The organism is Nocardia sp. NPDC002869 (assembly GCF_046764065.1).
GTDB lineage: Bacteria > Actinomycetota > Actinomycetes > Mycobacteriales > Mycobacteriaceae > Nocardia > Nocardia rhamnosiphila.
The window spans coordinates 1-57,671 of record NZ_JBKOOL010000001.1; the positions used below are offsets into that span (position 1 = coordinate 1).

The following is a 57,671-nucleotide window of genomic DNA, read 5'->3' on the forward strand; positions in this document are numbered from 1 at the left end:
TGGGATTGCACAACGGCATGTGTGTGCGCGTGGACGCGGTATTGCGGTGCGCGCCAAATTTAATCCCCGCGACCGGGGGCACGGCCGGCCCAGCGGCACGGCAGTGCCCCGGAGTCGTGCGGGGCGCCGGCGCCCGAACGCGCCGGGCACCCGCACCATAATGGGATCCGACCTTGTCCGACACCGCGGCACATGGCCGTATCGCGCCCGACGGAGTGGCCATGACCCTGGCGAGCGTGCGGCCCGCGGAATCGGTGGCCGACCGGCTCGCTCTCGAACGACCGCGACACCTCCGCCATCCCGGGCGCGACCTCCAGCACCGAGTCGAGCACTCGGCGATCGACTTCGAAGTTGTCCTTACCACCGAGACTGGCGTCGTACACCCGGGCGATACTGGCCCGGGAGGTGTCGACCCCGACGGGCCGGCGGGCCCCGTCCGGACATTCGGACGCCGTCTCCGAGTCTCCGTGCTGCACGGCATGCCCGGCGAAGCCGGCGCGGAAGTGTCCGGCGCGTTGGGCGGTTCCGATCTCGGGACGCCGCTCGACGCCCTCCGCAGCGCGCTCGCCGGGCGCCGCCCGATTCACCGGAAGCAGCCGCCGCGAACCGGCACGCGCACTACTACAGTATTTCTACCGGCGCGCGCTCGCCTCCCGCCTGCACCGCGTGCGGTACCCATGGTCTGCCGAGCCCGGAGCCGCTCATGAACCCTGCCGACAGCGCCCCGGCCGGCACCCGCGGCTTCCACCGGCTCGATATCTCCGGACCGGCGTTCTGGGCCCGTGACTTCGCGGCCCGCGACGAGGTCTTCGCTCGGTTGCGCGCCGAACCCGGACTCACCTGGCACGCACCGGCACCCGCTGTTTTCCCACATTCCGAACCCGGATTCTGGGCGGTGACCCGGCAGCGCGATATCGCCTACATCAGCCGCCACCCGGACCTGTTCACCTCGGGCCTGGGCATCATTTCTTCATGTCCCAGTTCACCATCCTGCACGGCGCCGGAACCGAGCTCGCCGCGCGCCGCCGCCGCGCGCCACGCGACGACCTGATGTCCGCGATAGTGGCCGCGGAGGTGGGCGGCCACCGCCTCACCGACGAGGAGATCGGCGCGTTCATGGTCCTGCTCGCTTCCGCGGGGAACGACACCAACAAACAGACCACCTCCCACGGTTTCAAAGCGCTGGTCGACCATCCGGCGCAGCGCGAATGGCTGCTCGAAGATCCGGCGGCGCGGCTCGGCGGCGCGGTCGAGGAGTTCATCCGCTGGGCGACGCCGGTCCTTCATTTCGCCCGGCATGCGGTGACCGATACCGAGGTCGCGGGCACCCGGGTGCGGGCGGGAGAGAAACTGGTGCTGTTCTACTGTTCGGCCAATCGCGACGAGGCCGGACTCGACGCGCCCCATATCTTCGACCTCACCCGCGACCCCAATCCGCATTCCGGTTTCGGCGGCGGTGGGGCCCACTTCTGCCTGGGCGCATGGCTGGCCAGGATGCAACTGCGGTTGCTCTTCCACGAGCTGCTGCCCCGGATCCCCGAGGTGGTGCTCGGCGACCCGGAGTACGTCCACAGCGATTTCGTTCACGGCATCAAACGGATGCCGGTGCGACGCGCCTGATCAGACCTCGATAATCACCGCGCCGCCCTGACCGCCGACGGCGCACATCGCCACCACTCCGATCCCGCCGCCGCGGCGCGCAGTTCATAGATCAGCGTCGTGACCGTCCGGGCGGCGGACGCGGCCACGGTCGCGATGGCCGCCGATGGCCTTCGTGCCGGCCACCGGAGACGTACGCTGTTCCCGATCGTTCAATGCGAAGAGAGGAATTCCCGTGAAGACACGGCTCAACTGCCCCTGTGGCGAGCATCTGACCGGCGCCACCGAGGACGAACTGGTCGACGTCGTGCGCAAACATCTCACCGAGAACCACCCCGGCCACGATTACTCGCGCGACGAGATCCTGTTCATCGCCTACTGACCTGCCGCGCCGGCCCCGTCCGGGCCGGTGCTCGGCGGCCCGGTCCGCGGAACCGTGTGACGAGTGCACCGGGCGCACCGTGGTATATGGATCTGGGCGGCACCGCTCGCCGGGAAGGATCCTCATGGACGACCACACACTCGCCGCGACATTGGCCGGCGAAGCCGGGGAACTGCTGCTCGGCATCCGCGAACTCGGTGGCGCTGTCGGCGACCGGCGGTCCGACAACTTCCTGCTCGGGCGGCTGGCCGCCGAACGCCCGGCGGACGCGGTGCTCTCGGAGGAATCACCCGACGACGGCGACCGCGTCCGGCAGTCCCGGGTGTGGATCGTCGACCCGCTCGACGGGACCCGGGAATACGGGGAACCCGCACGCAAGGACTGGGCGGTACATGTGGCGCTCGCGGTGGACGGAAAGCCCGCCGCGGGAGCGGTGGCGCTTCCGGCCGAGGGTCTGGTGCTGCACACCGGCCGGCCGCCGGTCCTCCCGCCACCGCCGTCGCCCGGGACCGTGCGGGTGGCGCTCTCGCGCAGCCGGCCGTCCTTCGAAGTCCGGCGATTGGTGGCCCGGCTGGGGGCGGCCGAAGTTCCGATGGGCTCGGCCGGCGCCAAGGCGATGGCGGTGGTCCGGGGCATCGCCGATATCTACGCCCATTCGGGCGGCCAGTACGAATGGGATTCGTGCGCACCGGTCGCGGTGGCGGCCGCGGCGGGGTTGCACGTCTCCCGCCTGGACGGAAGCCCGCTGATCTACAACCGTCCCGATCCCTATCTCCCCGATCTGCTGATCTGCCGCCCCGAACTGGCCGAACTGGCCCTGAAGGCGCTGTCGGAGTAGTACGCCCGACGGCCGGGCCGCCCCGCACGTCCGCACCGGTCCTGGCCCGCTCGCGATTCCGGTGAGTGCGCGGCGCGTCCCGGGCGGCACACAATGGTCGGATGTGTTCGCAACGACAGGAGAACGGCACGTGAGCGATCGAAGCGGACGCAGGCCGCGAAGTTCGGTGCCACCCATATCTATCCGACGATCGACAGCGCTATCGGCGGTATCGAGGAGGTCACCGGCGGCCAGATGTGCCGTACGGTGATCGTCGGGTCGGGCGGTGCGACGGCCACGATCCGGCGAAGCAGAAGAGTCTGTGCGGCACCTTGTTCGGTGGCGGAAACCCGCAGCTCCTCATTCCCGAGGTACTCGCGCTCTACAAACTGGGCGACCTCGGGCTCGGCGATATGATCACCCTCGAGCAGATCAACGAGGGTGTCGCCGATATGCTCGAGGGCCGCAATATCCGCGGAATCATCCGCTTCACCGACGCGGACCGCTGACCCGCGGGGCCGGGTCAGAACACGACCCGGCTCACCGCCTCCGCGATCAATGCCGGCTTCGCCCCACCCTCGATCTCCACCGTGTGTTGCACGACCAGCTGCAGCGCACCGCCGGACACCTCGGCCGCATCGGCCAGCACGGCCGTGGACCGCACCTTCGCGCCCACCGGCACCGGTCTGGGGAACCGGACCTTGTTCGAGCCGTAGTTGATGCCCAGCTCGGCGTTCGCCGCAAATTCCGCGGCGGCGGCACAATACGCCCCCACCCCGGCCATCGGGCAACCGCGGGTCCTCGCCACGGTAACCCGTACGACCGTTATGCTGCGGCAGATCGTCTCCGGCACGATCCGGCAACGGCGCCGCGACGACCGGCACTCCCAAAGGTGTCCCGGTCGTCCCACCTCCGACCGCGGCGGCGCCGCCCGCCGGCCTCTGTTCCACGAGGAGATCCACTGTTGACCGTGCTCACCTTCTGCCTCGTCACGGTCGCCGGATTCTTCGCCGGGCTCGTCGGGTACGTGACCGGCATCGCCTCGCTGATCTCATATCCGGCCCTGCTCGCCGCCGGGCTCTCGCCGGTCTCGGCCAATGTGACCAATACCGTCGCCATGGTCGCCGTCGGAGTCGGCTCGACCGCGAAGGCGGGCGCGGCGGTCAACGACACTTCCCGGGCGCTGCTGGTCCACGCCGGTTGCGCCGCCCTCGGCGGGCTCGGCGGCGCCGCCCTCCTGCTCACCACCCCGGCGGAGGTCTTCGCCGCCGTCGTGCCCTTCCTCATCGCCATGGCCTCGGCGAGCCTGCTGCTCCAGCCCAAACTGCGCGAACTCGCCGGCGGCCGGACGTTTCCCCGGCTCTACCCGCTCGCCACCGCGGTCATCGCCCTGTACGGCGGCTACTTCGGAGCGGGGGTCGGCGTCATGTTCCTCGCCCTGATCCTTGTCTGCACCTCGGAGACCATCTGGCGGGCCAGTGTGCTCAAGAGCGTGCTGACCGGTGTCGCCAACCTGGTCGCGGCCGTGGGTTTCGCCGTCTTCGGGCCGGTGCACTGGCTCGCCGCGCTGGCGATGGGCCTGGGCGCGTTCGCCGGCGGCTGGTACGGGCCACCGCTGGTGGCCCGCCTACCGCCGACCGCCCTGCGCATCGGTGTCGCTTTGTGCGGGTTCGGGCTCGCCGTCTATCTCGCGATCAGCTGACCGGGCCGGTGGCCGGGGCCCGGTTCACGCGGCGGGGTCGAGCACCACTTTGACCGCACCGTCCTCCTTGGCCTGGAACATCCGATAGGCCTCCGGCGCCGCCGACAACGGCATCCGGTGGGTGGTGAACGAATCCACGCCCAGCGGATCGCTGTCGTCGAGCAGCGGCAGGATATCGTCGGCCCAGCGCTTCACATTCGCCTGACCCATCCGCAACTGGATCTGTTTGTCGAACAAGATCCGCATCGGCATCGGATCCACGGTGCCGCCGTAGACACCGATGATCGAGATGGTGCCCCCGCGCCGGACGATATCGATCGCGGTGTGCAGCGCCGCGAGCCGGTCCACACTCATCGTGTCCATCGCGGGCCGCGCCAACCGGGTCGGCAGATACGACGCCACACGCTGCGCCGTAGCGGCCAGCGGCGACCCGTGCGCCTCCATCCCGACCGCCTCGATCACCGAATCGGTGCCCCGGCCCTCGGTGCGGTCGCGGATGGCATCGGCCAGTCCGTCACCGACCGCCCGCAGGTCGATGGTTTCGATACCGCGCGCGGCGACGCGGTCCAGCCGCTCGGGAACGAGATCCACCCCGATCACCCGGAGCCCGCGATGGTGCGCGATCCGGGCGGCCATATCGCCGATCGGCCCCAGCCCGAGCACTGTCACCGACCCGCCCTCCGGAACGCCCGCGTACTCCACGGCCTGCCACGCGGTCGGCAGCACGTCGGACAGGAACAGGTAGCGCGTATCGTCCGCGTCGGACGGCACCCGGATATGGGTGAAATCCGCGTGCGGTACCCGCAGATATTCGGCCTGACCGCCGGGCACCTGGCCGTACAGCTTCGAGTAGCCGAACAGCGCCGCCCCACAGCCCTGATCTAGGACCTGCGTGGTCTCGCACTGCGTCATCAGGCCCTGCCGGCACATCTCGCACCGGCCGCAACTGATCTGGAACGGCACCACCACCCGATCGCCCGCCGACAGGTTCCGCACCTCGGACCCCACCTCTTCCACGATGCCGATCGGCTCGTGACCCAGCACATCGCCCGGGGTCATATAGGCAGCGAGCAGTTCGTACAGGTGCAGATCCGAACCACAGATCGCCGTGGAGGTCACCCGGACAACCGCGTCGCCCGGCTCCCGGATCCCCGGATCCGGCACCTCCTCGACCGATACCTCCCGCTTACCCTGCCAGGTCACCGCCTTCATCTCCGCCACCTCCGGACTCGAGTACTGCCGCCCCGGCAGGGCGAGTGGGCCGCGATCCGGCCCGGCCGCGGCCTGCCGGGGCCGATCCGTGAGCGGCTACCCGCCACCTTCGGGGACAAACGCGCAATGCCTCAGACGTCGGCCGCCGCGGGCAGCAGCGGCTCGGCCTGTTTCGGGGCGGCGGGGGTCCACTCCCGAAGCGGCTGGACAACCTTTCCGTAGAAGTCGTCGACCGAGGAGGTCACGCTGGTGATGAAACTCGCCGCAGTTCCGGAGCGCCGGTTGCCCATCGGGAAGCTCTGTTCGAGCGTGAAGGAGACGATCTCACCCGTCCGGCCGGTGGTCAGCGCCTTGGGGTCGGCGCGCACGGCGTCGAGATGTTCGCAGGTGGTATGGCCGCGTTCGGAGAACACCGCCTCGACCTGCACCGATCCCGGCGCTTCCGCGAGCTGTTTGAGCAGCCACGACAGCCGTCGCGACGACGTCCCCTCCCCGGGTGCTGCGACCGAGATGCGCGAACGGATCCTGTTCGTCCGGATATCGGCGACGACGACGAGATCACCGGCCGTCTCCGGTATCCGCAGCACCGCCTCGAACACACCCTCGGCGGCCAGCCGCTCCGCCACCGCGGCATTCCGTGCCGCCGGATCGGCGGCGTGCCGACGCGGCAGCACGTGTTTCACGGTGACACCAAGTTCGGCGGTCAGTCGCAGCGCCAGGTGACGCGACAGCGACACCCACCGCTCGGCCACCGCCGCCGCCTTCTGGTCACCACCCCGCACGGTGCCCGACGTGACCGCATCGCGCACCGCAACCCAGTGCCTACCCATATCCACGAATTCCGTTGCCCCGGAGCGCGGGTGGTCCAGATAACGCAGAAACTCCCCGAGCAGCCACGCCTGCAACGGATCCTCGACACCACCGTGTGCCAGCAAGCGGCGCGCCTCGTGCGAAACCTCGGCCCAGGACAGATGACGCAGGGCGACCTCGGTGAGTTTACGGCGATCGACCTGCACCGGCAGTTCGCCGGCAGCAGCGGGAATGTCGTTGGACAGGCTGATCACCGCGTCGTACTTCTTCTTGCGTGCCACATCGAGATAGCTCTCGAGCTGCTCCCTCCGCAGCTTCCCGCCCCCAGTCTTGACTTCCAACAGGCCGGTCCACAGCCGGCCCCCACGGGCTACCCGGAACACGGCGTCCGGGATCACCCTTCCGTCACCGCGGTCGTACTGGACTTCGAAATACCCTTCGAATGTTCCCGCCGGCGCCCCAACCCGAGAGCACAACGCTCGCGCGAATGGATGAACTGCCTGCATGGTGGCGACCAGCGCAGAAGTGGCTCGGCGTTCCTGTTCCTCTCCGGCGCCGACTCCGGCCACCGAGAACAAGCGCGCCGGCTGCCATGCCTCGTTCTCGGCCAGCACGAACTCGATCGGCTTGCTGGTCCGCACCGGGCGCTTCGCAGTGCGCACACCGCGGCGCTTCGGCTGGGACGGCGGGGTGTTCGTCACTGCCGCCGCCACCACATCATCGGCGGAGGACTCGGAAACTGCCGACACCACCGGCCCTGGCTCCGGCTCGGTCGGTGTGCTCGGATCCTCCGCGGCGTCGTCATCGACGGACACCCCGAAATCCGTGGCCAGACCGGCCAGGCCCGAATCCCAGCCCTGCCCGACCGCCCGAACCTTCCACGCGTCGCCGCGGCGGTACACCTCGCCGAAGACGAACGCGGATTCGCTCACCGCGTCGGCGGTCACGTACTCGGCCAGCACGTGCCCCGCCGCGTCGACCACCCGGAACGCGAGTTTGCCGAGATCCCCGAATCTGCCCGTGGTGAGACTGCCGGCCAGCGCGACCGTCTGCACCTCCAGGGGCACCGCCGAGAGGTTGAGCGCGACCCGGGCCTGTGCCCCTTCCTCGGTCGCGCTGGTGCCCAGGAAACGGACCGATCCGTCCCGGGATTCCGGCTGGTTGTAGAACACGAAATCCGCATCCGACCGGACCTTCCCGGCCGAGTCGAGCAGCAGTGCGGAGGCATCGACTTCCACTTCCGATTCCGTCCAGCCCAGCACCACATCGACCTGCACCACATCACCTGGCAACTGCAGGTTCTGTCCCTTGGACAGCAACGGAGACGTCACGACCCCACCTCGATCCGATTCAAACGTGTTATGTGTCACTCACAGATCGAGGCTGGTGGTGGTGCCGTTACGGCAAATCTGTCCGAAAAACACGGTTGCACATAAATTTCCACGCAACACATGCGGAGACGCCGCTCGGGCACCGCCCGCGCAGGAATCAGTTCGGGCCCAGGAAGGTATGCAGGCGTTGGATTTCCGCGTCCAGGGCGGTGGCGAAGGCCCGGCCCTTCGGGGCACTGTCCACATATCCGACCTCGACCGCGCCGCCCGGACCCGCGCAGTTCGCCCAGCCGATCACGCGGTCGCGCCACAGCATGGGCATCGCGTAGTACCCGCGGACCCGCTGGGCGACGGGGGTGTAGGCCTCGAATCGATAGTCCCAGCCCCAGATCCGGCCGAAGCGTTTCCGGTCCCAGACGAGGGGATCGAAGGGCGCGAGGAAGCGGACCCGTGCCTGCGGCGCGCGCTCGGCGGGCGCCAGATCCGACGGCCACAGGTAGCGGACTCCGTCGACGGTGAGGGCGGACAGTTCGCCGGTGGCCAGGAGTTCACGGATGGTCGCCGAGCCGGTCGCGCCGCCGATCGGCCGGACGATACGATTGACCGTGGCGGCCAGGGTCGATTCGGTGGCGGGGGCGAGCGTGCGGGCTACCCGCAGCGCCAGGACCCGTCGGCGCTCGACCGGGTCCAGGGTGACATCCGGGAGCTCGGCGATCTCGTAGCGGCGGATACCGGAAACGCGGTCGGCCACCCGGAGCAGCCCGTAACGGTGGAGTTCCTCGAGTGCGACGGTGGTGGCCGACGAGGTGCCACCCCAGGCATTGACCACGCCGCGGTGCCCGAAATGCGCCTGCAGCTCGCGCGGGTGCACCACACCGCGTTCGCGGACGAAATCCAGTACCGCCGCCGACTGCCCGTTGTGCGGGAACTCGCCGTCGGTACCCCGCGGATGGTGGCGGGGATGCAGGTACGGGCGCAGCCGGGGCACGGTGTAGCCGTAGGCGTAGAGGAGATCCTCGTCGATTCCGAGTGCGCGGTAGTCACGGTCGAGATCGCCGGCCCGGTAGCCACGCACCCGATGCCGCAGGATCAGGTCCTGCGCCCGGGCGGGCGAACGGATGGGGTCGGCCTGCACGAACTCCAATTCGGCCAGGGCCTCGGCGAGTGAGCCCGGACTGCGCGGCAGTGACCAGGCGACGGCGTGGGAACGCAACCATGCCAGTGACATGGGCCCGAGGGTAACGGCGCCCTCCGACACCGTGCCGCGTCGGCTGCGCACACCCACGCCGAAACAGGTCGTTACCGGGCAGGATTCAGCGCTTCCCCCCGCCCGGGCGGTGTAGCAGCCCCAACGCGCCGGTCCGGGCGGGGCCGCCGCGACCACCGTCCGATTTCTCGGCCGCGCCGGTGATGTTCCGGGCCATCCCGCCGAAGACCAGGGCATGGAACGGCACGATTGACTTCCAGTACAGATGCCCGGCCAGCCCGTGCGGCTCGAATACGGCACGCTGCCGGTAGACCGCGCCGGCATCTCCATCGCCGGGCCCGACTTCCAGCTCGAGCCAGGCCCGGCCCGGCACCCGCATTTCCGCGCGCAGGCGCAACAGGGTGGGCCGTTCGATCCGCTCCACCCGCCACCAGTCCAGTGCCTCGCCCTCGTGGAGCCGGTGCGGGTCGCGCCGGCCGCGGCGCAGCCCGACCCCGCCGGCGAGGCGGTCCAGCCAGCCGCGCAGCGACCAGGCCAGCGGGAACGAATACCAGCCGTGTTCGCCGCCGATCGACTCGATCATCGTCCACAGCGCGGCCGGATCCGCGGTCGTCGGACGTTCCCGGCGGTCCTGGTAGAGGGATCCGCCCGACCACGCCGGATCCGTGGGCAACGGCTCGGCGGGCCCGGGGCCGGCATCCGACCAGCGGGTCGGCACATCCGCATCCCGGATGCGGGTCAATGCCAGTTCCACGGCGCGCCGGACCCCGGTGAGACCTCCGTCGGGGTCGGGGATGTGTGCGGCGATCTCGTGCTCGGCGCATACGACATCGTTGACCAGGGATTCCATCAGGGGAACCGCGATCGCCCGGGGCACGGGCGTCACCAGGTTCACCCACTGCGCCGACAGCCACGGCGTCAGCACCGGGACCGGGATGATCACCCGCCGCGGCAGCCCGGCCACCTCCGCGTACACCCGCATCATCTGTTCGTAGGTGAGGACATCCGGCCCTCCGATATCGAACGCGCCGGTCACGGTGGCCGGGAGTTCCGCCGCCCGGGTCAGGTAGTACAGCACATCCCGGACGGCGATCGGCTGGATCCGCGACCGTACCCAGCGCGGGGTGACCATCGCGGGCAGGCGTTCGGTGAGGTAGCGCAGCATCTCGAAACTGGCCGAACCCGAACCGATCACCACCGCCGCCCGGAACACCAGCGCGGGCACGGCACCCTCGAGCAGGATCCGGCCGACCTCCGCGCGCGAGGACAGATGCCGGGACAGGTCCTGTCCGGCGGGCGCTATCCCACCGAGGTAGACGATCCGGCCGAGCCCGGCCGCCGCGGCCTCCCGGGCGACGATGGTCGCCGCCTCGCGGTCCACGGTGTCGAAATCCGCGCGGGTCAGCGAATGGACCAGGTAGTACAGGACCTCCTGGCCCGCCAGCGCTGCGCGCACATCCGCGGCGACCGTGACATCACCGCGGACGATCTCCACCCGGTCGCGCCACGGCGCGTCGGTGAGCTTGCCCGGAGTCCGCGCGAGCACCCGCACGGTATGACCGGCGCGCAGGAGTTCCGGGACCAGTCGGCCACCGAGGTAACCGGTCGCCCCGAACACCACACAACGCATAGGATTCCTCCGTCGAGGTTGCCCGCAACCGCAGCACGGCGAGAACCGCTTGCTGGGCGCCCGCCGCGACCGCCGGGTCTCGCGCCCGCGCCGTGCCCTGCCGAGTAGGTGGTTACTGCCTTACCCCTTCCCCTGCAGGCTAGCCCGGGAGCGGTACCGCGGACACTGCCGGCACCGCCGCACCCGGGTACCGACGCACACTCGATACCCACCGCCGCGACCGCGTTCCGAGCGGCGGATATGCCGGTCGGCAGCGTTTGACCGGGTCTGCTCAGGGTAGGCGCCCCCCATGGGTTCCTCTGTGCGAAGCATGCTGTCTCCTCGCTTGTTGACCGCTCCGGCCTCCGCCGCGGCAGCGGTGGTGCGCACCGGAACCGGCCGTGCCGTCGATACCGGTATCCGGGCGGTGGAGGCACCGTGGCGGGCGGCGGAGAAAGTCGTCACGACGGTCGCCTCCGGTCTCTCGACGCTCGAGTCCGACGAGGCGGCGAGCCTGCGCGACGATCTGGCGGCATTGATCGACCCGCGTGACCGCCGCGCCCAGCGCCGGGTCGAGGTGAGCGAGGATCACGCGACCATCGAGGTGCGCGGTCTGGACAACGGTCAGGGGTCGGCGGTGACCCGGTCGCTCGACCGGCGCCTCGGCCGGCTGCGCGGCGTGGAGTGGTGGCGGGTCAACGCGGTCACCGGCCGGATCGTCACCGCGCTGTCCAGCGGCGCCGACCTGGAGAAACTGCTGGCGGTGGTGGAAGAGGTCGAAGAGGAGTCCGATGTCGCCGATGCCGACTGGAGTCGTGCCGCCGAATTCCCGGCCGACCGGGAACCGGTCCTGGCCGCGGCCATCGAAGTGGCCGGTGACGTGTGTGCCATCGCGGTGTCGGCCGCGGGTACGGTGCCGCCACTGCGCGGTGTGATGCATAGTGTGCGCGCGGTGGCGGCATTCATCGACGCCCAGCCCCGGCTGCGCACACATCTGGAACAGCGGCTGGGCCGCTCCCGCGCCGACCTGCTCCTCGCCATCGCCAACGCCGCGGGCGCCGCGCTGGGAGAGGGCGCGGCCGGTGGCGTCACCAACCTGCTGGCCGATACCGTCCAGCGCGGCTTCATCCTCACCGAGGCGCTGGCCCGGCGCGGGCAGTGGCAGCAGTGGGAGGCCGATATCGTCGACGCCGAGCATTTCGGGGTCGCCGAACCGCTCCCGCCCTATACCCGGCCGGCCGAAATGCCGCGGGGCCCGGTGGAGCGGGTCGCCGACGAAACGGCGGCCGCCTCGCTGGCTGGAGCCGCCACACTGGCCGGCCTGGGCCGGATCGGTGACGTTCCGGACGCCCTCTTGCTGGGCGCACCGAAAACGGCCCGCGCGGGCCGGGAGGTGTTCGCTGCGACGGTGTCCACCGCGCTCGCCGGCGCCGGGGTGCTCACTCTGCATCCGGCGGTGTGGCGGCGGCTCGACAGGCTCACCGCTCTGGTGGTCGACGGCGAAGCACTGGCCACATCCGGGCGAGTGGTGCTCGAGGTGGAGACGACCGATGAGGGCTGGCCGGAGGCGCGGGTCTGGAGCGCCGCGCAACGGCTGCTGTGGGCCGGCACCGACGAGGCCGATCCGGGGGGCAAGAAGGCGGTGCGGCTGGTCCGACCCGAGTCGGGTGCTCCCGACCGCGGTACCACCAACCGCCCGGTATGGCGGGAGTTGCGTGAGGGCAAGCGGGCCCTCGGCCGTGTACTGATCGGACGGGAGCTCGACCCGCGGGCACACGATGTGCTCGGCACGGCGCGGCGGGCCGGACTGCGGGTGGTGCTCGCCGGCCACCGGGACGCCGGCGAACTCCGCACCCTCGCCGACGAATTCGTGAATGCCCAGGGCTCGCTCAGTTCCCATGTCCACCGCCTCCAGAAGCAGGGGCATGTGGTCGCCGTGCTGGCCACCCGCGCGCACAAGGCACTCGACCACGCCGACGTCGCGGTCGGCATCATCGGCTGCAAAGGCGGCGGTATCCATGTGCCCTGGACGGCTGATCTGCTGTGCCGTGACCTCGGCCAGGTGCAGCGCACCCTCGCCGTGGTGGGGCCCGCCCGCCAGGTCAGCGAACGCGGCCGCACCCTGGCGCTGTCGGCGTGCAGCCTGACCGGGTTGCTGCTCGCGGCCTCGCCCGCCTCCCGCTCGCGGTCCGCACCCATGATCGCCGCGAATTTCGCCGGCCTGGTCAACGGTGCGATGGCCGGCGCGCGCGCGGTCCGGGCCCGCCCGTCCACCGAGCACGCGCCACAGCTGCCCTGGCACGCGCTGGAACCGGACGAGGTGCTGGTCCGGCTGCCCGAACCGGCACCGGCGGCCGAACGCGCCACCGACGAACCGGCGGACCGCGGCGCGGTGGCGGCCCGGCTGTCGTCGCTGAGCGATTTTCTCGGCCATATGCGCCGGGAGTTGGCCGATCCGCTGACTCCGATATTGGGGGTCGGCGCCGCGGCGACCGCGATTCTCGGCTCGCCGTCCGACGCGGTACTGCTGTCGTCGGTACTCACCGTCAATGCCATGATCTCCGCGCGCCAGCGCCAGGCGGCCGAGAACGAATTGTTCGACCTCATCGAGGGCGAGCGATTGGCCGGGCGGGTGATCGACCGCGCCGATATCGACACCGAGGACCCGGCCGCCACGGACCTTCCCGCCGATTGTCTGGTGGTCGGTGATGTGTTCACAATCCGGGCGGGTGAGGTCGTGCCCGCCGACGCCCGGCTGTTGCGCGCCGAGGATCTGGAAATGGACGAGTCCGGATTGACCGGCGAGTCGGTGACGGTACCCAAACAGGTCGAGGCCACGCCGGGTGCGGCGCTCGGCGACCGCGCCTGCCTCGTTTTCGAGGGCACGACGGTGGTGAGCGGATCCGCGGTGGCCGTGGTCGTCGCGGTCGGCGCCGATACCCAGGCGGGGCGCGCCACCGCGGGCGCGGTACCCCCGGAGAAGGGCGGTGTCCAAGCGCAGTTGCGGGCCCTCACCGATCGCGCGCTACCGCTCACCCTGTCCGGCGGCGCGATCGTGACCGCGCTCGGTGGTCTCCGCGGCCGCACCCTGCGGGCGGCGATCGCCGACGGGGTCGGTGTCGCGGTCGCGGCGGTGCCCGAAGGGCTGCCCCTGGTCGCCACCGTGGCACAGCTCGCCGCGGCACGGCGGCTGTCCCGCTACGGCGTTCTGGTCCGCGCCAACCGCGCGGTCGAGGCCCTGGGCCGGGTGGACACCCTGTGCTTCGACAAAACCGGCACCCTCACCGAGGGCCGGTTGCGGTTGACCGCGCTCGCCGACCTGGACGAGCAGTGGGAGCCCGGCAGCGACAGCGATGCCGCCCGGCGGCTGCTGCGGGCCGCGGCGCGGGCCTGCCCCGACCCGGACAGCGGGCCGGTCCTGCACGCCACGGACCGGGCCGTACTGGACGCTGCCACCGAGATCCTGGGCGAGGACGCGCACCGGTGGGACCCGATCGACGAAATACCATTCGAATCCAACCGCGGGTACGCGGCGGCGTTCGGCCGGACCGCGCACAAACTGCGCCTGGTGGTCAAGGGTGCGCCGGAGGTCGTACTACCCCGGTGCACCCGGGTCCGCGGCGGCGCGTCCGGTAAGACGGATGTGGCGTTCACCGACGGTCGGCGCGAGCGGGCCGAGGCCACCGTGCACGATCTCGCGGAACAGGGTCTGCGGGTGCTGGTGGTGGCCCGGCGCGACCTGTCCGATCCGCCCGACGATGTCGAGGACGTGGTCGAGGGGCTGACCCTGATGGGATTCCTCGGGATCGCCGATACGCCCCGGCCGCAGACTCCGTATCTCGTCCGCGCGCTCGAGGACAACGGTGTCGGGGTCCGGATGATCACCGGCGATCATCCGGTCACGGCGGCGGCCGTCGCGCGTCGGCTGGGCATCACCGTCGACACCGTCACCACCGGTGCCGACCTCGACGAACTCGACGACACCGCGCAGACCGAACTCATCGAACGCAGCACCGTGTTCGCCCGCGTCGACCCTGAGCAGAAGGTGCGTATCGTGGCCGCGCTGCGCCGGACCGGACATGTGGTGGGTATGACCGGCGACGGCAGCAACGACGCCGCGGCCATCCGGACCGCGGATATCGGGATCGGGATCGCCGCGCACGGTTCGGCGGCCGCCCGCAATGCCGCCGACCTGGTCCTTACCGAACCGGATCCGCGGGCGCTGCTGCACGCGCTGGTCGAGGGCCGCAGTATGTGGCAGCGGGTGGCCGACGCGGTGGCCGTCCTGGTCGGCGGTAACGCGGGCGAGGTCGCGTTCACGCTGTTCGGTACCGCCGTCGGCGGCCGCGCTCCGCTGGGGACCCGCCAGTTCCTGCTGGTGAACCTGTTGACCGATATGTTCCCCGCGCTCGCGCTCGCCCTGGCCGGCGATCAGGAGACTCCCGAACCCGACAACGATCCGCGCTGGGTCGAACAGCGCGCGGGTCAGCTCGCCGCGATTCCCCCGGCCAGCCTCGGCGCCGACCTGCTGCGCACCATCGGGGTTCGCGGGGTCGCGACGGCCACCGGCGCCTCGGTCGCCTGGATGGCCGGTCGCTACACCGGTACGCAGCGTCGTGCGGACACCATCGGTCTGGTGGCACTGATCGGCACCCAGCTCGGTCAGACTCTGGTGGCGGGCTACCGCAGCCCCCTCGTCTGGCTCACCACCGCCGCCAGTGGCGCGGTGCTGGGGGTGATCGTGATGACACCCGGTCTGGGGGCGTACTTCGGATGCACTCCGCTGGGGCCGGTCGGATGGACGATCGCGAACACCTCGGCGCTGGCCGCGACCGCGGGCGCCACGGTACTGCCGCGGCTGCTACCCGGGGCCGAACAGGACGGGCAGGCCGACGCGGTCCCGGGTCCCCTCGAGCTCGAGGGGCCCCCGACGCGAGCGGAGACATCGCAGTACGCCTGAGGTTTCGCGGCGACAGAGCAAATATCTTCGCCGAACTCGATCTGCCGCCGTCGGATACCCACCATCGGCGGATACTCGCGGTACCGCGGTTGAAGGGCGGATCACACCCGGCGAACCGCGTCGTGCCGTCCTGCCGGCGTCCCGCGGCGTGTCTCCCGGCGGACCAGTTCCCGTGGGCAGCCTTCCCGGACGGCGACGAGCTGCGGGCCCACCACGGTCGCCGTCGAAAAGCCTTGCCGGCGGCAGTACGCGCACCGCGGGCCCGAACCTCGTCCGGCTGTCCCGCCGAACCCACGGTCGGACTCGCCCGGCGGTGCTGGAGATTGCGGGCCCCTTGGACGCGGTGCCACTCCGCGCGAGACGCCGCCTTCTCCTCCGGGCCGATATGCCGTCGCCGGAAATCCGTTCCGTCGTCCCGATATTCCTCGACTTCTGTCGCCGACCCGGGAAAATCGTCGCGCGTCCCGGGTACCCGCTCGGCACGAGTAACCTCGTCGGCCGGCGAATTCCGGCCGGTATTCGAATCAGCGACCGGTTCGGTTCTCCTTCACTCGGTGTGGTTGTTCGGATCCGGCAGTGAACCGTCGGTTTCCCAAATCTCCCCCTCGACGAAGTCGATCGCCGCGAGCATCTTCTTCCGCTCGGAACCGGCCGCTTCGGGCTCGCCGGGCATCGGATACACCAGGTTCGAAATACGGTTCGCGATGCCTCGCATCGTCTGTGCGATCTGTCGGACCGGATCACCGGCCACGCGATCCGCGGCGTCCAGCAGCTGTTGCCCCGAGCTGCCGGGCAGGAGGCCGGCCATACCCCGGAGAATGTCCTCGACCATGCCGATCAGCAGGTTCGGCGCTTCCAGCGCCACGACGCCGGCCAGATAGCGGTCGACGATCCTCATCATGTATTCCTGGGCGGCTCTACTGCCGACATTCGACCAGATATAGGCAGCGAGATACCGTGCCCGCAGATACGTTTCGCTCTCGGGGTCGTGCGCCCGGCACCCCGGGAAATGCAGCGCCGACCACAGGTCGTTCTTCAGATGGCCGTTCCAGAATTCGTACTCTTCGGAAGTGAGTACGGTTTTCATCCTTTCGTGGTCCTCCTGCAGGAGCGGGCGGCCGGAGAAATACTGCATCGTCCCGGCCGCGATCGCCAGCAACTGCGGTAATTCGTCGAGCGAGGTAGCGCGCGCGAATCGCGATACCGGAGTGGTCTTGTCCTCGATATTGCGGCTGCTCGGTTCCAGTGGGTTGCCCTTCCGGATCGTCCGGACTTTCCAGACGCTGGTCGTCTCCCCCTCCTGCGTGATCTTCGTCTGCCGGATGAACAGCTCCCCCCACCCCATCTTGCGAATATGCAGCAGCTGATCGACCGACAGTCCGGCCGCGACGATCAACGCGAGCGTCGCGTAGACCGGGAAGCGCTCGACGATCCGGCCGAGTTCGAGGAAGTCCTTCTCGGTGAGTTCGATATCGCGCAGTTCATCGAATTTCCCGTCGAACAGTGCGCTCAGCCATTCCCCCCGCTTACTGACCCAATCGGCGCCGAAGGTCTCTCCGGGTTCGGGCATCGGCAGGTCGGGGATGTACCAATAGCCGGGTAGCGCGGCGAGTTCCTTTTTGGCGGCATCCACTCGCGCGAAGGTTTCCGGGCCGAGCGCGGCCAGCCCCGCCCGGAGCCCGATCCGCACCTCCTCGAACCCCCGGGCATGCTCCGGAAGTTCCGACACGACCCGATCCTGCGGCCCTTCCGCGACCCGCATACCCAGAACCGCGGCCACCGGAGCCGAGGGCGACCATTCGGTCTCGTCCACGCCGGATTCGTGCACCACCACCGAACCATCGGCAGCCCGCTTCACATTCACCGCGTGCCCCCATCGCGGTGCCTCCCCCGCCGCACCCTCGTACACGACCACGACGATCATCGGCTTGCCGGTCCGGGCCACCCGCTCCCTCGCCTGCGGCAGCGAGGTGATGCCGGGGTCCCAGCCCGCACCGACCACCCCGGCCATATCCTTCAACAGCACCCCGCCCGGACCCGGCTCGTGCACACCCACCGGTGGCGCGACCCGCAGTGTCGCCCAGTAGTCCTCCGATGCCCGCGCCACGCAATCCGCCCGCGTTCCGGGCCCGTTCCCATCGACGACCTCCCGCCCGGGTTCGGTCTCTCGTGTCGGCAGCGCGGCCGGAGCGGTACGCGTGTTGTGTTCATCCGGTTCGAGCCCGGGCCGTTCGTCCGGTGTCGCACGTGCGGTACCGGCGGCGCGAGGATCGGACGTACGCCGGTCTCCGGTGGCGGCGGGGACCGGGGCGGTGCCGTCCTGGCGGCTGCCCGCCCCGCGCCACCACCGCTTCAGCGGATTCCGCGCGGCAGCCGTCGCACCGGCACGCCGGGGTTCCGCGGATCGGTGCCCCACCGCGACGACGCTGACGTCGTCGGTTTCGCCCTCGTCCACCGCCCGCTGGACCAGCTCGGCCGCTATTGCTCGTGGCTCCCCGGCATGCCGTGCGGCGGCGTCGCCCAGCACACCGGCACCGGGCATTGTCTTGATCGCTCCGTCGGTCATCGCCAGCACGACTCCGCCGCGTGGCACCGTGATCGTGCCCTCCTCGGCGATCACGGGCGCGTCGATGTCATCGGACACCGAAACCGTGCACAGATACTCCCCCGGGGTGACGTCCTCACCGGGCGCGGCCGGAATCCTGCCCTCGCGGCCGAGCGCGTATTCGATGGCGTGCCGATAGTTCTCCAGCCACGGTTCCCGGTCGAGCGCTTCGCGCTCACTCATCCCGTTCTCCCGCGCGAACATCCGGACCGACGAGTGGTCCCCGGTCCACCACATCGCGTGCCGGCCGTCCGCGGAGGTCCACCCGATCCGGCTGTCCCCGACCCACCCGACCGTGAATCGATCCGCCTCCGTGATCACGGCCGCCACCGTGCACTGAGGTTTATCCGGATGGCCCGAGTATTCCGGCAGCCGGCCCAGCTCCCGCACCCGCTGCTGCACATGGTGCAGCGCGTCACGCAGCACCGATTCCCGGGTCACCTTCCGCCGGAACCGCGTGTTCGACCAGCGCTCCCGCAGATACGCGCCGAGTTCGGTCGCCGCCTTCTGCGCCGCGCGATGGCCGTCCGGCGCGCCGCCCACGCCGTCGAACACGGCGGCGATCTGCACCGGTTTCCTGTTATGGGTGAACTCCACGACGACCACGGCGTCCTCGTTGCGTTCGTGGGCCGCGCCCCGCTTGCTGACCGCCGCAGCCGACTCCGTCTCCCCGCTCAGCCGCTCGGCCCGCTCCGGTTCGTCGAGCTCGGACACCGGTATGCCGTCCTGGTCGCGCAGACCGAGCAGCACCGCCACCACCGGACTCGAGGTAATCGCACCGGCAGATCGTGTCTCCGCGGCGTCGGCGCTCATCGCTGCCGGAGCCGCGGGCTGTTCATCGGAGGGCATCGACCGTTGTCCGGGAACCGGCGAAACTTCGTCCGGATCACCGGCCGCAGGCTGCTCGCCCCGGCGGAGCCGTCGTTCTGTCTCCGCGCGTGCCGTTTTCACCTGGTGCGCATGGAGGATCCGCTCGGCCTGTTCGGGGTGCAGGCCGTGCAATGCCGACCCGCGAGCTTCGGCGAACGCTTCTCCGAAATTGGGGGTGCCGTTCGCTTTGAAGCTGTACCCGGAGAGCACCTCCTGTAGCCATGCCGGCAGCCGGCCGAGATCCTCGGGGCGCCCGCTTTCGACGAACAATGCCACCAGCTGCGGCAGCACTTTCCGCCATTCCTCGGCCTGATGCCGCAGCAGCACGTCGGTGCCCACCGGCGCGGTTTTCTCCGGTACGAGTGCTCGGGCCGAGTACCGCTGGCCGACATGTGCCAATTCGTGGGCGAAGAAGGCACGCCAGGCCGAACCTCGCGACGGCGGATGGAAACCGTCGTCGACCGAGATCTTGTACGATGTCTCGAGGTACTCCCTGTTGATCGCCCACCGCTCGTTCAGCGTGAGGACCAAGCCGTCGGGTGCGGTGGTCACGAGCGCATAGGACGGGGACGAGTCCGGCGCCACCCGGAACTCCACCAGATCGGTGCCGCCCACTTCTTCGTAGTGGCGCAGTGTTTCGTCGACGAGTTCCAGTACTGTCTCGAGATCGACCTCGACCATCAGGAGATCCTGAGAGCGAAGCGAACGCCCCAGTCGCGCTTCGAGCTGCCGCAAGGCCTCCAACTTCGCGCGATGGTCGGCCCGCTCCTGATCCGTCTCCGGAGTACGCAGGGCGCGGTCCCTGCTGAAGTTCACTTCCTCCGCGAGCCGCACCAGCAGCTCGTAGAGAACGCGTACTCCCTCGGTCACCGGGATGTCCGGGGCGGGACGGAGATCGGCCAACTCCCGATACACATCGGCGAAGGAACGCGCGAGCGCGGGATTGGGAAGGAACGCGTCACCGTCGAAGCACGACGCCGGGAACTGCCGCCGAAGCCAGACCGTGAAATCCGCGCTCTCCGGGTCGCCGTGTGTGTTGCGGAAGTACTCCCGCAGCGCGCGCGGGGCCTGCAGCTCGGCCCGCCAGCGGCCGGCGATGACCAGTGCCTTTCCCATTCCTTCGATGGCCGCCCGGCAAACCTCGTCCTCCGATGGGCTTCGCCGGGAAGGTACCGTCACCTCCAACCTGGCCGACGTGATCCCGTATCCGTCGACGTCCGCGCCGGCGACGGACGACACGCGCTGCTCCTCCGGCGCTGCTTCGTCGCTGCGCCGGGTGACCGCGATGCCGGCCACCGGAATCGGGAACCGCTCCAGCAGGTCGTGCACTGTTGTGATCATGGCCCGGCCGGCCGAATCGCCCAGTGCGCCGAAACCTTCCACGCTGGTCGAATGACGCCGCTGCAATTGGGCCGGGGTGGCGGCGGACAGACCGTTGGCGAGGTCCTGGTACGTGGCGATGGCTTCGGCCAGCTCACCGAGCGCTCGATTACCGGACTGCTGCGCCAGCCGTACCAGGGCCGGCCGCCGATCCAGTGCGGAACCGAATACGACGCGGCCACTCGGACCGCCCAGGACATCGGCCAGATCGTCGGCGAAATCCTCATGGATCGGTCTCGCTTTGAACTGCCGCAGCGCTGGGTCGGAAATCGTTTCCAACATCTGCAGATCCGCCAGGAAACGACCGAGCAGGCGGGGCAGCACTCGCGGCGCCCGGCCGGCGGCCACCCGCTTCCATCCGGCTTCATCCAGGCGGTCGAACTCCCGGCGTATCGATTCCAGGGCTCCCTGCAGATGTTCCCGGTCCACACCCACCGGCCCGAGGCCCAGGAGGGCCGCCAACCGCGCCGCGGCCCCGTCGAGTTCCTGCCGGGAGCCGGCGCGCTGCCCCCACGGCAGCGTGCGGACACCGCGTTCCAGTGCACCGAGCCGGCCGACCGGCCCGCGCTGCCACTGCACCTCGATATCGAATTCCTCGTGCGCCACACCCGCGGCGTCGAACCCGGCGACATGGACGTCCGCGGAACCGGCCCAGCCGGAAACGACCCAGTCGTAGATCGCCTGCCCCCGGAGAAGCCCGCCCGCCGCATTGTCGAAGACGACCATCTCCCCGGCCTCGACCTCGGCCTCTCCCCGCAGCGTCACCGGCAACGCGTTCAACACCGCCGCGAATTCCGCCGTCACGGCCGCCACGGCGAAGCAGTGGCCGAGGCCTGCGCCCGTCGGGTCCACTGCACCCACCAGCACGCCACCGACTCGGTGCACCTGGGCGACCATGGCGGCGAGACCGTCGGCACCGGCGCCGATCGGCCGCTCGGTCCAGCCGGTGCGCAACCCCGCGACGAGGTCGAGCTTGTGCATACCGGCCAGCGCGATCAACGCATCGTCCACCGCCGCGGGTTCCATGGCCGCCGCCGCGTCGCCACCGACGGCATCCCGGACGAACCATTGCACCAGCGGACCACAGTTGAAGGGGCCGCTGAACTCGATGTGGGCGTCGATATCCGCCCAGGCCGCAGTCGCCCGATCGCCGATCCACCCGCGCGCATCCCCGACGGCCGGAACTGCGTATTCCTCGTGCGGCACAGTATGTTCAGCAGTCGGCGAGCCGAGGTCCGCGGCGCGCTCGGAATCGGCCGCAGGAGGGTAGTCGGCGGCGCCTTCCGTAGCTCCGGACACAACTGCACCGGCGGAAGAAGTGGTCCCGGAGCGGGCAGCGGCCTCTTCGTCGAAGTACAGGGCGAGATTGCCGGCACCGCCCGCGACGGTGATATCGAGGGCGCGTGCGCCACGGGCACCGGAGAGCTCCGCGGTGAAGGTGGCGTCGGAGCCGATCAGCCGGGCGCCACCGGGCCGGTTCATCCCGGCGAACCGTTCGACGACCTGGGCGAATACGGTGTCGATCTGCTGTTCGGGCCACCCGGCCAACAGCCGGGGAACCAGGGTCTGGGCGAACAGGACGCGGTCCGGACGGTCACGGTGCAGGGCCAGGTGGACCGACGTCGTGCCCGGTGCCATCCGGATATCGAGCAGTTTGCTGCCGTCGGCGTCGCGAACCTGGATCAGCTGCTCCGCGCCGCGCGGTTCGACCGGCCAGAGCCGCGCGCCCGGGCGTTCCAGCGCTGCGCCGAGCAGCCCGGTCACGGCCGCCCTGGTGTCCTCGTCGAGGTCCGGCACCTGGGAAAACGCGGCACCGATCCGGCTCGCGGAATCGACCGGCTGCCCGGCGTCCGGATGGGCACGGGCGTCGAGTTTCTGCGCCTGCGTGCACAGGTCGGCCAGCGACTCGAGAGCACGGACGATCGGATCCACCGCGAGAACCCGTGCACACATCTCAGCCGTGCGATCGGCGAAGAGGAACCTTCGCGGATCGTCCGGCGACAACGGTGCACGCTGCTGTTGCTGCGCCTGCCCCAGCAGGTTGTGCACCTGATCCGCGCTCAGCCGCTCGCGTTCGATGTCCAGGAACCGGGCCAGCTCGTCCCACGCTTCGTCCCGCTCGCGGGTCAATCGGCTCGGCAACGGCGAACCCGCCACCAGCTGTGCGGGATCGATCGAACGTTCGAAGGCAAGCATCTCACACATGGCCCCCTGGTAGGAGGCTCGCTCATAGGCGTCGACCGCGGCCGCCAGCATATCGATCCGCCCGTCCCACTTGTGGTACTCCTCGATCAGGGAGACCTGAGCACGGCTACGCGGATCAGTGGCCCGGTAGAGCAGTTCCAGCGCACCGGACGCCGGAGTGAGCGCCGCCAATTCTTTGTCCGACAGATCGGACAGCTCCGCACGCGCGCGGTCGCGGAGTTCTTCGGCCCGCACCGTCTCTGCGACCAGTTCCCGCAGCCGCTCCTCGAAGTCGAAGGCGACGCCCGGTTCGACCTCCGGTGTGTCCGCCGCGGCCTGCTCCTCCGGCTCCGATTGTGCGCGCTGATAACCATTCGCGTCGTCCCAAGCCCACCCGTAGAACTCGGCGTAGGTGGGGGCGGACAGACGAGGCCCCATGCGCTTCAACAGCGGCTGCAACGCGGTCGTGCCGGCTTGCCGGGCAAGAGCCGTCTCCGACTCGGACGGCGATCTACCGGCCCCGACGCCGCCGAGAACGTGACGGTATGCCGCGGTGTAGACCTGTTCGAGCGGACCGGGTGGCTCGGTGTCGTAGCCGAGTTCTCGCAGTTGCCGTAAGGTCTCGGCACGTTCCGCCTGCGCGCGGGTCTCCTCTGCCAGCCGTGACTTCACGTACCGCGACCGGTCCGATTCCAGCAACTCCCGCGCGGCACTGCCGCCCGGCGATCGCCGCGCCTCCAGAACATGGACCGCGCAGGCGGTCAAGGCCGCGGCGAGTTCGACGTCGGAGTTCCCGGCATCGAGCACCTGGACGTTTCTTGCCGGGTAATAACGGTCGTCGGCATGTGCTTCCAGCAGCAGCACGACCTCGTTGTCACTGAGGATCCGATCGGCCCGGCGCCCGTTCGTGGTCTTCCGCATCAGTCGCCGAGCCCGGCGAATCCGCTGTTTTCCGGCATGATCGGCCAGGTTCAGCCAGGGAAGCTCGGGCAGGTCCGGCGCCGGACGGGCCTCCGGATCGCCGGCCCGCTCCACCCACACCCTCCCGTCCCAGTCGCTGGAGGCGGACCAGAATTCACAGTCGAGATCGGCCGCCTCCCCGAGCTCCGGATGAGCGGCGATCGCGCCGTCACGTTTCTGCCGGTGATCGCCGGCCGCACCGGCGATGACGACCAGGCGCGGCCAATTGCCGCCGATCACTGCCACGTGGTCGGTCAGCACTACCCCGGGCTCGTGCTGCAACATGGCGGACAGTACGTCCCGAGCAGCGGCCGCGTCGGCCGTCGCCTGCGCTGCGGCCACATCCCGGGCCACGATCGCCCGCCATGCGACCAGATCGCGGAACAGCAGATCGGCGTGAGTGCGCCGACGCTGATCGGCGGGCGATTCCGGCGCGGCCGGGCGCACACTGCGACGCTCGATATCTCGGCCGATCGCCCGATCGAGAACCGCGAGGTCTCGTTCCGCGGCAGTTCGGGCCATAGCCGAGCGCCGGATCTCGTGTGCGTTCTCGGGTGTGGTGGGCGTATGCCGAGTTTCGAGTCCCTTCGCGGTGCGCGCCGCGAGCCAATTCCGGCGGGCACGTTTCACGTATTCACCGGGCTCGCCGAGATATCCGGCTGTGGAGCTACGACTGTCGGGTGCTTCCGGCGCCTCGAGGTATGCCCGTAGATTCTCGGGCGAGGCGATCATCGTCGCCAACCTGTCGCGCGCCTCTCGCGGGTGGTTGTCGGCATCGTCCGGAACGAGCTCGTCCAGCTTTTCCGGCGCCGCGCAGAACTCCGCCAGCTTCGCCGGCGAGTCGAACAGGCTCGCCACCTTGCCGGGAACCGCGAGGTAAACCTCCAGAGCGCGGACACCGGCCCGGTAGCCGATCGCCAGCTGTTCGGGCTCGGAGAGGTCCGGGTCGGCGCGCAGAGCGTCCCGGACCGCCTTGCTGTGCGCCTCGTGGTAGAGGAGGTGCCGATCGTCCTCCTCGGGTTCGTAGTCGGATGACTTCAGCACGTCCGCGAAAGTCGCTTCCCGTGCAAACGCTCTCGCTTCCCAGCGCAGGGTCGCGTGCACGTACTCGCCGCGCAACATCGTGTACGGGTCCGGCATGGGCAATTCTTCGGCATCCCGGCCGTGCTCGTTCTCGTGGACCAGGGTGACTGCCTGCGTCAGCAGGCTCGCGTCGGTGGTGAGCACACGGTTCACCAGTTCGGTCAGCGAATAGGAACCGGCCAGACCCGAGGACATGCTCGACACATGCCGCACCTTGACGGTGTCCGGAAGCATCTTCCGCCACTGCTCCCCGGCCTCGTCGAGCACCGACAGCACCTGGTCACCGACCGTATCGTGCGACAGGCCGACCGCGAATTCGAGGTCCGCGGCGTCGGCCGGCGCGCCGGGGAGCGCGACGGGTTCTCCGGCGGCGTCGAACGCGACCATCCAGAGACCGTTCACGCCCTCCAGCTCCCACGGCCCGGCCGTGCCGTCGAGCAGACCGAATACCTCCAGGCCCGGATCTTCCCGGTAGACCTCACCGTCCCGGTACACCACGCGGAACACGTGCCCGGCCACACCGTATTCGTCGGCCTCGTCCGAGCCCACGAACACCAGCGCCGAGGCACCCTCGCGCACCGCCTCCGGGAGTGCGCTCAGCGCCTCCGCGACACCCGCGTACGGCCGATCCGGGTCCACCGCGAGCCGGCGGACATGCTCCGGTCCGGCGCCGGCGATCTCCACGATTCGCGAGACCCCCAGACCCCGCGCACCGACGGCTTCGGGTATCCGGCCCGGATCCACCCACGGCAACCGGGCCAGCACCAGCTGCCCACAGAGATTGGCGAGATGCCCCGCATCGCGGGCGCCGGTCGAATCGGTGGGCGCGGCGTACTCTCCGTCCCCGTCGGAAGCCGAGACCGGCAACGCGGTCCGGGTACCTGTCGTATGCGGTGCAGCAGGTTCCGGCAACGATCCCGATCGCGTTCCGGGGGCCGGTCCTCGGAAGCCGAGCCGATCTATCGCCGAACTGACCTCGGGTGAAGCGACCGCGCCGCGGTACACGCGGTGCACCGTGTTGACACTCACGCCGGCGAGGGCCGCGACATCGGCAGCCGTTATCGGGCGGACGGTATCGAGAACCGTGTATTTGCCGGCGGCCGGGCCGGGAAGCAGATCGGCGACGAGCAGATCCGCCAGTTTTACCACCGCCCGCCGGCGCAGCTGGTTGACCGAGTTCGTGGTCTTACCCAATGCCACGGCGATATCGTCCGGTGCGGCGCGGTCGAGGTAGCGCAGTTTCAGATATCGCCGCTCATCGTCGCTGACCGCCTCCGCACTCAGTTCGCGGACGAACCTCTCGAGCCCGGCTCGGTCGTGGCGGTCGGCCGCCTCGATCCGCTGGGTCGCATCGTCGGGAAGGCGCCGGACGAACCCGGTGATCTCCTCGGCGAGATGACGCACCGCCTGTTTGTACAGCTGGGCCAGCCCCTGCGCGGTACGTCCGGTTCCAGCGAGCGCGGCAACCATCTGGTCGAGGGTCTTCTCCTGGACTATCCGCAATACGATGGACTCGCGCTCGTCGGCCGGCAGTTTTCGCAGTGCCCGCCGGAACGCCGGTTTGGCGTCCACCCACTCCGACATGACCAGTGCCAGCGCCCGTCCTCCGACAGTGGAGACTTCACCGGTGGTCAGCGCTGTCACGATCTTCGAGGCCAACCGGCTCTGCAATCTCCACGCGGCCCCCTCCGACATTCCCATCCGTTTCGCGGTGTCCGGGATGGACAGCGGCCGATCGACGAGGAACCGCAGCCGGATGAACTCACGATGGCGAGTCGTGAACTTCCGGACGGCGAGTCGTATCGTTTCTGGCGGCGTGATGCGAACCAGGTCGAGTTCCGGTCCGTCGAATACGGCGGGTTCTGCTTCCGCAGAGGCCTTTTCCGCTTCGCTGGGCAACTCTGCGTTGCGAGCCACGCCACGCGTGGCCGGTCCGCCCGCCATCTCGACCGAAACCATCGAGCCTTGCGCGTTCCCCTCCTCCGGAGACGACGGGTGCCATCGGTATGCCGTCTCGACTCCGGTAGCGGTATTGATCACGATCCCACGGCGTTCGGCCGACCAGCCGAGTCGTTCGGCCTCGGCACGGACCCGATGCGCAACAGCGGAATCCACGTGGCCGCGACCTTGAAGTACTCGCTGCGTAGTCATATAGCTGGTCCCGGCGGCAAGGGCGACGTCGCGCCGCGTCACTCGTCGGAGGGTGCCCCGGCCGACGATGTAGCGCACAGTCTCCGGATCGAGCAGGCCGGAGAGCACATGGGCACTGTGATACAGCTGCGCCTTGACCGTGTGGAAGTTCCGGCCGCGGGCCCGCGAAATCTGTCCGATGGTGCGACCGGCCAGAAAGCGTGCCAGATCGGATCGCTGGACGGGCGAGAGGAACCCGAGGCTACTCGAGATCGCGTCGGGGTCACCGGACCATACAACTTCGATCAGCAGCAGGGCCGTCGCGTCGGAGAGCAGCACACCGATGGACAGGGCCGCCGCAACCCGAGGCGCGAGCCGACTCTGCTGATTCTCGATCTCGGTGAGCGGACGCCGCAGCCTGTATGCCACCTGCCCGGGTGAGTGGTGATCGACGAACAATGCGGCGGCACTGGTCCTGAGCCGATCCGGAAGAAGTTCTATCACTGCCCGCACATCTGCTCGATCCGCTGTTCGGATGCGCAGCAGGGCTTGCCCGCGGCCATGCTGATACCCACTACCTTCCGCGGTCCGCACGACCGGGATCGGTGAAGGCCGTCCGAGGCCCGCGGTGATCACCACGCCCGGCCGTTCAGCCGACCATCCGACCCGCGCCGCGGCCGCCCGCACTCGCCTCACCGCCGCGCCGGCTGCGTTGGAAGTCCCCGCCATGATCCGCCCCGCGGTTTCCGGCGTCACACCCGCTTCCGCGCCGACATCTGCCAATGTGACTCGACCCAGACGACCTGCGGTCGTGTACTCGATGAGGAGCCCAAGTGGCAGATGCTCCATCAGCACCTCGGCTGTCCGGCGCAATTGCGAGGTCACCGTCGCCTTCGTCAGGCCGGTGGCCTGTACCGTCTGCGCCACGGTTTTGCCCTCGGCGAAGTACAGGTCGAAACAGGTCCGCTGACCAGGGGTCAGATATGTTCGCAAAGGAGCCAGCGCGGTCGGTTGCCACTGCTGCACCGCCTCGGCAACGAGCAGTTCCCAACCGCCCGGTTGTACCGTGGCAGCGTGATGGTGGGCCGCCTTCCGGCCGGCGGTCTCGACCGCCACCGCCGTGAACCAGGCCCCGATATCCTGCCCGGCTCGCAGGTGATGCAGTTCGCTTCGTGCGCGCCGTAGGGACGACTCGAGAACTTCCTCCGCCGCGGGTCTGTCCTGAGCGGTCGGCAAGATTCTCCGAAACATACGGTGGGCGTAGCGCGCGGACAGCCGATCGAAAGCCTTCTCGTCGCCGGCCTGGGCAGCGCGGACCCACTCCGCGACGGGGGTCTCTGCATACCGCTCGACGAAATCCGGGTCCAGCCGGAGCGTAAGACTGTTGGCAATCAGTTTCAGCGCGGTACGCACTCCCTGCCTCGATCGACCACCGAGACCCGCGATTTCGGTGACGCTGTGTCCCTGGACGAAGTACCACTCGAAATACCTGCGCCGGGTGTCGGAGAGCTCGCCCAGATACGGCGCCAGGACCTCGGGATGCTCCGATTGGGCCCTCTCGACGAAATTCACGGCCGCCACACCGTTCAGCGAAACACCACCGGCCAGCAACCCATCCAGATTCCGGGCGATCGCACGCTGCGCCACATTGATCGACGCACCGCTACGACCCAGCAGAGACGCCACCTCGGCAACGGGCTTTCGTTGCCGGATCAGCAGATGGGCCAGTTCACGGTCGGTCTCTCCCAGGTTCGGTATGCAACGGGCGATATCGTCGGGATGCGCAGCCTGTACCGTCTGTAGCTCCGCACTCCGCCGTTCGGTGCGCTGCCGAGGACCGGCATCCCGGACCACCGGAACCGGTGGCGCTGTCCCCTCTCTCAGCGAAGCGGCCGCCGCGATGATCCGGCCGCGACCACCCGGTCGCCGGCCCAGCCGCTGCGCCACTGCCCGAATGTTTTCCGCGGTGCGCGCGTCGATGCCGGCGCGCCCATCCAGCGCCCGCTTCACGGCATGGATCGATACACCGGCTTCTCGGGCGATATCTCGACGCGTGACAGGATGCAGATCGATACCCCGGGCAAATCGGTCGCGCAGTTCGCTGGGCAGTTGGTCGGCGACCGACGCGGCGATCTCCACGAGTTGGCGGCGCATTTGCGGTCTCGGCGTCCGGAAGTACTCCGCAACGCGTACCAACGAGGCACGTTCTACGAAGTAGAGGTCGAATTGCTCGCGCTGCGTTTCGGTCAGGTGCGAGAGAATCTCGGGTGTCACCAGCTCCGCACTGCTGTCGACGACCGCACTGATGTACAGCAGCAGTGGATTCTGCCGCGTTCGGTGCCGCCCGGGTGTACGGTCCTGTGCCTGTCCGCCCAATCCGTCGACCACGGTACCGGCCGCCGCTCGGAGTGACCGCAGTACTGCGGTCACTGTGGACTCCCCTCGTCCCACTGCGCCGGCGATCTCGTCCGGCCATTGCCCCAGGAACCAGCGGATGAAAAGTTCCCGCTGGTACTCGCTCAACGTATCGACAAGCGCGGCCAGCTCGTCCGGCCGGGTCCGCCGGGCCATCGACAGTGCCGGGAGCAGGGCGCCGAGGCCTCCCGTCTCCGCTACGTACACGCCCCCGCCGGCCAACACGGCGGCGAGCTCCGTCCCGTGCGCTCCGAGCGCGGTGATCGAACTACCCGGGCTCGACTGCACGAGCTCACCCCGCATCAGCCGATGCGCGTCCTCGATCAGTTCCCGCACCGCGCCGACGGGCAACTCGGTGAGAGCCGCCACCTCCTCAGGAGTGGCACCCTCCAGATCAACCCACCGGACCACTGTGCGAAGGCGTTCGGGCAGTGCCAGATATGCACGGCCCACATCCGAGGTGAGCCAGTCCGAATCCACGGCAGCACCGTCGATATTGTTGGCGCCCAGCTGCATCCGATCCAGCGCATCCTGCTCGTCGATGAACACGAGCCGGCCGTTGTTGTAGAAGGATGCGGCGACATACCGTACGGCGCGGCCAAGGTAGGCACCGAACGGTCCGGACGGCCTACTGCCGCGCTGTAGGGTGCCCAGCAATCTCGAAAAGGTCAGTGAGACAACGTCATCGGCGTCCATTTCATTACGTGTATTACTGAGCGCAACTCGCCGCGCCTGCCTGTGATACCGCTCGTAGAGCACTTCGTAGGCGCGGGTGTCGCCCGCGATCACCGCCGTCACCAACTCGGCGTCGGTGGCAGTTCCGGTGTCCGAAGCTCCGAGCGAGCGGCCTGCGTAGCGCTCTCCGTCCGCCCACGCGTCCGGACCGAGCTGCCCGTCGTGCGCAAACCAGACCGCCAAATCGGAGTATCTGCGCCGCGTCCTTCGCCCAGCGCCCCCGGACACCTCGGAGAAGCCGGTCTGCGGCCCCGGTATCGATCCACGGCTTCCGCCCAACGGGGGCTGCGTTTCCTCTCGGCGCTCCTGGGAAGCGGCTACCTGCCTCGCAGTCCCGTATGTGTGCTGCCGGCCGTCGTCGTCGGTGAACGAGCGCACGGTGTCCCATTCGAGGGTGTCGTGTACTTCCAGGTACTGCCGGCCGGTGTCCCACCGAACCCGGGTTCCGGCCGGTATCTCCAGGTACAGCAGTGATTGTCCGGCGAACCGCACCGACGGATCGGTGAGCAGCTGCCAGCGCAGACCGTCCTCGGCCACGACCGCGACAGGGTCCGATCCGGGTGCTCGGGTCGCGGCATCGTGGCCGGCGGGCAATACGGCGGCCACCACGATCGGCCGCGACAGGGTCCGGCTCTCACCTTCCGGGGCGGCGAGCGATCTCCCGGCGTAGTTGTAGGCGTCGGCCGCATTCCCGAAAGCCATGATCTCGCGAGTGTTCTCAGCTCGTGCGACGGCATGCTTCCCCGTTGTGGACAGGCCCGCGAACGTTTCCGCGGATACCGCGAGGGGCCCCGCGTCGGCCAGGATCGTGGTCAGTCGCCCGATCTCACCGCCGAGCCACAGGTTGGCCTGGGTATCCACCAGCGCCTCGTCTATGTACAGGAACGACTCGCACAGGGATTCCAGTTGCGCCGGTCCCGGCTCGGCTTGCCGCTCGGTGGAGAGGCCAGCGAGCCGATCCAGCACCGCCCAGGCATGCGTCGCGGTGAGATTCGTCGCGGTCACGCCCCGCAGCGGTGCCACCAACTCGGCATCCGCTGATCCGGCCGCCGCGACATCCCCGGCCAGCGATATCAGTGCCTGCGCGGACTCCTGTCGCTGGTCCACACCGGGTAGCTGCTGGGCCGAACGCAGATCCTCCTGGGTGAGGCCCGCGGCCCGGGCCCGGAAATCGGTGAATTCGCCCAGAGCTCGATCGAGCCGCCGCGCAGCGGAATCGAGATCCGCTCGATCGGCGCCATCGAGCGATTCGGTCAGCCGTATCACCCGGTCGGCGGCATCGGCCAGCGTGACGAGCTCGGAATCGCCCGCCAGCTCGCCCAGCCGGCGCAGCGGCTGTGCGAGATCGTCGGAATCCACCACCTGATGGAAATTCAGCAATTCGGCCAACCCGTCGTCCCAGACCGACTGCCATTGCTGGGCCTCGGCACGCCAGGCGCCGATCTCGAATCGGCGGGACACCTCCTGCAACGCATTGATCCGCGAACCGATCACGAGACCGGATGCGAACCTTTTGCGCAGCTCGGCCAGCCGGCGCGGCGTGGCGACAGCGGGCCACTCATCCGCAGGCAGGAACGACAGCATCATATCGGCCTGGCCGAAGACATCACGCACCAGATTCGGCCAGCGCAGGTGCGCTGGGTCGACTCCCAGCAGGGCGCTCAGCTCCGCGCGCGCGACGGCCAGCTCATCCGCCGCCCGATCTCCGGATGTTCCACCCCGTACTTCCACGACCCCGGCGGATTCTCCGGAAACCGAGCGACCGGACACCACTGTTCCTGTCGCCGACCGTCCGCGGCCTCCTGTGATGTCTCCGATAGTCGGCGGCGACGGCGGCACACCGGCGTTGTCGCGATCGGGTCGGCCGCGCGGGCTCTGTCCACGGTCACGCGCAGAGGACGCTGCGGCGGACGAGCCACCGTCGGCGACCGGCGCCTGCTCGTCCGCGCGCGCACCGATTCCGCGGGGGATTCTCGGGTCGCGGGCGAAGAAGACTTCGGGTCCGTACCTCGGACCCGATACGTGGCGCCTGCGGGCCGGCAGCCCCAGATCTTCCCGGGGGTCGCGGGGCTCCTCGAACGCGTCGGCACCGCTGAAACCCGGTCTGCTGTTGCGCGCACCGCCGCGTCGCGGCGGACTCCACCGGGCCGGCGGTGCGGGCTCCGGCGCACGACGCGTGTAGACACTGGCCGCATAGCCGAGTTCGGCAATTGCTGCCATCACCCGTTGCGTCACGCCCGCAGGCTGGGGCTCGTTGCGCAGCACCCGGCTGGCGGTGGTCACACTGGTGCCGGCCCGCTGCGCTACCTCGGCCAGAGTGACCCGTGGCTTATCGGCTACACCGTCGCCCCCAGCTGTTGCCAGCCGCTGCCGGGTCTTCTCGCTGATCGGCAGGCCCGAGCGCGCACGACTCAGTGCGCTCAGATTCACTCCGGTCGTTTCGGACTGGTCCACCAGCGTATTCGCCCGGCGGACCCCGGGCGCCCGGTCGACTTTCTTGCCGACCGGATAACCCATCTCCACGGCTATTCGCCGGACACGCTCACTGGTCTCCTTCGAAATGTTCGGAATTTCGCGCTCGTTGACCGCGAAGTGAACCGTGGAGATGCCGACCCCGGCCGCACGAGCGATATCGGCCAGGGTGGGCTGCCGCACCGCCGGTTGCCGCTGCTGCGGTACCGGCGAGCCGGCCGCATCGTCGATCTGTTCGGCAAGTCTCGCCGCCATCTGCAGCATGCCGTCGCGCAGCATGGCCTCGACCAGGCTACCGTCGTGTTCCATCACTTCGACGACGGCCGGGAGGTCCAGTCCGGTCAGGTATCGCAGCAGGGTCGCCTGCCGCCAGGCAACAGGCAGCTCGGTGACTGCCTGCCACATCTGGGCCAGGGTCGCCGCCGCCAGCGCCGTACGGATCCGGTCGGTCTTCGCAGCCGACCACAGGCGCTGCCGGAACTCGTCGAAACCGCGCTGGAACTGCTCGTATTCGAGCGCTTCCAGCGCGAGTTCCACCGCCCGGCCGGGAAGATCCACCGCACGGCCGTCCTGTTCACCGGTCTCACCGGCCAAGCGCAGGAACGTCTCCCGCAGCACTGTCCGGACCAGTTCCCGGTCCCCTCGCGACCGGGGTACCACCTGAGCCAGGACCGGTTTGCTGTACTCGGCGTACAACTGCTGGGCCCGCGTGGCCCGCTCGGCCGAGACTCCGGCGGACTCCGGCTCGGTGGCGCCCGGCCGGGTGATCGTCCGGCCGGGATGTGCCGCGTTCTCGTGCGCCGGATCACGAGCGTCCCGGGCGCCCAGTTCGCCGCCTTTATCGTCGAAGTAGGCGACGAACACCGTGCCGCGCGCGAGCTGTTCGCGGCTGTAGGCGGGCTGCCAATGGTCTCGGTGGTAGAGCCGGATACGCGGAACGCTGCCCGGGGTGGGCGTATCGATCGCCGTGTCGTGCACGTACAGCGTCCCGGCGATCACGGTGAGGAGGTAGCCGTGGGAGGTGTCCCCGTCGTCCACCACGACCACCGCGGTGTCGCCGTCCTTGCCGCTTGCGCGCAGAGTGGCGGCGACCTGGGCCAGGGGATCGTCCGGATCATCGGGATGCGGGGGGTGATCCGTGACGGGTAGCGAATTCAGATCGACGAGGTCGGCGACGATCTTGTCCTCCAGGATTCGCCAGTTGTCGGTGGCGTGCCAGGCGGGATTGTTCTCGTCCAGATCGAGCTCGGAGGCGTTGCCGAGCGCCTGCAGGACGCGAACGAGGCGACGCGCGCAGATCTCGTTGCGAGGGGCACCATCGCGCAGCGCCGGACCATGGTGCCCTCCATCCTGCCGAGCCGCGGCGGATACTGTCCCGATCTGGTCCTCCTGCCGTGGGGGAATTTCACTCGTCCGCAGGTCCAACTCCACCGGCGGGCGGCCGGCCGTCATATCCAGCTCGAACCGGGCGGCATACTTCTCGAGTTCACGGAACCGCTCCAGGATCTGCTCCGCCCGATCGGGACCGGACGGCTCCTGGAAACCGGCCCGGATGGACTGTGCCCCTTCGTCGCCGAACAGGTCCAAGACGCAGCCCAGCCAGGGCCGAAGCTGCTCGGTGATCTCCTGTTCCCGCCGCACCGCCGCCGCCGAAGCCGAATCGCCGGTCCGCGCCATCTCCTCCACCGGAGAGCCGCGCCGCAGGCGCAGTACCTGCCGCAACCAGGCTGCCGCCATACGGTCGGTCCGCTGCGGCGCCAGCCAGATCGTCGTCGTCGACCAGTCGACAACGGATTCACCCACGTGCGGTGCCAAGCGCTGTTCCTCGGACAACGGGACCGCAGGATCCTCCTGCTTCGGTTCTGTGTGATCCACCTCTTGGTCGGTGAGCAGCTTGGTCCGCGCCATTGCTTCACCGAGCATCGTGGACACTTCCTCGGCCGAAATCCCCAATTGCCGGGCCAGTGCTTCCGCGCCGTGCTCGGCGAACCCGAACACTTGTGCCTGCCAAGAATCGCGGCCTGGAAACAACTCGGGTCGCGGCCGAAGAGACGGGTCGACCGTACCCGGGTTCTGGATACCACGCGGCCAACGTTGTTCACCCCGCCGATCGGGATCTTCGCCCGGGGCCCGCCGAAAACCATCGACCACGGCCCGCATGTCTTCGGATACGACGCCGGCCAACTCGGCACCGGCGACAACGTCTGCCACCAGCTCCCGGAACTGGGTCTCCTTCGCCCTTCTGAACCAGTCCACGATCTGTTCGAGAGATTTGGTGGGCGTCACGATGTCACGGTGCATCAGCGCCTGGAACAACCGATCGGCCTGCGTTTCCTTATCGGCGAACTGACGGTCCACCCAGGCCTGACCCAGGCCGTTGATGCCCCCGGCGGCCAGATATGTCAAATCCCCGACGCCGGATCCACCGTCGGTGCGGCTCGCGGGCCCCCGGTTCGCCAGGGCACCGCCCTCCGCCACCCCCACACCGGGTCCACGCGCGCGCACGGAAATCTCAGGGAGAGGAGAACCGTGCCATTCCGCGAACCAGCTGGTGAACAACTGGCGCAATGTATGTGGATCGGTGGGGTCGTACACGATGCAGGTTCCCACATCGGCGTATTGGTCCGGGTTCGGTCTCATGAAGGTTCCCTCGCCCGGGATCCCCGGCAGAACCTCCAGGATCTCCCGCCGGGGCGGCTGTTTTCCGCGGCGCGCGGTATTCACCTGGACGACACCGGCCGTGCCGAGCCGGATCATTTCTATGGCGTACTCGTCGTCGCCCACCGCCTGCTCGAGCACAGCCAGTGCATCCTCGACCTGTTCCCACGGCCGGCGGGCGACCGTCGCGGCGCGGGCCGCCCACTTGTCGGCGAGCTCTCGCAACCGCGGCTCGTCCGGACGCGCCTCGGCATACTGGTGCAGCCGTGTCGCGGCCCCGCGGATACTGTCGTGGGTTTGCAGCAGCGAGCGTTCCCAGTCATCCGCGAACGTGCGTGCGGTGGGCCCCGGCGGAAAGGCCATCACCCGGCTGTTCAGGACGCGCTGCTCCTCCTCCGCATTGAGGATCACATCGAGACCATCGTTGCTCACGGTGATCCCCCCGTTGGTGAGCTCGCGGAGAGCGACCGCGGGATCGCCACCGAAAAAGGCGAGAAGCCCAGGCGCGATATCCTGACCGAGAGCCCGCAGCAATCCCCGTTTGATCAGCTGCCCGACCGGAACCCCGTACATCATCCGCTCGCGAGCGAGCAGATCGTCCAGGGTGCGGAGCAGTATCGCCAGGTCGTCCCCGGGCAATTGTCCTCGCCACTGTGCGGGCAGCAGAATATCGATGAGGCGTTCCCGGTGCTGCTCCCACCGCATACCCCGGGTCGACGACAGGCCGCGATGGTAGCCGGCGCCCGCGAAGGACACCAGCGGCATGACGTAATCGCTGTCGGGGTTGACATACACCGCGGCATACAGGACCAACCGACGTCCGTCCCGCAAGGTTGTGCGGAGGGTCACCAGCCGCACATCGTCGGCGCCGCCCGCCACCTGCTTCAGCTCGACACCGCAGACCTCGGTCATCCCCGTCTCACTGAGAATCTCGACCCTGACATCGTCGATCTCGTCGTGCTGGTCGGCCCATTCCTGGACGGCACGGCCCACCGTGGTGAGCACATGCACCCCGGGGGCGAGCATATCCGCGGACTCGGCGTCGGATGGTACACCCAGGATCTCGACAGCCTGCTGCTGTTGCGCACGCTGAACCCGGTTCAGCTCGAGGGACTTCCGGGCCAGTGCGGCTCCCAGCCCAGTGGAGGTGAGGTAATCCAGCCGCTCCTGCATGTCGTAGAAGGCGTTCTTCTGATGGTGTGCCTGCGCCGATTCCACTCGTAGGGCAGCGGGGATCGCTCCGAATTCACCGCCGGCCCGCCCCAGGATCATGGGCAATGCCAGCGATTCGACACCGAGCAGGCCTGCCAACCCCAGGGTGATCGGGGCATAGAGGACACCATTGACGATCGCCGGTTGCTTCGCCCGAGTTTTCCACCCGGTCATATCGGCATACGCGCTACCCACCGTAGCCATCGATCTGGCCAAGAGATCGAAGAACGTCAGCGCCAGTTGTTCGTCGGTGGCGTAATAGAGATTCGGTGACAACACTATAGTGAGGTCGAACTCATCGAGCCGCCCCGTGTTGCGGAATTTGACGTGGCTCTTCGGCACCTCGTCGCCGACCGCGAGTTTGTAGTACGCCGTCACCTTCGCCAAGAACTCGTTACCGACCAACGGAAAGCAGAATCTGCCGTCCGCCTCCGGCATCGAGGTGCCCCGCAACGGCTGCATATGGACGTTCACCCACTTGTTCTGCGCCATCGACTTCGGCACCAGCAGTGTCCACGTGCCTTCTTCCACGCCCTGCCGGAACATACGCATCAAGCGCTCCGCCCGTTGCCCGAGTTCGGCCTGCTGCTGCTCCGAGAGCCGCAGCATTTCCTCGGGCGGGCTGTACTTCAATGGCCTGCCGCCGAGTGCTTCCGCAACCGAGCCCAGCATTCGCGCAGTCCGGTACTGGTCACCGATGATCTTCGACCCGGGCGGCGCCATTCCACCCGCTGTCGCGGCTTCGTAGAGTTCGGCCAACATTGCGCGCTGTGTTTTCCGATTGGCCGTCCAGTAGTCCATGATCATCCCACCGCCACGACGCACCGCACTACCTGCCACCAAACCGATCACCGGCCATGGCATGAGTCCGAGATCGAGGGCAGCCGACGCTCCGGCACCCACCAGGTAGCCGGCGTTCTCCGCACCGGCGGTGATCAGGTTGCTGCGAACTGTATTGCCCGGTGGCGGCAACCGAGGCACGTACCCCTCACCGATGAGCCAGCGCATGTGCTTGTCCAGTTCGGTGCGGATCTGATCCCGGCTCGCCTTCTCGTCGACAACCAGAACGTACTGCTCCTTGTGGATCCACCGACCACTCACCACGACACCGTCCGGCAGCGACGCGGTGCGCAGCTGCACCGTGGGCCCCGACGTCCAGAACACCCGGTTGTAGAACCACGACCACACGTACACGGTGTCTTTCACCGGATGCAGGGCGCGCTGCGGATCTGGCTGAGGATACCGGTCGAGCGGATGCCAGAGCTCGAGCACCGGCGGCAGATCGGTCCTCGCCGCGCGGGCCTTGGTGATCGTGCCGAAAGGAGCGGCGATATCGCCGAGGTTCGCGTCGAGCATCCATTCGGTCGCACAGGCCAACGCCCGGTTCGGGTGCTGCCCGAGGTTGCAGTAACCCTCGAGCCAATCGACCTTCCGCGGGGTGAAGCTCGCCAGCGAATAGTCTCTCCACGCTCGCAGGCACCGGATACGCTCTTCGGCTTCCTTTCCCAGCACCGCGCTCAGCCGAAGGCCGTCGTCCCAACCCACCACTTCGCCGTCGACAACATGCCGTGCGGAGCCGGCCACCAGCCGGCGAATCCGGCCTTCGACCTCCGTCAGCTCCGCAATCCACCGCTCGACGCGTACCAGATCCTCTCCCCGACCCGCTTCGGGCAGCGAGTCGATGTGGGCACGAAACTCGTCCGCCCACCGTTCGTTCGCTTCCAGGGCCGCGTTGAGTTTGCCCACGAGCCACCGGTTCTTGGCGAGTTCGTCGGCCAGTATCGTGAGATCGCGCAAATCCTCGGCGCGCCCCGGCCATCGACTCGTCCACAGCCGGCGGAGGCCTTCGATCCTTTCCGGTGGGTGCGCTGCGTTCTCGTGGCCGGGGTCTCGGGCGTTCAGAGCGATGAGACTGCCGTCGATCTCGGTCAAGTAGGCGACGAATGCCTTGCCCTCGGCTATCTGCCCCTTGTCGTCTACGAGGTGCGTGTGGTTGTTCTCGGGCGTCCAGTACTCGCTGTGATACAGACGGATTCGTGGAGCGGTACCCGGCATGGGGGTATCGATAGCAGTGTCATGGACGTACAGGTCACCGGCAATCATGGTGAGCAGCCAGCCGTGGCCGTCGGCCACGATCACGGCGGAGTCGCCGTCCCTGCCGCTGGCGCGCAGGGTGGCGGCGACCTGGGCGGTGAGGGGATCTTCGGGGTCGTCCCGGTGGCGGGGGTGATCTGTGATGGGTAGTGAAGTGATATCGACGAGGTCGGCGGCGACCTTGTCTTCGACGATTCGCCAGTTGTCCACGGCATCCCATGCCGGGTTGTTCTCGTCCAGGTCGAGGTCGGGTGCGAGGCCGAGTGCGCGCAGCACCCGCACCATACGACGGGCACAGATCTCGTTTCGAAGGCCGGCCTCGCGCGGCGCCGGACCATGGGGTGCCACCGGAACGGCCTCGTCGAAGACTCCCGCGCGCAGATAATCCGACAGCAGCCGGGGAGCGAGCTCACGGGCGATCCGCACACTCATCCGCTGCACAGCGGTGTCCTGCCCACCATCCGGGGCTCGGGTTCCGGGCGCGAGGATGTGCTGCTCGAAGAGGTCGTACTCGGCCTCGGACAGCAGTCGAGACGCATGATCCGCCAGCAGCGCCCGATCCCGGGTCGCCGCTTCGGCCACCAGACGCGGCGCGATCGCCTCCGAGCCGCCGAGCGCGACGACCAGCCGCCGGAGCACGGCACCGGTGGTGACGTCGGCGGACGTCCGGCTCGGCCCGTCTGCTGTTCGTCCACCCGGCTGCGCCGCCGCCTCGACCGCGTACCGGGCGGTGACCGATTCCTGCCAGTGGTCGGGAAGCTCGGCGAATGCCCGGCGGAACTCGAGGTCGTTGGCACGTGCCAATACTTCTCGGTCCACTGGATCGGCCCTCCGCTGCAGGGCCCGCCGGAAGCGATCGTGTTCCGCGAACCGCAGCGCGTCCCGGACCACGTCGTCGGCCAGCACGGAAATCCAGTGTTCGCTATCGGCATCGTCGGCCAGCGCTGCGACACCGCGCTGCGCGCGCCCCACCGCCTCGGCGGTCAGCATCGACACCAGCGATTCGGTTACTCCCGAATCCGCTATCCGGGCCCGCGCCACCTCGCGCAACCGCTCCCACGGGAGCGCGCGCCACTTCGGCCCCACCCGCGCCGGATTCCGGACGAGCTCGGCCGGAAGCCTGCCCGCCCATTCCTCGGCCAGCGTACGCGCCCATTGGTCTACCGCCGCTTCGTTGCCGCCCTCTTCCGATGCCGCTGTTGCCCTGGCATCATGCCGGTCCACGAAGTACCGCGTGTACCTATCGCGCATCGGCGCGGACAGTTGTGACGTCAGCGGTTCCAGCGTCTCGGGGCATACGGTCACGATCTCCCGAATCACTGCCACTGCTTCGGTACCGAAACGCAGTTCTCCGCCGGTGAGCAAGGCAGCCAGCCGGACCGCGATCCGGTACCGGTGCTCAGCGACCGAGCCCGGGGATCGGCCCAGCAGTTCGGCCAGTTCGCGCACCGGCCAGTTCTCCACGAACAGCCTGGTGGCGACTTCCCGATCCGTTTCCGGAAGTTTCGGAATGACCTGCTGCAGCCGGGTGCGCGATGCCGCGTGCACCACCGGTAGCGCGGCACTGCGCCGCCGCCTCGCCGCCACGACGGCCTGCTGCGACTCACCCACCACTGGGACCGGTGTGGCAGGTGAGCCGGTCCGGACGCCGGTGGATTCGAGAATCACCCCGGAGCGAACCGGCTGGTATCCCAGCTTCCGCGCCGCGGCCAGTACTCTGTCGCGCGTCCCACGATCGGCCGCAGTTTCCTTGTCGCCGAGTATCCTCGCGACGATCGGCCGTGTCACACCGGCTTCGCGGGCCACATGGTCTTGGGTGGTCCGGCGCAGTACACCACCGGCCGTGTATCGGTCCGGAAGATCGGCGGGCAAGAGTTCGACGACCAGACGCGCCAACCGATCGCGGACCCGGCCGACCGTGGTCTCGCTTCGCCGCAACGCCGAGGCCACCTGATCGACCGGCTGACCACGCAGGAAGTAGCGGTCGAACACCTCCATATCCATCGGCTTGGCAATCCGCTCCAGCGAAATCCGGCATTGCTCCAACAGCTGCGATTCCCGGGCCGCGACCGCTTCCACCAGCAACAAGGTCTGGTTCTCGCTGCGGGGTGATTCTTGCCGCGCTGCGCCGGCCCCCTTACTACCGGCGCGTCCGTCTGCCTCTGACGCTGCTGCCTTCCGCTCGTCCGGAACACCCGTCTTCCCCTGCGGCTGCGCTTCCGCCACCAGCCCGGCCATTCTCAGCAGGTAGGTATCGAAATCTTGTGCTGCGGCACCCCCGGGTGTCTCACCGAGAAGAGCTGCGCCGGGGCCGTACCTCGCTCCCACCCCGGCGACATCACCGGAACCCGGGTCCCGGCCGAACATCGACTCCAGCGGCAGCGGCGCGAGTTCTCGATCGCCTGCGTCGGGCACGATCCGGCCCTCGGCGGCCACGACCGCCCACACCCGGCTCGGCGCGACATGGCCGGCATCCCATTCGTGGAAATCCACCACCGCGTCGCCGTCCAGCACCACAACCCGGCCGTTCCGATTCGCCAGCGCCACCGCATGACCCATCCCGGAACCGTCGTATTCCTCCAACAACACCGCTGTCGCGTTCGGACCGCCGTCGGCCACCGCCTGCGCGACAGCCGCCCGATCCGCGAAACCCGCCGGGCGGTGGCCGCGCAACGCCTCGACGATCCGCTGCCCCGAAACCCCTTCGGCGCCCACCGAGGCGACACCGGATAGATCCACCAGATCATCGCGGCCCAGCACCTGCACGAAATTGCCGAAAGCTACTTGTACACAGTCGTTTCGGTGTCCTCGTTCGCCGTGCGGCACCCGTTGGGCTCCCGAATCCGCTGACGCGCCGTTGGACGACAGGTCGGTACCGTCATCGGGTGCATGCCGCTCCAACTCGGCCAAACGCTCCAGGTACGAACGGTATTTCTCTTCCATACCCAGGCGTTGGAACTCCGCTTCCGCCTGTATGATTCGCTGCTGTATCGCCTGGATCCGTGATCGCGGCACATCGTGATCGACCCAGACTTCGGAGCCGTCGGCCGCGCGGCGGACGAAGTGCTCGGACAACTGCGGACCGATATCGGGACCGGACGCCTCGCTCACCCGGGGGTCGGTGCCGAGCACTTCCCCTGTATCGGTGACCCGCCAGGCCGGCGAGTGCGCGGGGATGGCGGCCACCGCCTCGAACATGCCGAGTCTCTTACCGCTCGACGAATGGTGGTAAGCATCCCGGGCAGCGCTGTCCGTGAGGTCGGTGTCGGTGGGTTCCTCGCGTTTCCGCCGATAGTAGCTGCGCTCGGAGACGCGATGAAATTCCGCGGGCTCGACCCCACACGCCGCCGCGACCAGGGTTTCGGCTTCTGCCGCGTTCACCTCGTCCGGGTCGGCCTCGACCAGGACCAGGCGGGCATCCTGCGGAGCGGGCCGCATCATCATCCCGTATGTATCGGGTGCGCGTTCCTGCTCGACGATGAGTACGTCGGCCACTTCTTCGGCGAACGTCCGGCCATCCGCGAGAGCCGCCAGCCGGTCGGGGCGCGCGCGCCAGTACTCGGTTGCGGGGTCACGCTCGGGCGAGAAGTCCGGTTCGAACGGCTGCTGCGAGATGCGCCCGTGTCGATCCACCAAGACCTGTACGTACCCGATTTCGATATCCACTCCCAGGGCACGCAGTTGCGCGGGGTGCAGTTTCGATGTTTCTTCCACCCGGCCGGGCAGCTGGGCTTTCGGAGCGGTGATCACAATCCGAGACGGTCGGCCGTTCGCGGCCGCGATGAAGCCGGAGCCTTCGTCGAACAACATGGCGTTGTCGGCAACGAGGACATCGCGGGCCGCTACCACCGACGCCTCTTCGAGGATGCCCGCGCAGCGCTCTTCCGCCCTTCCGAGGTCTTCGAGCAGTACCTCTGTTCGACGGGCGACTTCGGCCGTCACCGAACCGCTGATTCCTTCCGATGACGCTGCCCGCAGCGCCTGGGATATCTCAGCGATCTCCTTTCCGGTGACGTCTATACCGATATCACGGCACCATCGAGTGATATCGTCACGCAATTCGTCCGCACGTGCGAAAGCGGCATCGATACGCTTCTGCACGGTGTGCCGTACATGTCCTGCGCGTACGGTGGGATCGAGTCGCCACCCTTTCCACTCCGGCGCCCAGACCGTATCCCTCGCGGAGTCGATCAAGGCTTCGTCGGCTGCGGACAGCGTATTCCGCTTCGCGCCGGCGGCCGGTGCGGCCTGTACCGGAGTACTGAAGTCGGCCGTGCCGTCGGGGACCGGAATGTCACCCTTCCTCAACGCCGCGGCGACCTTGCGTCCCAGCGCCTTCACGGACTCGGCTCGCGTCCCCTGGAACCAGTGGGCCAGCACATCGTCCGGATTGGAGGACTTTCCGCGATCCAACGGCGACGTGACCCGATAGCCACCTTCGCTGTCGGGCCGAGCCCACAGCCGGAGCCGGATACCGGCGATATCGATGCCGATGGTCTTCCCGTAGTGCCCAGCCGAATCGGACCTGTACACGGCAGGTCGGATCTCCCCGGCGAACAGCTTGCGCACGACTTCCTCCGGGCCGAAGGGCTCGGTAGGAACGTTCGACTCGGTCAGGCGAAGGCCGAGTTTCGCCAGCTCCGAGGAGTCATCGAGCGGCTTGTTGCGCTCCATCGATTTCTCTGTCGGTTCGAGCGCCGGGTCGAAGAGCGTGGTGAACCGGGGGATGACCGGACCGAGTCTGCCCAACGGCTTCAACCATTGACGGAAACCGATGCCCTTCAGCAGGCCGCGCGAGGTGTAGGTGAGGTACGCCTCGAGCAGCGCCGCCTCGAATTCGAACCGACTGGGATGGGGGTGCTCGACAATGGACCGGTTTTCGGTGATGTCCAGCGTTCCGTCCGGCCGCACCTCCGCGGCCAGCTCGGTGATCCGGTAGTGCCTTGCCGCGGCAGGGGTGGCCACCCGTCCGAATTCGGGCCGGTCGACGGCAAGCCGAACAAGCGCCGCATCGTAGCGATGGCGCACCGCGACAACGATCAGCTGGTCCCGTTCGGACCCGGTGCCCGGTACATGGATCACATGGTCGCTTACGGCTGTGCCGCCCGGGTACCTCGGAAGCAGTTCCTGGATCGCCCGGCGGGAAGCCTCGTCGTCGACCCGGGCCAATTCTCGGCAGTACTCGGAATAGGACCTGTACATGTCGAGAATTTGTTCATCCTGGGCACGCAATTCCGTGCGCCGTTTCTCGATACGGTCGAGCATCGACCTCAGATCGGACAGGGGATGAATACTGTCCAGTTGTTTTCCGAGAATATCCAGTGGAACGTCGCCGAGCTCGGCCGGATCGACCCGCAATTGCCGGGCCAGTGCGTCCCACTCGCGGGCTACCTCCGCAAGGTACTTCTCCGCTCGTTTCTCAGCGTCCAGGTCATTGTCGAATTTCTCCCAGGTTCGCCCGACCTGGAATTTCATATCGATCCAATGTTTCAAGAGGTGGGAAACCCGCTGCGCGGCCGCACCCAGATCCTCGATACCCCGAGATTCGGTTGTGGTGGTATCGAGGTCGATGATTACGGAGGGGCGGGGGACGGTCACAAATTCGATGTGATGCCGATCTTCGAGGCGGATCGGATCCGCGGCGAGCCCGCTTTCGGCCTCGCGCCACTGTGCCTGCAACCGGTCCACGGCCCGTTGATGTCTGCCCTCGACAGCGACCACGACCAGTCGCCCGTCCCCCATTCGCACGATGTCGTGACCGTCGAACTGCTCGCCGTCCGGCCGCGTCCGCAGTATCGCCGCGATAGCCGCAGCGCATGCCTGCGCTTCCATACCGTCGTTGTGCCGCACGGCCGCCGCCTCCGCGACGCGACCGCGGCGCAGTATCTCGGGCAGCCGGGCGAGGGCACGTTCCCGGGTCAGGATGTCGGCTCGGCGCGTGAGCAGCAGGTGATGGTGCCCGAGTGGAACCAGGAACCGCACCTGGTCCAACTCTTCCGGCGACACACCGACTTCGGTCGCCAGCGCCGCACGATCCGCCGCTACCGCCGATTCCTGCTCGGCCAGAATCCGGTTCCACACACTCTCCGACCAGGACGCGGTTTCAGGGTTGTGCGTTTGTCCGAGCATCTGGACCGCCTCGTCCAGCTCCCGCCGAGTTGCGCGTACCTGCTCGGCAATGGACGCCCCATCGTCCTCGCCGGGTCCGCGGTCGCCGCGTGGTCCGGACGGTGTACCCGCAATGTCCCCGCTTTCCTCCGGCGCACCCCGCAGGAGCTGACGGGGCATATCGCTTCCGGGAACGCCGACCGGTCGCTCGCCCACGCCGAGCGGGAGTCTCGGTCGGCCGTCCACTGATTCGATGCCGAAGACACGTTCGGCATCGACCTGCTGCCGTGCGGCCCATCGCCGCGCGGCAGCTTCGCCACGGTGGGTGAGTTCCCGGCCGTCGAGCCGCTCGTGGACCACGATCATGTCGAGGTCCGGATCCCAGGTAACAGTGGCCGCATGGGCACCGCGACCGCGGGTGTAATCGATCCCGACGGTCACGGTCATCGACACACCCTGCTCGTGCGTCTCGATAATAGTGTCGATCGGCTCGGCGAGGTCGCGATAGCCACCGGGACGCCAGTTCCCCCGGAGCGCTGCGGCCACATCGGCGGGGTCGTCGCCGGTCAAGGAGAACTGCCTCGGCACCGTCGGTCGCCGCGGCTGTTGCTCGCCTCGAGTCCGGCGGTTGGCCGTCTCGTGCGCTTCGACCGCGTAGGGAGCGCACTCGCCCTTCAGGGGCAACGGTTCCGAGGTATCCGGGCTGCGATATCCGGCGACGGCGTCCCTGTCCTCGAGGACGACGACGTCCGTGATCAGCCGGGCGAAGCCGTCCTGCACAACGCGCTCGATCCGCGCGAGCTCCTCGGTGCACAGTGCTACGGTGGCTGCCGCCCGGACCAGGCTGTCGTACTGCAACAGCTCGCCGGCCCACTGGATTTCCGCGGCCGATTCGCGGGTGAGCTGCTGCAGGAGTTCCGGGGTCAGATCGGTGAAGTGGTTGATCCCGAGCGCCCGTACGCGTTCCGGATCGAGCGCGTTCAGCAGCAGCTGCTGCCGTTCCGCGAAGCCGTCGCGCACCCTGCCGAGCAGGTCGGCGTCGGATTCGGTTCCGTTCAGGACGACGCCGACGGACCGGGCCGAATTCTGTACCTCGTCGCGAGCTCGTTCTCGCCGGGCGCGGACCCGCTCCGATTCTTCGAGCAGGATCTCGATTCGGCCCATTCGCGCGTCGACCGATTGCACTTCCGAAGCCCGGCGCTGATATTCCGTCGCGAGCGCGAGCAGATCACCCAGTGCGGTGCGCCGTGGACCGTCCGCCGGCTCCGCGGCGTACTGCTCCTGCAACCAGCGCAGATCCTCCGGCGCCGACAGCAAAGCGAATTCGTCGTCGCCGAATTCCGCCAGATACGCCGCACGGCGGTCATCGAATCGATGCGCGGCCACGGCCCGTGCCGAATACGATCGGCGCAATCCCGCCTGGACCGCCTCGATCGCGCGGACCTGCTCCTGCGCCTCGAGGAGTTCCCGTCGTAGCGAATCCTCGGTAACGCGGGCCTGATCGGCTCCACGGCCGGCCTCGGCCAGTTTCCGTCGCAGCTCCGCTTCGGATGCTGCGGCGTTTGCCGCGTATTCGGCTGTTCTACCGCTCAGCGCGGTCCGGGAACCGGCCTGCCGGACACCGGTGTCCTCGATTGCCCGGATCAGTTCGTCGTCCAGTGTGTCCAGCTCGGTGTCACGTTCGGCGATCCGGTCCGCCCAGGAGAGCAGTACCCCGTAGGTATCGGCTCGGCCTCGCAGCTTCGACTTCTCCGATTTGTCGGTGCTCGACCCGAGCGCGTCGCGGGTCAAGGCGCTGAGGTCGCGCAGCCTCGCGATGGTCCGCGGTCCCATCCGTGGCTGGCCTGGCTCGTCCGGGTGGTAACCGTACTGTTGTGGATCAGCGATGAACCCGCCGTACACGCTGCGCACGGGACCCGGTAGCAGCCGGTGTGTCCGAAGGGCTTCCTTTTCCTCGGCAAGAGCAGCGATCCGGGCAAGCTGCTCGGCCAGCCGACGGAGCTCGTCGACGGACCCAGCGCCCTGCTCGGCTCGCGAATGCGCGTCGTACAGTGCGTCTTCCAACGCGTCTACGGTCGCGCACCATCCCAGGAGACGGCGCAGGTCGTCGACCATTCGCATCGGGACGTAGTGCCGCAAGAATTGGGCCTCCGCCGCGAGAAGTTCCGAGAGTTCCGAACTGATCGGCTGCGACGGCGACCGGGGCGCCCGGGCACGCAGGTCCGCCCGCTCCTCATCGACCCGGGTATCGCGTCGCAGGTCGTTCGGCGCGATACCCAGTAGCGCGGCGAACCGCTCGCGTACACGAGAGAGTTCACCTTCGGCAGCGTCCCGCGCCGGGCCGGGCTGGAGCAGATCGCCGGCATTGTGCCCCTCGGGCAGGGCATACCGCAGCCGAGCCCGTAGCTGCCGCGCTTCCGCCGCGGCGTTGCGTCGCAGGATTACCAGCGACTCAGGCAGGGTGGCCGACCGCAGGACATTCGGCGGGTCGGGGTCCTTTTTCCCGAGGAGTCTTCGTAACACGCGGCGTGCACCGCCCGGAGCCGCCTCGTCCGCGCGCGCACCGAGACCTCGGCCGATTCTCGGATCACGAACGAAGAAGACCTCCGGGCCATAGCTCGGCCCCGATACTCGTCGCCGACCCGGCCGCACATCGAGGGTTTCCCGGGGATCGAACGACTCCTGGAACGCATCGACACGACCGAAGCCCGCGCCGTCGGCGCCCCCGCCGTCTCGGAGCGGCGGCGTCTGCGTTTTCCCGCCGGGCCGGTCGACGGCGATCGCCGGATCGAGCTGAGACCCACGACCGGTGGTATCTGTCCTCGGGGTGAAGCCGGTGTCGGCAATCGCCCGGCGGACTCGTTGCTCCGTTTCATCGCTCAGCATCGTCGCGGTGTCGCCGCGCAGGACTCGGTACACGGTTTCCGCGCTGACACCCGCCCGCTGTGCGACCTCGACGACTGTCACCGGCCGCAATACACCGCGTGCGGCGTAGTCGCCCCGCAGCCCCGCCGGGAGATCCGGGGCGACCGCTCGCACGACTCGGGTGAGCGCACGATTGACCGTGCCGCGATGGACTCCCTTCGCGGCCGCGATGGCAGGCGGCGTGAGCCCTTCGGCGAACAGGTCGAAGCACGCGCGATCGAACGGTTTCAGTTCGGCGCGTACCAACTGGTGGTCGTTCTTCCATACCGAACGCACCAGTTCGAGGTCTGCCCGATCGGTGGCGCGGCTCCGGCCCCGGCCGGTGGCCTGCGCCGGACTCTCATCGTCACGGACGACCGGGATCGGTGAATTCGTCGTATCGTCGGCGACTCCGGTGAGGTCGACGACCACACCGGGACGACGGCGGGTCAGGCCGAGCCGGTTGGCGATCTGCTGCACTTCCGGGCCGGGGTAGCGCCCGCTGAGTACCCGCCGCACGGTCGTCTGGCTCTTCCCGGACAGCCGGGCAACATCCTGTGCGGTGACCCGCCGCAGCGAACCCGCGCTCGGATATCGGTCCAGCACGCTCTGCGGCATGCTCATGACCAATCGGCGTGCGGCACGATGCAGCAGGCTGTGGACAGTCGCCTCACCCACGCCCAGCTGGTGTGCGATATCGGCCTGAGTCGGCTGATCCGGCGCGAAATACAGGTCGCAGACCGCCCGTTCTTCGCCAGTGAGTAGATCGAGACAGCGGCCGACCTCGTCGCGATCGTGTTCATGGATCGCCTCCGCGAGCAATAGTCGCCGCGAGTCGATTTCGAGGAACTTCTCGATACGCTCGAGGAGCCCGGTCACCTGCCGTGGATCACCCAATCGGGCACTCAACCGCCACAATTCCGCCAGCGGCCGATGGACGTCGGCCGGCGCCGTCCGGGTGCTCAGATGCGGAACCGCAAGCAGTGCCGCCAGCTCACGGTTCGAATTCATTCGTTCGACCTTCGCCCGCGCCTCGAACTCGTGACGTTGTTTCTCCCGCTGCTCCGGCGAGAGATGTGCTGCGGCGGCGTTGTTCTGCGCTATCGTCTCCTCTTGCACAGCCCAACCCAGCGCGATGCGGTTCCCGAGCCATGGCACGACATCGAGCAGCCGGCCGGCGGCCTCCGCGTTCGCCCACTCGATGTCGGTCAACGACCACAGCTGGCTTCGTAGAATATCCACAGCCGAATTCAGCCGATCGCGGCTGATCATATGTGGCTCGATTCCCAGCTGTTCGGCCAGATTCAGCAACTCGGCGTTGTCCGCAAGCGATGTCCGGCGGCCCGCGATGCCGATATTGTCGTAATCCAATCCGGCTACGGCCCGGGACTTCCCGTCGACGAGTGGGCGGCGTGGTGTGCCGCCCTGCATGATCTCCCAACCGGATACGCTGCGTATCCCCGTCTGCTCGGCGGCCCATTCCGTGAGCGCGAAGCGCTCACCGTTGTCGATCACCACTACTGCACCGGCGCCGCGCACCGGAACCCTGGTTCCGTCCGCACGGATCTCGAACTCGCCGTCCCAGAATGCGTGGACCGCGTGCGAGCCGGGCCGGGAGGCATCGGTGAAACCCTGGAATCCCAGTACCACCAGTACCGCGTCGCCGGTCTGTTCCACATGTTCGGCGACCTCGTCGAGGTTGCGGTAACCGCCTTCGCGAGGGTCGGCGCCGAGCAGCTCGAACGACTCCCCGGCGAGGACTCCGGCGGGACCGGTCACATGACCGCGTAGTTTCGCCGGCGCGGCACCGCCCGCGGCCTCGTACACGCCCAGCCCGGACTGGACGAAACAATTTCGCTGCGCGGGTTGCCACAGATGTTCGACAGTGCTGATCGCGGGTTCGGCGCCGGCCTCGGTGCGATCGGGCACGACGGTCGCCGCGAACACGACGTCGACATCGGCGGCGAGCCCCTTCGCCAGTCCCGCATCGATCCGCTCGAGCTGGGCTGTGAGCAAGTCGGATTCGGCGACCTCGGCGATCAGTTGCTCCAGCCGCCGGAGCTCGGTGACCCGGTCGTGGAACACCGCATCGGCGAAAAGGTCGGCGCGTGAGAGCGTGACCATCGAAATCTGTTCGGCGGTCAGATCCGCTGCGGTCAGCTCGTGCTCGGCCAACGAATCCGGGCCGATCATCGCGGCCAGCGCTGTCCGCTGACCCGCCTGGGATCTGCGCAACTGGGCACCGCGCCCGGTGTCGTCACTCAGCCAGCCGAAGTCCAGCTCGGTCTGCGCCTCGATTCGCTCCTCCACCGCCGCACGTTCGTCCAGCACGCGGGTCCGCTCCGCTGCCAGTGCGTCGAGCCGGTAGCCGATGTCCTGCAGGCGCCGGATCTGCCATTGCCGCAGTTCCCGTTGCCCGGCGAGGTCGAGCAGCTCGTGCAACGCGGCGCGGACCTTCAGATACCCTTCGTGTTCGTATCGGCCGCCCCGCCACTGCTGCGCCCGGCGCAGCTGCGCACGCACCCGTTCGGTGTCGACGAGACCGGCGCCGATCCCGAACTCGTAGCCTTCGAGAAGTTGCCGGTGCTCGTCCTGCGCGGCGACGAGCCGGCCCTCCAGGACAGACAGGTGTGCTTGTGCCTGGAACAGTGCCGCGCGCAGGCGATCGATACCCTGCATCCGCGTGGTCACCGCCAGCACGTCTTCCGACGACTCGATCTCGACATCCAGGGTCCGGCATTTCGCGGCTGCCCGGGCGCGGGCGTCCTGGACGCGCTGGCGCTCGAGCACCTCGGCGATCCTGCGGACCCGTGCCGGGGTGAGAAGCGCGGGTGCCGTACCGATCTGCGCCGCCAGTTCTTCGGCGGACCGGCGGCGTTGCTCCCGTTTCGATCCCAGGGCCTGAATGGTGAGGGACGGCGATCCGGCGGCACTGTCCCGCATCGTGGGCAGCGTGTGCAGCTCGCGGCGCCGATCGGCATCTCTGTCGCCCAGGGCATCCAGCTCGTCGCCGAGCAGCGGCGGAGCCGCGGCCCCGTCGAGAGCCCGGCTCGCGGCGACGACGCTCAGCGCCGCGGCCAGCTCATGACGGAATGAATCCTCCAGCGACTGCCGAAGCGGGTCGGCCAACAGCGCGGCGATCGAGTGCTGACCGTCGTGCTCCCGGGTCCGCTCCATCTCGTTCCGGTATATCGCGATTGCCGCCTGCTCCAGCTTCGAGAGGTGCGACTGCAACCGGGCGAGATATTCGGCGGCCGGTTCACCGTGTGCGCCGAGCGCGTGGGCGCGGAAGAGAGCGGCCTCCAGCCGATCGATTCGATCGATTCGATCATCGAGATAGGGAACGGCGTCGATCAATTCGATCGTGTCGTAGTACCAGGCGAATCGTTCCGCTTCATCCTGAAGATCGGTGGGTGCGTCCGGTCGCGCCAGCACATCCTCGGCATGAATGCGCAGCAAGGCACGCTCATCGGGCGGCGAGAACCCCTCGTGCTCCAGGGTCTTCTCGATCAGGCGCTGCTGTGCGTACGTTCGCTCGTCGACCAGCTCACCTCTGCGCGCCGGCAGGTCCGCCACCGGCATGTCCTCGTGAGCAGCTACCTCCTTCAGTTGGTCGTGCACGTCTGCTCGCCTCGTACGCGCCAACCGGCGCGCCGTATCCAGCTCCCCCAGCCGGGGCTCGACAGCTGCCGGGACCGCCGCCGTCGCCGGATCGCGAGCCATCCGGTCTCGGGGCTGCCCGGTCGGCAACGAACCCGAGATCTTCGACATCGTCCAGCCCGTGAAGCGTCCCGTGGGCGTGAACAGCCGACCTTGCGGCGCAAATTTTGTGCGGGGCGGGTTTACGAAGGCCTTCCGGTGCGGTTTCAGCTGCGCATCGGTGGCAACGGACTGGATGAGGCCCTGCGCCTGCGGGTCGGCGACGACCCGGATCCTGCGCTCCGGGTCGGTGGCCTTCTCCCGATGCACCGCCAGTTCGGCGAGCTCGGTGGCCAGCGACCGCGCCACGCCGCCCTGCCACAACACCACGGCGACCGTTCCCTCGTCACCTAGTTCTGCCGCGTAGACATCCACCGTTCGGCGCAAACCCGCCCGCAGCGACGCCGTCGTGGCCTCGGTCCCCACCAGGACCACTACCTTGTCCGCGGTGCGCGGGTCCGCACCGAGGACGAAATGCTGGGCGGGCGCGACCGAACGGGTGAGCAGCGCGGGTGTATCCGGCAGGTCCGCGACCCAGTGCTGCGCGCGGCGCACGATATCGTCGTCGGTTTCGCCTCGGGTGACCTGCGCCAGATCCAGGCCGTCGCCCTGGAGACGGTCCGTAACCCCCTGCCAGATCTGCGTACCCCGGTTCGTATTGCTGCGGCACACCAGTTCGACCCGCGGCGATTCGCCGTGGGGCGCCCACACCTCCCGTGCCCCGGCTTCGGCGGCCACCCACGCCGCCAGGTCGTTTCCGGCCCGCGCCTCGCGGGCGTTGCGCGATTCTCCGTCGCCGTAGGAGTGCAACACGAGCGTGGTCACCGGGCGGCCGGGGCGGTGCTCGAGCTCGGCGAAGTCGGCGCCGGCCCGCACCAGCTCGGTCCATTCCTCCGGAACACCGCTGCGAACGATCGGGTGCCAGATCTCACTCTCGGGCGCGGTGTCGTCGCCGTAGGCGAACAGGAGACTGCCGGGGGCTCCACCGAGCCCCGTGCCACGCGGGAACGACAGCAGATAGAAAGGTACGCCCATCTGCTTCGCCCGCGCCCTGCCCTCGTCGCGCAGGGCCGCGATCGTCTCCAGTTCCCGCAGCCGCTGATAATCGTCCTCGCCGAGAGCGCCGTCGCGGGACCGCAGGTCATCGAACTCACGCCACAACTCGAGCTCGTTCAACTCGCCGCGCTTGGCGCGCGGAATACCCGCGGCTTCACCGAGGATCGCGGGATACTCCTCTTCCAGTACCGCACGTAGCTCGTTGTCGGCCCAGTCCCACAGCTGGGCATTGCGCCGGCCCCGGGCACGCGATTCCGGTGCCGTCGGTGTCTCGCCGTCGCGGTGCACCATCTGTTCGATATCGTCGATTCCCACGCGCGCCAATGCCAGCGCTATCTGCCGTGCACGCGCTGCCGCGTCCCCGATTTCGGAGGTGGCGACGGCGATGTCCTCGTCGCGTTCCACCGGCCGCGGTACCAGCTCCTCCGGCGGGTCGAGCGAGTAACCGTGCTCGTCCACCCACAGCGCGATCATCTTCTGCCCGGCCGGTGCGTCTGCGGGGCGGAAATTCTGCTGGATACTGTCACGTCCCGCATCCCAGCAATCGATGCGAATCGTGCCGTTGTCCACGACCGACACCAGCTCGACCATATGCCCGAGTCCCTCGGTGCCCGCGGTCAGCACGAAGATCGATTTGCCGTGGCCGGCGCCGGGCTGCCGGCTCTCCGCCGCGGTGGCCCACGAGTGCAGCTCGTCGAAGGCCGCCCGCATGGTGCGCACGTGATGTGCCTTGACCGGCCGGCCGGGCCGCTGCGTACGCGCTTCGATATAGCTGGACAGCGTCCCCTCACCCGGTACCGCGGGCTCGATCTCCCCGGCATCGCGCCCGGTCCGTGCCGCGTTGGCGGCCAACGCGGCGCGCCCGCATTGATCGTCGAGTCCCTCCAGTGCGTGTGGCCGCTGGTATCCGGCCATACCCTCCGCGTCGGCGATCGTGGTGACGACGCGGGCCGGCGCGGCGTTGCGCACCACCCGGATACCGTCGGTGGTGCCGGCGGGCGCCTCGGACAGCTCGGCGCCGGTGGCGATCCTGGACGCTTCGGCCAATCCCGCGAGCAGTCGTTGTTCGAGTTCGCGGAACTCGGCGGTCCGGGTGTCGATCGCCGCGGCGGCGTCGAGTTGCTTTGCTCGCCGGGCCTGCGCCTCTTCGCCACGACCGGGTACTTCATCCGATCGCTTCGCCGTGGCCGGTCCACGGTCGGCGGAACCCGGTAGCGGCCGCTGCGATCCGGTTTCTCCGGACAACTCGTCGCGACGGGCGGTGTACTGGGCGAGTTCGTTCCTCGCGGCACGGCACTCGGCGGCCAAGGCGTCGAGGCCCGTCGCGTGCAGATCCAGCCGGCCGATCTGTTGCTGCCGCCGGGCATGGTTTTCGGCCAGCTCGATCAGCTTCCGCAGTCCGGCGGCCTGCCGCTGATCGGTACCGTCCACCGCGGCGAGCCGATCACGCAACTGCTGCACCGCATCCGGTCCGGCTACCGGGAAGCCGAGTTCGCGATTGAGATCCGCGAACTTCACCCTGGCTGCCGACCGGTACCTGTGGGCAGTCGCCAGGGCGGCTTCGAAGGCGTGGATACCGCCGATCAGCCGTTCCGCCGCCTCGGACTCGGCCCGTGTCGAGTGGTGTCCTGCCTCGGCCACCTGGCACTCGAGGCGAAGCTGCTGCAGATTGTGCCCCAGCTCGCCGATCACCGCGAACAGACTCGGATATCGCGCCCGCAGTTCGTCGTGGACGCCCCGCCGAGCTGCCTCCTCGATCAGCTCGGCGACCACCTGTCCGCGCCGCCGCGCGACCGCGACCCGGTCGGCGCCGGGCACCGGGTTCAGAAGCGACTCCAGGCTGTCGATGCCGTGCCGCCCCAGCACGTCGCGGACGAGTCCTTCCGCCACTGCCCGCGGCTGCTCATCACTCCGGGATCTGGACCGGCCCCCGCTCCAGGGTGTGGGCGCGGGTGCGCCGGCCGCCGGGTCGGCCGGTACCAGCGCGGCTTCCTCCCCACCGTGCTCGGCCGGGTTCCCGGCGATCATGCCCTGTAGCTGCGGTGCACTCTCGCGGTCCGGGTCGCGGGTCCACGGCGAGGCGGCGAGGCGGGGGTCCGATGCCGGATTCGATGGTCTCGAATCGTCCGGCACCGCCGCGGTGATCCACGGAGTAGCCTGCGAGGTCGTGGCTGCGGGGGCTCGGCTACTACTGGAATCGGTGTCCGTTTCCCCGGACCGTATGGAACCGCCGACCCGGGTGGGACCATCGATCACCACCGCCGTGATGTTGTCCGTAGTGCCGTTGGTCCCCGGCGCGGCGAGAGCGGTCCGGATCGCCGCTTCCGCGGCCGCGAGCCGATCGTCCGGGTCTCTGTTCAGGGGCGCGGTGATCGCGGCGGCGAGCCGATCGTCGGAGACCCGCTTCAGCGCGCCGTCGGAAACCACCACCACGACGCCCCTGCCGGTGGGCGTATGACGCTTCGGTTCCGGATCACGCCAGGTCTCCTCCCATATCTCCGGATTGCCCAGGCCACGAGTGATGGTCGACGCGAAGGGGAGACTTTCGGCTTCTTCGTCGGTGAGCTGTTCTCCCCGCCGCGCGGCATCCTCGATATATTTCTGTGCGTACGAATCGTCCACAGTCAGGCGTTGTGGTGTACCGCCGTCGAGCGGAACCCAGTACACCCGGGCATCACCGTATGAATCGCTGACGATCTCCGTGGGCGTCACCAACGTCACCGCGATCGTGCAGGCGGGCGGGATCTCGCACCCGGCGAATTCGGTCCGGATGAGGTCCAGGACCGCGTCTCTTGCCGCTTCGACGGCGTCCGCGACGACCTGTACCGGATCCCACCCCGCACCGTCCGCGGCCGCGGCGGCCGCGCGGTCCAGTACATCGCAGGCGGCCGCCGAGGCCACCTTCGCCGCCACATCGCTGCGCGCGAGGTGCGATACACCGTCGCAGACCGCCGCCAGCGTCACCCGCTCACCATCGACGATCGCCTCGGCCAATGCGAACTCGTCCTCGTTCAGCGAATGACCCGATCCGACATCGGTCCACCCTGCGGCACCGCTGATCTCCTGGTACCGGCGGGGACCCGGTCGCGGCAGCTGCATCCACGGCAGCACCGGCCCGCCGGCCGCTCCCTCCGTGATCGGCGACGGCGCGACGGACGGCGTCTCGCCGGACTCGACCGGAGCCTGCTGTTCGACGGATCCCGGGGGCCCGTCCCGATCGGTCACCTCCGCGGCCGTGAGCCAGTCGTATTCCGGTTCGCCGGTGCGGGCCGAATCCGATGATTCCTGTGGTGCGTCCTGCTGTGGTTGCGGAAGTTCCCGGTCCGGTGCGGGCTGCGCCCACGGCAGGAGGCGGGGATCGGTACGGGGAACCGGGACCGCGTCCAATGCCGCGAGCAGTTCGTGGATCCGGTCGTCCGCGGTCCGCAGCTCCGCGACGGCCGCTCTCGCGCGCTGCTCGCGGACCGCCACCGCGGTCGCGTTGCGGTCCACGGTGCTCTTGTTCAGCCACTCCGCCAGCCAGACCCGGACGGCGGCGGAGTAGGAGAGCAAGGCTGTGAGGCGCTCCTGGGTGACCGTGGTCCGGGGGTCGTCCACCACGGCGAGCAGTTCGGCCAGTCCGTCCCGGGCCCGGCGTAGTACGGGATAGTACGGGGCAGCGGCACCGGCGCGCGCGCCCCGCGGATCCGGGTCGTCCGCATGGACCGCGGCGCCACTCAACTCCGAGGTCACCCCGCCCAGCGTCTGCACCAGCAGATTCCGATCGATACCGGACAACAAATCGGTCTCCGCGGCCGCCACCGGTGTACCGGCCGTCGCCGCGTCCACCACGGCACCGGCGGCGACGAGTCCGCGGTCCGCGGCGGCGAAATCCTCCTCCACCACGGCGGCCTGCCGTGTCCGCTGGGCCAGGGTGAGACCGGCTGTCACCCGCTCGGCTTCGTCGAGGGCGCGGTCCGCGGCCGCGACCGCTGGCAACCACTGCGCCACCGCCCGGGCGAGTGTCCACAGGAGCTGGACCCGAGCCGGGGGCAGTGCGACCGAATCGTCCAGCAGTTCGTCGAGAAGACCGGTCAGCCGGTCGAGATGTGCTACCTCCGCGCGCAGGTCAGAGGTGCGCGCAGCGGCAGCGAGGGTGTTCGATGCCGCCGCCAGACCTGCGCGTACAGATCGCACCTCCGTTGTATCAAGAGGCGCCTCTGGTTCCCCACGGCTCGGAGCATCTCCTTGCGCCTCCGGCGGCTGCGACCCTGGCCCTGGCTCGTCCCAGGGGATACCGGTATTCGGGTCCACGTTGAATGCCAGCACGCCCATCGGAGCGTCCCCCGGCATATGAGTGGCTCGCGTCCCACGGCGGTTCCGATTGCCGAACGCGTCGACCGCACCCGCACCGTCGAAGCCTGTCACCGGCCCCGGGATCCCGCCGGTGGCCCCGGCTCCCGGATGCTTCGATCCGGCACTGGTGCGAGGTGTTCCGGTTGTGGGCTGCGCGCCGAACGGGATGTCGTCCAGGTCGAGGGCACCACGGCGCAGTGCCTCGAGGACAGCGGCGGTACGGTCGCCCACCCCCAACTTCCGGAAAAGCAGTGCCAGTGTGGATTTGACGGTTTCGGCGGATACCCCGAGAGACTTTGCTATCGCACCGTTCGCCCACCCCAGGGCCACCAGCGGCAGTATCTCGGTTTCGCGAGGGGAGAGCCGGAGGGGCTGATCCGACAACGGAACGTCGTCGAGATCGAGAAGGGACATCCGCAACGCCCGGACCACCGCCTCGGTCCGGCTGCGCGCACCCAGCGCGCGGACGATCTCCCCGACGCTGTCGGCCGGCTCACCGGCCGCGACCCGTGCCAGGGCCGCGAGCTCGGTCCGGGACAGTTCACGGGTGGCGACGGCCCCGGTCATCGGAATTTCGTCCAGCTGGAGATATCGGACGTGCAGCGCCCGGACCAGCGCCTCGGTCTGATTGCGCGCGCCGAAAGCACGAACGATGTTCTGGACTGCCGCCGACACCGTGGATACCGACAGTCCGGTAGCTGTTGCGATGTCCTCGTAGGTGTCGTGTACAGCCAGCAGGACCAGGACGCGGTCCTCCTGGTCGCTCAGCGGTCGCGCGCGGGACGGATCCGATTCCGGCAGATCTTCCAGCCGGAAGATACGACCGTGCAATGCCCGGACGACCGCACTGGTCCGGTCGACGGCATCCAACTTCTGCAGAATGCTCGACACGTGCCGTTTCACGGCATCCTCGGTCGTGTCGAGGCTCGTCGCTATCTCGCCGTTCGACCTGCTCTCGGCGAGCAACTCCAGGACATCCAGTTCCGGGGCGGAGAGGTCATCATCGGCAGCCACGGCGATCGGAACCGGAAACAAGAGACCGGCCGTTTCCTCGGCGAACTTGTTCACCGCGCTGAGTTTCAGTGCGTCCGGGCGCCCGCCGGCCCGGACCGACGCGACAGCGCGGTTCACACGCTGTCGCT

The 57,671-nt window shown here is 68.7% G+C and carries 11 protein-coding genes and 3 pseudogenes (1 of these 14 running past the window's edge); 6 read left to right on the forward strand and 8 right to left on the reverse strand.

Annotated features, from left to right (window positions below; translation table 11 throughout):
* Window positions 1-59: 59 nt before the first annotated feature.
* Window positions 60-587, reverse strand: a complete 528-nt coding sequence (locus ACLML9_RS00005) for an SAM-dependent methyltransferase (protein ID WP_411943494.1) — start codon at window positions 585-587, stop codon at window positions 60-62.
* Window positions 588-703: 116 nt separating this feature from the next.
* Here ACLML9_RS00005 and ACLML9_RS00010 point away from each other — a divergent pair.
* Window positions 704-1,620, forward strand: a pseudogene (locus tag ACLML9_RS00010) (cytochrome P450).
* Here ACLML9_RS00010 and ACLML9_RS00015 read toward each other — a convergent pair.
* Window positions 1,621-1,748: pseudogene (locus tag ACLML9_RS00015) on the reverse strand (acetyl-CoA C-acyltransferase); the annotation flags it as partial.
* Window positions 1,749-1,834: 86 nt separating this feature from the next.
* Here ACLML9_RS00015 and ACLML9_RS00020 point away from each other — a divergent pair.
* The 3 genes and pseudogenes from ACLML9_RS00020 to ACLML9_RS00030 all read left to right on the forward strand — a co-directional run.
* On the forward strand, window positions 1,835-1,981 hold the full coding sequence (locus ACLML9_RS00020) for a DUF1059 domain-containing protein (protein ID WP_063814553.1): 147 nt from the start codon (window positions 1,835-1,837) through the stop codon (window positions 1,979-1,981).
* A 124-nt stretch (window positions 1,982-2,105) separates the two neighbouring features.
* A complete protein-coding gene (locus ACLML9_RS00025) occupies window positions 2,106-2,819 on the forward strand; it encodes a 3'(2'),5'-bisphosphate nucleotidase CysQ (RefSeq protein WP_411943495.1) in 714 nt (237 codons plus the stop codon).
* A 141-nt stretch (window positions 2,820-2,960) separates the two neighbouring features.
* Window positions 2,961-3,307 (forward strand): annotated as a pseudogene (locus tag ACLML9_RS00030) (alcohol dehydrogenase); the annotation flags it as partial.
* A gap of 14 nt (window positions 3,308-3,321) precedes the next feature.
* Here the strand turns inward: ACLML9_RS00030 and ACLML9_RS00035 are convergent.
* Complete coding sequence (locus ACLML9_RS00035) at window positions 3,322-3,582, reverse strand: hypothetical protein (protein ID WP_411943496.1); 261 nt, start codon at window positions 3,580-3,582, stop codon at window positions 3,322-3,324.
* Between the two features lie 180 nt (window positions 3,583-3,762).
* Here ACLML9_RS00035 and ACLML9_RS00040 point away from each other — a divergent pair, with 180 nt between their 5' ends.
* Entirely contained in the window at window positions 3,763-4,500 is a 738-nt protein-coding gene (locus ACLML9_RS00040) for a sulfite exporter TauE/SafE family protein (RefSeq protein ID WP_411943497.1), read from the forward strand.
* A gap of 24 nt (window positions 4,501-4,524) precedes the next feature.
* Here the strand turns inward: ACLML9_RS00040 and ACLML9_RS00045 are convergent, their stop codons facing one another.
* The 4 genes from ACLML9_RS00045 to ACLML9_RS00060 form a co-directional block, all read right to left on the reverse strand.
* Entirely contained in the window at window positions 4,525-5,712 is a 1,188-nt protein-coding gene (locus ACLML9_RS00045) for a zinc-dependent alcohol dehydrogenase (RefSeq protein ID WP_411943518.1), read from the reverse strand.
* A 131-nt stretch (window positions 5,713-5,843) separates the two neighbouring features.
* Window positions 5,844-7,853 (reverse strand): TerD family protein, encoded by a 2,010-nt coding sequence (locus tag ACLML9_RS00050; RefSeq protein ID WP_411943498.1) that lies wholly within the window; start codon window positions 7,851-7,853, stop codon window positions 5,844-5,846.
* A gap of 157 nt (window positions 7,854-8,010) precedes the next feature.
* The gene (locus tag ACLML9_RS00055) at window positions 8,011-9,081 is read right to left on the reverse strand and encodes a DNA glycosylase AlkZ-like family protein (protein WP_411943499.1); all 1,071 of its coding nucleotides are present in this window, start codon (window positions 9,079-9,081) and stop codon (window positions 8,011-8,013) included.
* An 85-nt stretch (window positions 9,082-9,166) separates the two neighbouring features.
* A complete protein-coding gene (locus ACLML9_RS00060) occupies window positions 9,167-10,690 on the reverse strand; it encodes an SDR family oxidoreductase (RefSeq protein ID WP_411943500.1) in 1,524 nt (507 codons plus the stop codon).
* Window positions 10,691-11,018: 328 nt separating this feature from the next.
* Between ACLML9_RS00060 and ACLML9_RS00065 the strand changes: the two genes are divergently transcribed.
* Window positions 11,019-15,629, forward strand: coding sequence for a cation-translocating P-type ATPase (locus ACLML9_RS00065; RefSeq protein ID WP_411943501.1), 4,611 nt, complete (start codon window positions 11,019-11,021; stop codon window positions 15,627-15,629).
* A 547-nt stretch (window positions 15,630-16,176) separates the two neighbouring features.
* Here the strand turns inward: ACLML9_RS00065 and ACLML9_RS00070 are convergent.
* On the reverse strand, window positions 16,177-57,671 hold the 3' portion of the coding sequence (locus ACLML9_RS00070; RefSeq protein ID WP_411943502.1) for a LuxR C-terminal-related transcriptional regulator. The gene runs 11,557 nt beyond the window's last position; only the last 41,495 of its 53,052 coding nucleotides appear in the window; the start codon falls outside the window, past its right edge; it ends in the stop codon at window positions 16,177-16,179.

Excerpts from the sequence above, each read along its gene's own strand:
- ACLML9_RS00035 (WP_411943496.1), bottom strand. The coding sequence starts at position 3,582 with ATGGCCGGGGTGGGGGCGTATTGTGCCGCCGCCGCGGAATTTGCGGCG.
- ACLML9_RS00045 (WP_411943518.1), bottom strand. The coding sequence starts at position 5,712 with ATGAAGGCGGTGACCTGGCAGGGTAAGCGGGAGGTATCGGTCGAGGAG.
- ACLML9_RS00025 (WP_411943495.1), top strand. The coding sequence starts at position 2,106 with ATGGACGACCACACACTCGCCGCGACATTGGCCGGCGAAGCCGGGGAA.
- ACLML9_RS00055 (WP_411943499.1), bottom strand. The coding sequence starts at position 9,081 with ATGTCACTGGCATGGTTGCGTTCCCACGCCGTCGCCTGGTCACTGCCG.
- ACLML9_RS00060 (WP_411943500.1), bottom strand. The coding sequence starts at position 10,690 with ATGCGTTGTGTGGTGTTCGGGGCGACCGGTTACCTCGGTGGCCGACTG.